48 protein-coding genes, 3 pseudogenes and 1 riboswitch (1 of these 52 running past the window's edge) are annotated in these 57,671 nt (G+C 56.0%); of the genes and pseudogenes, 26 read left to right on the top strand and 25 right to left on the bottom strand.

All coding sequences use genetic code 11. The annotated features are described in order from the left end of the window. The 4 genes and pseudogenes from DHN12_RS07150 to DHN12_RS07135 all read right to left on the bottom strand — a co-directional run. On the bottom strand, window positions 1–514 hold the beginning of the coding sequence (locus DHN12_RS07150) for an amidase family protein (protein WP_108859569.1). Its footprint begins 875 nt before the window's first position; only the first 514 of its 1,389 coding nucleotides appear in the window; it begins with the start codon at window positions 512–514; its stop codon lies beyond the left edge, outside the window. A gap of 26 nt (window positions 515–540) precedes the next feature. Beyond that, window positions 541–918 (bottom strand): nuclear transport factor 2 family protein, encoded by a 378-nt coding sequence (locus tag DHN12_RS07145; RefSeq protein WP_108859568.1) that lies wholly within the window; start codon window positions 916–918, stop codon window positions 541–543. A gap of 54 nt (window positions 919–972) precedes the next feature. After that, a pseudogene (gene ribB / locus DHN12_RS07140) lies at window positions 973–1,614 on the bottom strand (3,4-dihydroxy-2-butanone-4-phosphate synthase); the annotation flags it as partial. A gap of 13 nt (window positions 1,615–1,627) precedes the next feature. Then, on the bottom strand, window positions 1,628–2,758 hold the full coding sequence (locus tag DHN12_RS07135; RefSeq protein WP_108859567.1) for an LLM class flavin-dependent oxidoreductase: 1,131 nt from the start codon (window positions 2,756–2,758) through the stop codon (window positions 1,628–1,630). A gap of 179 nt (window positions 2,759–2,937) precedes the next feature. Here DHN12_RS07135 and DHN12_RS07130 point away from each other — a divergent pair, with 179 nt between their 5' ends. The 5 genes from DHN12_RS07130 to DHN12_RS07110 all read left to right on the top strand — a co-directional run bounded on the left by DHN12_RS07130 (window position 2,938) and on the right by DHN12_RS07110 (window position 9,718). Continuing rightward, window positions 2,938–3,909: a TetR/AcrR family transcriptional regulator gene (locus DHN12_RS07130; RefSeq protein WP_159089983.1), complete on the top strand. Its 972-nt coding sequence runs from the start codon at window positions 2,938–2,940 to the stop codon at window positions 3,907–3,909. 262 nt (window positions 3,910–4,171) lie between these two features. Continuing rightward, a complete protein-coding gene (locus DHN12_RS07125; protein ID WP_108859916.1) occupies window positions 4,172–6,268 on the top strand; it encodes a hydantoinase/oxoprolinase family protein in 2,097 nt (698 codons plus the stop codon). Further along, on the top strand, window positions 6,268–7,920 hold the full coding sequence (locus DHN12_RS07120; protein WP_108859915.1) for a hydantoinase B/oxoprolinase family protein: 1,653 nt from the start codon (window positions 6,268–6,270) through the stop codon (window positions 7,918–7,920). The genes DHN12_RS07125 and DHN12_RS07120 overlap by 1 nt, the downstream gene beginning before the upstream one ends. Next, entirely contained in the window at window positions 7,917–8,984 is a 1,068-nt protein-coding gene (locus DHN12_RS07115; protein WP_108859565.1) for a histidinol-phosphate transaminase, read from the top strand. The genes DHN12_RS07120 and DHN12_RS07115 overlap by 4 nt, the downstream gene beginning before the upstream one ends. Further along, complete coding sequence (locus DHN12_RS07110; protein WP_108859564.1) at window positions 8,981–9,718, top strand: Asp/Glu racemase; 738 nt, start codon at window positions 8,981–8,983, stop codon at window positions 9,716–9,718. The genes DHN12_RS07115 and DHN12_RS07110 overlap by 4 nt, the downstream gene beginning before the upstream one ends. Window positions 9,719–9,874: 156 nt before the next feature. On the opposite strand, the gene DHN12_RS07105 is transcribed toward DHN12_RS07110, so the two are convergent. The 6 genes from DHN12_RS07105 to DHN12_RS07075 all read right to left on the bottom strand — a co-directional run bounded on the left by DHN12_RS07105 (window position 9,875) and on the right by DHN12_RS07075 (window position 14,659). Then, a complete protein-coding gene (locus DHN12_RS07105; RefSeq protein ID WP_108859563.1) occupies window positions 9,875–10,606 on the bottom strand; it encodes an amino acid ABC transporter ATP-binding protein in 732 nt (243 codons plus the stop codon). After that, window positions 10,603–11,463, bottom strand: coding sequence for an amino acid ABC transporter permease (locus DHN12_RS07100; protein WP_108859562.1), 861 nt, complete (start codon window positions 11,461–11,463; stop codon window positions 10,603–10,605). The genes DHN12_RS07105 and DHN12_RS07100 overlap by 4 nt, the downstream gene beginning before the upstream one ends. Then, entirely contained in the window at window positions 11,464–12,288 is an 825-nt protein-coding gene (locus tag DHN12_RS07095; RefSeq protein WP_373455751.1) for an ABC transporter substrate-binding protein, read from the bottom strand. 306 nt (window positions 12,289–12,594) lie between these two features. After that, a complete protein-coding gene (locus tag DHN12_RS07085; RefSeq protein WP_108859559.1) occupies window positions 12,595–13,392 on the bottom strand; it encodes an iron chelate uptake ABC transporter family permease subunit in 798 nt (265 codons plus the stop codon). Continuing rightward, a complete protein-coding gene (locus tag DHN12_RS07080) occupies window positions 13,392–14,144 on the bottom strand; it encodes a metal ABC transporter ATP-binding protein (RefSeq protein WP_108859558.1) in 753 nt (250 codons plus the stop codon). Before DHN12_RS07080 ends, DHN12_RS07085 begins: the two co-directional genes overlap by 1 nt. Before the next feature lie 2 nt (window positions 14,145–14,146). Further along, window positions 14,147–14,659, bottom strand: a complete 513-nt coding sequence (locus DHN12_RS07075; protein WP_108859557.1) for a Fur family transcriptional regulator — start codon at window positions 14,657–14,659, stop codon at window positions 14,147–14,149. A 56-nt stretch (window positions 14,660–14,715) separates the two neighbouring features. Between DHN12_RS07075 and DHN12_RS07070 the strand changes: the two genes are divergently transcribed. Then, window positions 14,716–15,768: a zinc ABC transporter substrate-binding protein gene (locus DHN12_RS07070; RefSeq protein ID WP_108859556.1), complete on the top strand. Its 1,053-nt coding sequence runs from the start codon at window positions 14,716–14,718 to the stop codon at window positions 15,766–15,768. A gap of 237 nt (window positions 15,769–16,005) precedes the next feature. Here DHN12_RS07070 and DHN12_RS07065 read toward each other — a convergent pair whose 3' ends face one another. Then, entirely contained in the window at window positions 16,006–16,791 is a 786-nt protein-coding gene (locus DHN12_RS07065; protein WP_108859555.1) for a 2OG-Fe(II) oxygenase, read from the bottom strand. Window positions 16,792–17,266: 475 nt separating this feature from the next. Between DHN12_RS07065 and DHN12_RS07060 the strand changes: the two genes are divergently transcribed. The 7 genes from DHN12_RS07060 to DHN12_RS07030 all read left to right on the top strand — a co-directional run bounded on the left by DHN12_RS07060 (window position 17,267) and on the right by DHN12_RS07030 (window position 25,624). Further along, the gene (locus DHN12_RS07060) at window positions 17,267–18,031 is read left to right on the top strand and encodes an enoyl-CoA hydratase (RefSeq protein ID WP_108859554.1); all 765 of its coding nucleotides are present in this window, start codon (window positions 17,267–17,269) and stop codon (window positions 18,029–18,031) included. Window positions 18,032–18,351: 320 nt separating this feature from the next. Beyond that, on the top strand, window positions 18,352–18,840 hold the full coding sequence (locus DHN12_RS07055) for an HPP family protein (protein ID WP_108859553.1): 489 nt from the start codon (window positions 18,352–18,354) through the stop codon (window positions 18,838–18,840). 24 nt (window positions 18,841–18,864) lie between these two features. Beyond that, entirely contained in the window at window positions 18,865–20,229 is a 1,365-nt protein-coding gene (locus tag DHN12_RS07050; RefSeq protein WP_108859552.1) for a sodium:proton antiporter, read from the top strand. A gap of 138 nt (window positions 20,230–20,367) precedes the next feature. Further along, window positions 20,368–20,473, top strand: a riboswitch (TPP riboswitch). Between the two features lie 33 nt (window positions 20,474–20,506). After that, a complete protein-coding gene (thiB, locus tag DHN12_RS07045; RefSeq protein WP_108859551.1) occupies window positions 20,507–21,487 on the top strand; it encodes a thiamine ABC transporter substrate binding subunit in 981 nt (326 codons plus the stop codon). After that, complete coding sequence (locus tag DHN12_RS07040; protein ID WP_108859550.1) at window positions 21,463–23,010, top strand: thiamine/thiamine pyrophosphate ABC transporter permease ThiP; 1,548 nt, start codon at window positions 21,463–21,465, stop codon at window positions 23,008–23,010. The genes thiB and DHN12_RS07040 overlap by 25 nt, the downstream gene beginning before the upstream one ends. Continuing rightward, window positions 22,997–23,689 (top strand): ATP-binding cassette domain-containing protein, encoded by a 693-nt coding sequence (locus DHN12_RS07035; protein WP_108859549.1) that lies wholly within the window; start codon window positions 22,997–22,999, stop codon window positions 23,687–23,689. The genes DHN12_RS07040 and DHN12_RS07035 overlap by 14 nt, the downstream gene beginning before the upstream one ends. Before the next feature lie 66 nt (window positions 23,690–23,755). Then, entirely contained in the window at window positions 23,756–25,624 is a 1,869-nt protein-coding gene (locus DHN12_RS07030) for an adenylate/guanylate cyclase domain-containing protein (RefSeq protein ID WP_108859548.1), read from the top strand. Window positions 25,625–25,654: 30 nt separating this feature from the next. Here DHN12_RS07030 and DHN12_RS07025 read toward each other — a convergent pair whose 3' ends face one another. Next, entirely contained in the window at window positions 25,655–26,620 is a 966-nt protein-coding gene (locus DHN12_RS07025; RefSeq protein WP_108859547.1) for a GlxA family transcriptional regulator, read from the bottom strand. A gap of 240 nt (window positions 26,621–26,860) precedes the next feature. Further along, window positions 26,861–27,405: pseudogene (locus tag DHN12_RS07020) on the bottom strand (CoA ester lyase); the annotation flags it as partial. Window positions 27,406–27,771: 366 nt separating this feature from the next. On the opposite strand from DHN12_RS07020, the gene DHN12_RS24405 reads away from it, so the two are divergent. The 4 genes and pseudogenes from DHN12_RS24405 to DHN12_RS24750 form a co-directional block, all read left to right on the top strand. After that, window positions 27,772–28,704, top strand: coding sequence for a hypothetical protein (locus DHN12_RS24405; protein WP_159089982.1), 933 nt, complete (start codon window positions 27,772–27,774; stop codon window positions 28,702–28,704). A 57-nt stretch (window positions 28,705–28,761) separates the two neighbouring features. Continuing rightward, the gene (locus tag DHN12_RS07000) at window positions 28,762–29,070 is read left to right on the top strand and encodes a hypothetical protein (protein WP_159089981.1); all 309 of its coding nucleotides are present in this window, start codon (window positions 28,762–28,764) and stop codon (window positions 29,068–29,070) included. 218 nt (window positions 29,071–29,288) lie between these two features. After that, entirely contained in the window at window positions 29,289–29,684 is a 396-nt protein-coding gene (locus DHN12_RS06990) for an autotransporter domain-containing protein (protein ID WP_159089980.1), read from the top strand. 365 nt (window positions 29,685–30,049) lie between these two features. Further along, window positions 30,050–30,257 (top strand): annotated as a pseudogene (locus DHN12_RS24750) (IS5/IS1182 family transposase); the annotation flags it as partial. Window positions 30,258–30,321: 64 nt separating this feature from the next. Here the strand turns inward: DHN12_RS24750 and DHN12_RS06980 are convergent. The 11 genes from DHN12_RS06980 to DHN12_RS06930 all read right to left on the bottom strand — a co-directional run bounded on the left by DHN12_RS06980 (window position 30,322) and on the right by DHN12_RS06930 (window position 43,700). Then, window positions 30,322–31,935, bottom strand: a complete 1,614-nt coding sequence (locus DHN12_RS06980; protein WP_108859540.1) for a GMC family oxidoreductase — start codon at window positions 31,933–31,935, stop codon at window positions 30,322–30,324. Window positions 31,936–31,954: 19 nt separating this feature from the next. Then, the gene (locus DHN12_RS06975; protein WP_108859539.1) at window positions 31,955–32,965 is read right to left on the bottom strand and encodes a zinc-binding alcohol dehydrogenase family protein; all 1,011 of its coding nucleotides are present in this window, start codon (window positions 32,963–32,965) and stop codon (window positions 31,955–31,957) included. Continuing rightward, window positions 32,962–34,461, bottom strand: a complete 1,500-nt coding sequence (locus tag DHN12_RS06970) for an FGGY-family carbohydrate kinase (RefSeq protein ID WP_108859538.1) — start codon at window positions 34,459–34,461, stop codon at window positions 32,962–32,964. The genes DHN12_RS06975 and DHN12_RS06970 overlap by 4 nt, the downstream gene beginning before the upstream one ends. A 12-nt stretch (window positions 34,462–34,473) precedes the next feature. Then, complete coding sequence (locus tag DHN12_RS06965) at window positions 34,474–35,316, bottom strand: class I fructose-bisphosphate aldolase (RefSeq protein WP_108859537.1); 843 nt, start codon at window positions 35,314–35,316, stop codon at window positions 34,474–34,476. After that, the gene (locus DHN12_RS06960; protein WP_108859536.1) at window positions 35,307–37,028 is read right to left on the bottom strand and encodes a glycerol-3-phosphate dehydrogenase/oxidase; all 1,722 of its coding nucleotides are present in this window, start codon (window positions 37,026–37,028) and stop codon (window positions 35,307–35,309) included. Before DHN12_RS06960 ends, DHN12_RS06965 begins: the two co-directional genes overlap by 10 nt. A 31-nt stretch (window positions 37,029–37,059) precedes the next feature. Further along, the gene (locus tag DHN12_RS06955; RefSeq protein WP_108859535.1) at window positions 37,060–38,055 is read right to left on the bottom strand and encodes an aldo/keto reductase; all 996 of its coding nucleotides are present in this window, start codon (window positions 38,053–38,055) and stop codon (window positions 37,060–37,062) included. A 2-nt stretch (window positions 38,056–38,057) separates the two neighbouring features. Beyond that, window positions 38,058–39,026 carry a sugar-binding transcriptional regulator gene (locus tag DHN12_RS06950; RefSeq protein WP_108859534.1) on the bottom strand — a complete coding sequence of 323 codons (969 nt, stop codon included), beginning with the start codon at window positions 39,024–39,026 and terminating at the stop codon, window positions 38,058–38,060. Further along, complete coding sequence (locus DHN12_RS06945) at window positions 39,026–40,021, bottom strand: ABC transporter permease (protein ID WP_108859533.1); 996 nt, start codon at window positions 40,019–40,021, stop codon at window positions 39,026–39,028. Before DHN12_RS06945 ends, DHN12_RS06950 begins: the two co-directional genes overlap by 1 nt. Window positions 40,022–40,035: 14 nt before the next feature. Further along, window positions 40,036–41,550 (bottom strand): sugar ABC transporter ATP-binding protein, encoded by a 1,515-nt coding sequence (locus DHN12_RS06940; RefSeq protein ID WP_108859532.1) that lies wholly within the window; start codon window positions 41,548–41,550, stop codon window positions 40,036–40,038. Between the two features lie 98 nt (window positions 41,551–41,648). Further along, window positions 41,649–42,665: a substrate-binding domain-containing protein gene (locus DHN12_RS06935; protein WP_108859531.1), complete on the bottom strand. Its 1,017-nt coding sequence runs from the start codon at window positions 42,663–42,665 to the stop codon at window positions 41,649–41,651. Between the two features lie 399 nt (window positions 42,666–43,064). After that, window positions 43,065–43,700, bottom strand: a complete 636-nt coding sequence (locus DHN12_RS06930; RefSeq protein WP_234416572.1) for a TetR/AcrR family transcriptional regulator — start codon at window positions 43,698–43,700, stop codon at window positions 43,065–43,067. 127 nt (window positions 43,701–43,827) lie between these two features. Between DHN12_RS06930 and DHN12_RS06925 the strand changes: the two genes are divergently transcribed. From DHN12_RS06925 to DHN12_RS06890, 8 genes are read left to right on the top strand one after another with little or no spacing between them, the layout of a single operon-like run. After that, window positions 43,828–44,697 (top strand): ABC transporter permease, encoded by an 870-nt coding sequence (locus DHN12_RS06925; protein WP_108859529.1) that lies wholly within the window; start codon window positions 43,828–43,830, stop codon window positions 44,695–44,697. Beyond that, window positions 44,694–45,482 carry an ABC transporter permease gene (locus tag DHN12_RS06920; protein WP_108859528.1) on the top strand — a complete coding sequence of 263 codons (789 nt, stop codon included), beginning with the start codon at window positions 44,694–44,696 and terminating at the stop codon, window positions 45,480–45,482. The genes DHN12_RS06925 and DHN12_RS06920 overlap by 4 nt, the downstream gene beginning before the upstream one ends. After that, entirely contained in the window at window positions 45,479–46,576 is a 1,098-nt protein-coding gene (locus tag DHN12_RS06915; protein ID WP_108859527.1) for an ABC transporter ATP-binding protein, read from the top strand. The genes DHN12_RS06920 and DHN12_RS06915 overlap by 4 nt, the downstream gene beginning before the upstream one ends. 17 nt (window positions 46,577–46,593) lie before the next feature. Then, a complete protein-coding gene (locus tag DHN12_RS06910) occupies window positions 46,594–47,655 on the top strand; it encodes a PotD/PotF family extracellular solute-binding protein (protein WP_108859526.1) in 1,062 nt (353 codons plus the stop codon). Window positions 47,656–47,715: 60 nt separating this feature from the next. Then, a complete protein-coding gene (locus DHN12_RS06905) occupies window positions 47,716–49,776 on the top strand; it encodes an FAD-dependent oxidoreductase (protein ID WP_108859525.1) in 2,061 nt (686 codons plus the stop codon). Beyond that, a complete protein-coding gene (locus DHN12_RS06900; protein ID WP_108859524.1) occupies window positions 49,776–51,008 on the top strand; it encodes an SRPBCC family protein in 1,233 nt (410 codons plus the stop codon). The genes DHN12_RS06905 and DHN12_RS06900 overlap by 1 nt, the downstream gene beginning before the upstream one ends. Further along, the gene (locus tag DHN12_RS06895) at window positions 51,001–52,563 is read left to right on the top strand and encodes a trimethylamine methyltransferase family protein (protein ID WP_108859523.1); all 1,563 of its coding nucleotides are present in this window, start codon (window positions 51,001–51,003) and stop codon (window positions 52,561–52,563) included. Before DHN12_RS06900 ends, DHN12_RS06895 begins: the two co-directional genes overlap by 8 nt. Then, complete coding sequence (locus tag DHN12_RS06890) at window positions 52,556–53,920, top strand: aminotransferase (protein ID WP_108859522.1); 1,365 nt, start codon at window positions 52,556–52,558, stop codon at window positions 53,918–53,920. Before DHN12_RS06895 ends, DHN12_RS06890 begins: the two co-directional genes overlap by 8 nt. A 457-nt stretch (window positions 53,921–54,377) precedes the next feature. Here the strand turns inward: DHN12_RS06890 and DHN12_RS24745 are convergent, their stop codons facing one another. After that, complete coding sequence (locus DHN12_RS24745) at window positions 54,378–54,566, bottom strand: hypothetical protein (RefSeq protein ID WP_108859521.1); 189 nt, start codon at window positions 54,564–54,566, stop codon at window positions 54,378–54,380. Window positions 54,567–55,270: 704 nt separating this feature from the next. Here DHN12_RS24745 and DHN12_RS06880 point away from each other — a divergent pair. Continuing rightward, on the top strand, window positions 55,271–57,298 hold the full coding sequence (locus tag DHN12_RS06880) for an NADH:flavin oxidoreductase (protein WP_108859520.1): 2,028 nt from the start codon (window positions 55,271–55,273) through the stop codon (window positions 57,296–57,298). Window positions 57,299–57,671 lie beyond the last annotated feature (373 nt).

The following is a 57,671-nucleotide window of genomic DNA, read 5'->3' as shown; positions in this document are numbered from 1 at the left end:
AAACCGGCTCGATACCAGCGGCAACACTGGCCGACGCGCCCGAAGATGATGCGCCTGTCGTGCGCGAAACATCCCATGGATTGCGGGTAACCCCGTGCTTTGAGCTCACTCCGCCTGCAAGAATGCCATAATCGCACATGGTATTCTTGCCCAGGATCACGGAACCGACCTCACGCATGCGTGCTACCGTGGGATGATCGGTTGTGCTGACCGATGCCTCACCCGCCGCGGATCCACGATAGGCAGGCATACCGATGCAATCCATTGCGTCTTTGACTGTTGTCGGCACGCCATCCAGCGGCCCCATTGGTATGTTGTCGTGCCAACGTTTTTCGGACGCCCGGGCCGCTTCAAGCGCGCCCTCGACATCCACGTGGTAAATCGCATTGATCCTAGGGTTAACCGACTCAATACGGGCCAGCGCTGCCTGCGTGACCTCGACCGGAGACAGCTCTAGCCGGGCAAAGGCCTGCACCATGGCACACGCCGAAAGTTGGGAATAGGGGGCGGTCATTCGGGGGCTCGATCAGATAAAGGGGATCAGTCTTCGGTGCGCTGGACGTAATAGACCTTGGCCGCAATCTTCCAGCCCTCGCCGGTGCGGACCAACGACAGGTAGTCGATGAAGTATCGGGGTTGCACGGCGCAGTCGATCTTGACAAAGGCTGTATTCGGCCCTGATTGATCGATCGAGATCGTGTGACCATAGACCGGATAGCCTTTGGATTTTGGGCTTTCGCGACCGCCGATGACCTCTTTGTATTTCTCCAGCGTCATGTGGACATAGCTGCCATCCTCGTTGGCACAGCAAAGATCACATTCTGGCAGAAATATCTGGTCGGTCTTGCTGATGTCTCCGTCATGCAGGTTTTCGATATACGCCTGCATCAGGGCTTCGATCTCGGCAAATGCGGTCATAGGATATCCTCGGTCATGAGTGTCTTGAAACGCAGGTGGTATTGGCTGTCAGGCGGCCTTGTTGGAAAGCAGGTCCTGGCGATACCGTTTGAGGTCTTCGATTGTGCCGACCTTAAGGCCGTGCCGGGCCCCAAATTCCAGCAGATCCGGCAGGCGCGCCATTTCACCGTCATCATTCATGATTTCGCAGATCACACCGGAATCCCCCTGCCCGGATAGGCGGGCCAGATCAACTGCGGCTTCAGTGTGGCCTTCGCGTTCCAGCACGCCGTGCGGTTTCGCCACCAATGGGAACAGATGCCCGGGCGAAACAAGATCTGCCGAAGAGCCGCTGTCGGACACCAAAAGTGCAATGGTCCGCGCCCGGTCGCTGGCGGAAATGCCGGTGGTCGTGCCTTCATTCGCATCCACCGAAATGGTGAACGCCGTATGATGTGGATCCGTGTTCAACGCTGTCATGGGACCAAGGCGGAACTGCTCGGCCCGCTCGGGCGGAATGGCCATGCAGATCAAACCTCGACCAAAGCGTGCCATGAAATTTACCGCGGCCGCATCCGCACAGGCCGCTGGGATCACCAGATCGCCCTCGTTCTCGCGGTTTTCATCGTCGACAAGAATTACCATACGGCCTTGTTCGCAATCCGTAATGATCTCTTCGATGGGCGACAGCTGACAAACTTCATGCAGATCGAACACGGTCTTCCCCTTATCAGTTAAGAGGCTTGATGACGCCTTCGGCGAATTCGATCAGAGCTTCCTGCTCGATCTCGTCGCCAAAGTAGTTCACGTGGTGCCAGACAAAGAATTCGTCGATCTGATACCGCTCGGCCAGTTCACCGACCTGGTCCAGAACCTGTTGACGCGAACCATCCCAGACGCGACCCAGCGGCACATGATACGGCGGCGCGTCATAGGCCGAGAACCAAAGGTTATCGAACATTTCGCGATACTGTTTGGTCTTGGCTGGGGTCTTGCCCATCATCAGATGCGCACCCAGTGCCAGAACATCGTTGTTGGTGGTTTGCGGCAGCCCGTTTTCATGCGCGGCCTTCAGACAGTTCTCAAGGATCACCGGCATGAATTCTTCTTTATCGGCGGTTACGAAGGATACCATCTTGGCCCCTTCCGACGCCCAAAACTTGGCGGTTTCCATCGAGTAGGAGAACGGCGCGTACACTTTCGGGTGTGGCTTCTGCAGCGGGCGCGGAACGATGCCCGACTTGCGCAGGATCTTGTTTTCATCAACCGGGCTGTCACCACCCCAAAGCTTTGTCGGGTTGAACTCCCACTCGACGTTCGACGGGAAGTTCCAGAACTCGCCCTGATGTTCGGTCAGGTCGTCAGTCCATAGCGACCTGATCAGGCGCCAGTTTTCATACAGCGCGCGGCGGTTGCGCTGGTCGGCCTCGGACTTGTCGGATTCAGCCGAGGTGATGTCCAGGTGCTGCCCCATGGTCGCCGTCCAGCGCGGCGTGTTCCCGCGCGAGAACCCTGCGAAGACGCGGCCGCCGGTCATGTGGTCCAGCACGGCGATGTCTTCGGCCGTCTTGATCGGGTTCATCGCGGTCAGGTTCATCCCCAACTGACCAACTTTGAAGTTCTTGGTGTGCTGGGCGATGTACATGTTCCAGAACAGCGGGTTCGTGGTGCATTCAACGCCTTCGACCTGCATGTGGTGCTCAGTCAGGCAGAAGCCGTCATAACCCAGCTCTTCGGCAAGGACCATCTGATCACGCATCGTGTGCATCATCTTGTTGAACCGCGCAGGGTCACGTCCAGCAAGCTGAGTGTCCTCGCCATGCTGGCGTGCGAATGGAATGGCGAGAATCTTGAACTTCATGCAGGCGTCCCCTGGTGCGTTATTGAACGTTCACTAACTTTCCCATACGGCCGGCAATTTCGTCAAGCCCCGAATTGTTTTTCCCTACGTCGCAATGACACTGCGACGATTTCCAACTGGACAAGAGATAGGGATTTCAACATGTTGCCCTCAGGTAGGGTCCTATGGAGGCAAGCCGCGTGTTTTTGTATTCCGCTGCGCAAGTTGATGAATTTATTAATAAATCGCAGCTAGATGGCGTGTGCGTTGCGCTGGCGATTGATGCTGCGCGCGAGGAACTCAGACGTCTCGGCGACACTTTGCATCCAATACTGGTCAATACCTCGGCCACGAATCTGGCAACCCCGGGACAGGGGCAAATCGAGGCTCAGGCCATACGCATGTCGCCAGAAGATTCGCTGCTGACCTCATACCGTGTCTCGATCGTTCAGGCCGGGCACAATCCCGGTGAAGCCGCCACGCTGATGGAAGTGACCTGCACGTTCTCAGTCGAAGCGCAACTGGCGGAAACGCCAAAATCCACTCAGGCAGAAAAGCCGCCCCGCGCCCTGTCCGACACCGCCGAGGAACGGCGGCGACAGATCTTTGAAGGCGCGTGCAAGGTGATTGCCAAGCATGGGTTCGGCAATGCTTCGATGCGCGAGATTGCCAAAACATCCGGGCTGTCGGTTCCGCTGATGTACAAGTACATCAAGGACAAGGATGATATACTGCACCTGATCACCACGATGTGCATGCAGGACATCATCGACTTTTTCGATACCGGAGAGCTGTTCATCGGCCCCGCCGATCAGAACCTTGAAAAAGCGGTTGACCGATACATCGATTACATTGGTGAAAATCGCCGCTATATCAATCTGGTCTATTCGGAAACACGGTCCATGTCTGCCGAGAACCGCGCGCGTGTATTTGATATGGAGCGTGAATTCATGGGCCGCTGGAAAGGCATTCTGGATAAAGGGGTCGAGCAGAAAGTGTTCCGCCCCATGAACACAGAGCTGATGGCCAATTATCTGTATTTCCTTTGTAATGTCTGGTCACTCCGGCATTGGAGCATCGGAAAGTTCCCGGAAAGCGAGATCCGGACCAGTCTGAAGGCGCTTATAATGGATGGCGTTTTGGTCAGGGCTGCTCCTTCCAAGAAATCCTGAGCGAACCATCAACCACTCTGGGTGGTTGATGCACAAACGCTTAGGCAATCAAGTCGCACATCTCTGTCGCTTCCGGGCGATTTGGTCGCAAACCAACTTGCGACACGTCTTGGGCGTGTCAAACTGCGTATATGACAACGCTCTGTAGTCCTAACCCTCTGGATCGCCGCGCAACCGGTTGTGACCTCGTCGTGAGTGGATGATGTCTGGCGCTCTGCGCCCATTGCCATCTGCCCAGACAACGGACAATTCGGACACTCTCATGACATCTCAAACCTTACGCCTGGCCATTGATGTCGGCGGAACCTTTACCGATACGGTACTCGTCTCGGGCGATGAGACCATATTGGCTTCGACCAAGACGCTCACGACGCACAAAAATCCTGCAGATGGCGCGATGGAGGGCGCAAGACGTGTCATGGCGGAATCCGGCCGGTCGTTGAATGAGGTGACAGGCTTCATCCACGGAACGACGCTGGCGACCAATGCATTGATCGAACGTCAAGGCGCTGTTGTGGCGACCGTGACAACCGAAGGGTTTCGCGACATTCTGGAAATCGCGTATGAGCGGCGATATGCGCAATATGACATCAACCTGGAAAAGCCGGACCTGCTGGTACCACGCGAACGTGCGCTGACCATTCGCGAAAGAATGGCTGCCGATGGGAATGTGCTGATCCCGTTGGACGCCGGTTCGATAGACGCGCTGTTGGCCGCACTGGATGCCAGCGGCGCAGAAGCGGTCGCAATCTGTTTGATGCATGCTTACGCCAACCCCTCGCACGAACGCAGGCTGCGCGACATACTGGCCAAACAGCGCCCGGGCCTGACTATGTCAATTTCCTCTGATGTCAGCCCAGAGGCGCGCGAGTTCGACCGGCTTTGTACCACGGTCGCCAATGCCTACATCCAGCCCCTGATGGAAAGCTATTTGGCGCGTTTTGCCTCACGGTTCCAGACAGAAGGCGTGACCTGCCCAATCCTGGTGATGACAGCTGGTGGCGGCATGTGTACCGTTCAAACCGCCTCACGCTTTCCGATCCGGCTGGTCGAAAGCGGCCCGGCGGGCGGAGCAATTTTGGCCGCACGGATCGCAGCGCGGTCTGGGATTGACGAGGTTCTATCTTTCGACATGGGCGGGACAACTGCGAAGCTCTGCCTGATTGACAATGCACGGCCTCAAACCTCGCGCCAGTTCGAAATCGCGCGGGCCGCGCGGTTCATCAAAGGGTCGGGCATGCCGGTACGTATCCCTGTGGTCGAAATGATCGAGATCGGCGCGGGAGGCGGCTCAATCGCCGGGGTTGACCGGCTGGAGCGGTTGACTGTGGGTCCAAAGTCGGCCGGATCAGAACCCGGTCCGGCAGCCTTTGGACGGGGTGGCACCGAGCCAACCGTGACCGACAGCGACATCACCCTGGGCTATATCGTGCCGGACACATTTGCCGAAGGGTTTATCAAGATTGACCCCGCAGCGTCTGAAGCCGCGCTGTGCCAGGTCATAGGCACGCGTTTGGACACGAACGCCACAGGGGCGGCCGACGGCGTCAGTCGCATCGTCGATGAAAGCATGGCCAGTGCGGGTCGGATGCATGCAGTGGAATCGGGCAAGGACCTTGGTTCGCGCACAATGATCGCTTTCGGCGGCAACGGCCCCCTGCACGCAAGTCGTGTGGCCCGATCCGCAGGGGTCCGTCGCATCGTGATCCCGCCCAATCCGGGCGTCGGATCCGCGGTCGGCTTTCTATTTGCTCCGGTCAGTTTTGAGATCGTTAGATCACGCTACTCTCTACTTGAATCCCTGGATCTGGAGCGGGTCAACGCCCTGTTTTCCGACATGATCAACGAGGCAAGCCGTGTGGTTGCGCAAGGCGCAGGTGATGCACCCACCGAAACGCAACGCACGGCCTTCATGCGTTATAACGGTCAGGGCCATGAGATCGAGATTGCCCTGCCCGATCGCGACCTAACATTCGAAGACATAGAGCCGCTGACTGATGCGTTCGAGGCGGAATACCGTAAACAATTCTCGCGTCCCGTGCCGGGAATGCAAATCGAGATCCTGAACTGGGCTGTCCGCGTCGCAACCCCAGATGCGGATGTTCCAGATTTGCCGGAAACACCAGTTCTGAAAACGATCATGCCGATCCAGACCCGTGCCATCACCTGCGATGTAGATGGTCAGACAAAGCAGGCTGGTTTTGTGCCACGCAACAACCTGAACCCCGGCGACAGGGTTTGCGGCCCGGCGCTGATCACGGAACCGCAAACGACGACTTTGGTCTCATCCGACTTCTCGGCGCATGTGGATGCCATTGGAAACCTCATCCTTATCCAAGATCAGAAAGGAGGTGTATGATGACTGCCGATCAGTCCCCCGCCCGCCTGCAAGTCATGTGGAACCGCCTACTTGCGGTGGTTGAAGAACAAGGTCAGACTCTGATCCGCGCCGCGTTCTCACCCATTGTGCGCGAATGCGGCGACATCTCTGCCGGGATCTTTGACGCCGGGGGTCGGATGCTGGCACAGGCGGTTACCGGAACGCCCGGACACATCAACACGATGGCCGAAGCCGTGATGCATCTGCGCGGTCATTTTCCGGCGCAGCACATGAAGCCCGGCGATATCTACATGACCAATGATCCGTGGCTGGCTTCTGGACACCTCAACGACTTTCTGCTGATGATGCCTGCCTTCAAAAACGGCAAGGTCGTCGGCTTTACTTCATGCACATCGCATCTTGTAGATCTGGGCGGCCTTGGAATGGGACCCGAAGGGTCGGATATCTATGATGAGGGCCTGCTGATCCCACCCTGCAAACTGGTCGAACAAGGTGTCCCGAACGCCTTGCTTTTGGACATTGTCCGCGCCAACAGCCGCGAGCCCATTGCGAATGAGGGCGACATATATGCACTGATCGCTTGCTGCGAAGCGGGCGTGAACCGGCTGCTCGGTATGATGGATGAATTCGGAATCGACGATCTTGATCAACTGGGCGGCTACATCATCGACACCTCGCGCCGAGGCACGCTTGAAGCCATCGCTGAAGTGCCCACAGGCACCTATAGAAACGTTCTGAGGATGGACGGTTATGAAAAAGAACTGGAACTGCACGCCACCCTAACGGTCAGCAAAACGGGCATGCATGTGGATTTCACGGGAACGTCGGGTTGTTCGGGCAAGGGTATCAATGTGCCGCTGAACTATGCGACCGCCTATACAGTCTTCGCCCTGCGCTGCATCGTCGGGTCTGACATCCCCAACAACGCCGGATCGCTGGAGCCGTTTACCGTGGACGGCCCAAAAGGCTGCATCCTCAATGCACAACGCCCCGCCCCGGTGGCAATGCGGCACACGCTAGGACAGGTAACACCAGATCTGGTGCTTGGATGCCTGCATCAGGCCCTGCCAGATCAGGTCCCCGCCGAGGGCGCATCTTGCATGTTCGATCTGCCGATGCGGCACGCACCCGAAGTGGCACGCGATGGAGGTCAGGAATTTGCGGTCGAGCCTGTGCACAATGGCGGCACTGGCGCACGGCCACATGCGGATGGTTTGTCTGCCACAGCCTACCCCTCGGGCGTGTTCGGATCTCAGGTCGAGATCACGGAAAGCGTGGCCCCGGTCACAATCTGGAAACGCGAACTACGCCAGGATTCAGGAGGTGCAGGCAAGTATCGCGGCGGTCTCGGCCAACGGATCGAGATGACCTCTGCGAACGGTGCACCCTTTCTGGTGTTCCTGTCGGTTGAGCGCCTCAAATTCCCCGCCCTCGGACGCATGGGTGGAAAACCCGGCGCACCCGGACGCATTCGTTTTCTTGGCGGCGAAAATGATATCCCAGGCAAAGGAGAACTGCGCGTTGAAGCTGACGACTACCTGATCTTTGAAACCCCTGGGGGCGGTGGTTTTGGCAACCCGGCCGAGCGGGACCCGCAGGCAATCTCCCTAGACCTCAAGCGCGGTCTGATCAGCGCAGAAGGCGCAAAATCCTATGGGGGCACATCATGATCCGCCCGGTTCCCCACATAAGTGCAATGGCGGCCTATGCGCTGGCCGACCTCGGCGGCGAAAACACTATCTCGTTGGCCCAGAACGAAAGCGCCTTTCCCGCAAGCCCCGCTGCCATCAAGGCGGGTCGTGACGCAATGGCCGATCTGCAATTGTATCCTGATCCGGAATGGTCGGAACTGCGCACAGCAATTGCCGATGTGCATGGGCTCGATCCGGCCAGGGTGCTGTGCGGAGCAGGCTCGATGGAGCTGATCGGCTGTTTGATCCGCGCCTATGCCGGACGCGGTGATCGGGTCCTTGGCACAGATTACGGATATGCGTTTGTCGCCTCAGCAGCAGCTCAGGTTCAGGCCGATTACGTCAAGGCGCGTGAAGTAGATCTGACCGTATCCGTCGACGATATCATCGCCGTGGTCACACCTGAAACGCGGATCGTCTTTGTCTGCAACCCTGGCAACCCGACCGGCACCCTGATCCCCAATTCCGAAATCCTTCGTCTGCGCGATGAACTGCCCACCGATGTTCTGCTGGTCGTCGATCAGGCTTATGCCGAGTTTTCCGATCACATACATGATCCGGCCGACATCTTCGCGCTGACCGATCAAGGGGACACCGTGATCCTGCGCACCTTTTCCAAGGCCTATGGCCTGGCGGGAGCGCGTATAGGATGGGGGTACTTCCCGCCCGAGACTGCGGCTGAACTGCGCAAATTGCTTAATCCAAACAATATTTCCATCGCTTCACAGGCGGCGGCAACTGCCGCGACCCGCGATCAGGCGCATATGCAAAATGTGGTTGCCCGCACGACTGAAATCCGTGAACGATTTGCCGTGGAATGTCGTGCGTTGGGCCTAATCGTTCCTCAAAGTCACACAAACTTTGTGCTATTGCGCTTTGCCTCAACGCAGGATGCGCAACGGGCAGACGCGGCGCTGCGGGCGGACGACCTACTAGTGCGCGGCATGGGAGGATACGGCTTAACCGACTGCTTGCGCGCCACAATCTGCGAGACGCCGATCATGGATCGGTGCCTGACCGCCCTGAAGGGAGCATTGAAGTGACCGAAACACGAACCGCAGCCAAAATCGGTGTTCTGGTACCCTTCACCAACACCAACCTCGAACCGGATATGGAGTTGTTGAGGCCACCCAACACCACAGTCCATTTTCAACGCATGGGCGGGTATGACGTGGATGAAATCCCCGGCTCGGATCAGATGGCGGGGTTGGGCGCATCGGATATCACTCACGACCTGCGGATGATCTCGGGCATACGCCCCGATGTGGTGTTGTATGGCTGCACCTCGGCGACGCTGACCCACGGACCGTCTTTTGATGCAGAGCTGGCCCAGCAGATCAAAGTGGGCTCGGGTGCAGTTTCGCTGACCGCTGCAGGGGCGTTGATCACTGGGATCAAGGCTGTCGGCGCAACAAAGGTCGGCTTTTCATCGCCTTATTTGGGCGAGATCAATGCCCAGGCGATGGATTTCATGGCCCTCAACGGCATTGAAACCGTCAAATGTGCCGATGTCGGCCGCGAGCTTGGCAATTATGGCCAAGGTGAACTGACCCCGGACGAGGTGTTCGATCTGGCGTGCAGGGCTGATCACCCGGAGGCGCAGGCAGTCGTCCTAAGCTGCACAGACATGCGCTCGGTCGAGGCGATTGAACGGATTGAGGCCGCGCTGAACAAACCCGTCATTACCTCCAATCAAGGGATGGTCTTTGGACTGCTTAAAGCGCTGAACCTACCGCGTCACGAAGCGCTGCCTGGGCGTCTGTTCGACAACTTGTGATCCCGGCTGGTGAGCGCGACTTGCGTAAGATCGCTCAGAGTTCTTGCTGCCAGAGGTCGGTCGCCCACTGCAGCGCGTCTTTTGCGCCAGCGGCCTGCCAGTTTTTCGATATCACCCTTAGCGCAGCATTTCTTAAATCGCAGGACGTCCGCGACATCACAGCACGCGTGACAGGAACGCCTTGGTGCGCGGTTCGCGTGGTTGGGAAAAGAGCACCTCGGGCGGGCCTTGCTCCAGGATGCGTCCGGCATCAAGGAAACACACTTTGTTTGCCAGCTCGCGTGCAAAACCCATTTCATGCGTGGCAAGTACCATGGTCATACCCTGCTTTCGCAGGTCCCTCAGCACGTCCAAAACCTCGCCTACCAACTCGGGATCCAGCGCGCTTGTAATCTCGTCAAACAGCATGATCTGCGGCTCCATCGCCAGCGCACGGATGATAGCCACTCGCTGCTGCTGACCGCCCGATAGCTGGTCTGGATAGTGTTCCATCCGGTCACCCAGCCCAAAGCGCGTGAAAAGCTGGGTCACCTTCGGGCGTAAGTCTTCTCTGCTCAGTCCGTGCACACGACGCGGTGCGAGCATCACATTTTCCGCCGCCGTCATGTGGGGAAAAAGGTTATAGCTCTGGAACACAATGCCGATCTGTTGACGCACTGGCTGTGGGTCCAGTCCCGGTTCAGAGATGTCTTTCCCGTCCAGCCAGATCTCGCCGTCATCGATGGGTTCAAGCAGGTTCATGCAGCGCAAGAGTGTGGATTTGCCAGAACCTGAAGCGCCAATCAGGCACACCATCTCGCCCTCAGCCACATCCAGGTCAATGCCCTTGCATACCTCGTGATCATCGAACCGTTTCCGCACCATTCGCAAGGATAACTTTGCTGTCATGTACGGGCCCTGTTCTGCTTGTTCATAAGGTAGTCCGCATACCGTGTGGCTGGTATGGTCAGCGCAAGAAAGATAAGCGCTGCGCCCACATAAGGCGTAAAATTGGCATAGAGCGATTTGTAAACACCAGCCTGACGGAAAATCTCAACCGGGCCGATAAAGGACAATAGCGCCACGTCCTTCTGCAGAGCGATGAACAGGTTCATATTGGCAGGAACGACGTTTCGTATGGCTTGCGGCAGGACCACATAGCGCATGGTGTCCTGATCGCTTAGCCCCAACGAGGCTGCGGCGGATCGCTGCGACTGATGGATCGAGTCAATGCCCGAGCGGATCACCTCGGCCACATAGGCCGAATAGACCAAAACCAGCGCCAGCGTGCCCCAAATGTAGGGGCTGTTCCAAGGCCTCGGCAGGCCCAACCCGGGCACGCCAAAGCCAATAATGTAGATAACAAGAACCACCGGCAGGCCACGGAAGATGTCCGTATATGCAATGCCGAACAGCCGTAGCGGAAAAAGTGCAGGTGCGCGCGTGTCTCGACACAGCGCGATAACCAGTCCCGTGATCGCGATAAGCGGTGCGGACCACGCAAAAATCATCACGTTCATCAGAAAGGCTTCGAGCAATCCGGGAAACGTCTCGGCGAAGACCCGGCCGTTGAAAAACGAGCGTTGTACGGCCTCCCAACCGGGGGCGAGCGGGACGAGGACGAAGATGGCAAGGGTCACGCTGACCACCGAAATCAGCGCGATGCGATTTGAGCGACGCCGTACCTCAGCTTCATAAACCTCGCGACGCGTTGGCGTCGCGGCAGAGTGCTCAACCGAGTCTTTTTGCAATGACGTTTCTTCCATCTACTCGATGACCGGCACACCTGTAGCCTCGGACAGCCATTGGGTTTCAATCGCCGCAAGCTCGCCGCTTTCGGTCAGTTCTGTGATGGCCGCGTTGACGCATTCCTTCAACGCGTTGCCGTCTTCCATCAAAACGCCGAACTGATCAGGACTTTCGGATTGCCCCGCAGGGAACTGGCCAAGCAATGCACCGTTTTCGACCACGACGGCCGACAGATAGAGTGCCGTAGGCAGGTCATAAATTGCGGCATCGATCTGGCCGGCCATGATGGCCGCATTCACATCAGCATTGTCGTTGTAAAGCAGCGGTTCACTCGAAGGTTGGATCACGTCCTTCAGCATTGGGATCGCTGTTGTCGTGGCCACAGCGCCCCACTTTAAATCCTTGAGTCCGTCCAATGTTGCTTCTGCGCCTGCATCGACAACGTTCTGGGTTGTCAAAACCGCCATGGCCGAGGTGTAATATGGCAGGCTGAAATCAACCATTTCTTCCCGCTCGGGAGTAATCGAGTACTGCTGCATGTTAAAGTCAAAGTTCTTCGCGCCGGGCTGAATAGCCTCGTCAAAACTTGTGCGAACCCAGGTGACATTGTCCTGGCCGAAGCCCATTTTTTCGGCGATGGCATAAGCAACGGCAGCTTCAAATCCTTCACCGCTTTCGGGCGCGTCATTCATAACCCAGGGATAGTAGGCCGGATTACCTGTTGCGATTGTCAGGTTGCCCTCTGTAAGGGTCTTACCCTTTGCGCAGGTCCCATCGCCCGCAGCAAGCACCGAGGTTGTTGAGAAAAGTAAGGCTAGAGCTGGGCCAGCAATCAGTTTCATCAATCTTCTCCCTGTTTTTGTTTGGTCACAGGTTCTTATGCGCAGGGGGATTTGTCTAGGTGTTTGATCCCGCGGTGTGATGGCGGGATTAAACAACTGTATCGACGGAAACACAATGCGATTGGCGCGTCACAGCAACGCCGTGCACGGTAGCCACACGGTTTTCTTGAACCGCAAACCCGCCGAGAAGGGGCACGCGCAAATGTGTCAAGACGGCGAATTTGAAAGTCGACCATCTGACACCGAGGACAGCGTGCACGAGGACGCCACCTGCGGCATCCTGTTGGTTCCGTCATTGGGCTGCTTTCAGGACTTATTATGACGCTGCCAACCAAGCAGGCTGAAACAGGCAAACAAAATGGCGGCGACACAGACAATCGAGGGCCCGGCCGGCGTGTCGAATACATAAGCCGCCCGCAACCCGGCCACAGCAGACGTCGCCCCGATTGCCGCTGCAATCAGGGCCATCGTTTCCGGTGACCGCGCCAGATTGCGCGCCGCAGCGGCTGGTATGATGAGCATCGCCGCTATTAGCAGAACACCCACGACCTTGATGGCGACTGCCACCGTGATAGCCAATGCGAGCGTCAATATCAGTTGTTCGCGCTTGGGGTTGAACCCGCTGGCATAGGCCAGTTCCTCGTTCAACGTCGCCGTCAACAGCTGGGACCAACGCCAGGCAATCAAAATTACGACAAGTGCAGCACCACACCAGATGACGGCCAGATCCGAACGGGATACGGCCAGAATGTCGCCAAACAGATAGGCCATCAAATCAATCCGGACACCGGAGAGGAATGAAACCGCCACAAGACCAAATGCCAGGGCGGAATGTGCCATAACCCCCAGCAACGTATCCATTGCGTACCCACGACCTGCCAACAGCGTTACGGTCAGCGCCATCAACAAGGCGACGGCCAGCGCACCTGTAAAAACCGACATCTGAAATGTCAGCGACAAGGCTACGCCAAGAATGGCTGCGTGCGCTGTGGCATCGCCGAAATAGGCCATACGGCGCCACACCACAAAACACCCCAACGGCGCCGCAGCAAAGGCTACGCCTACACCGGCCAGCGTGGCTCGGGTCATGAAATCATCAAGCATTATTCTGCGGCTTCCTGTGAATCTGTTCCATGGTCATGATGATGATCGTGGTTGTGATCATGATCATGGCGGTAAAGGGCAAGCGCTCCACCTGTTCCGGTTCCGAACAACGCGCGGTATTCGGGGGCCGAGGCCACAACCGCAGGTGAGCCCTCGCAACAGACATGGCCGTTCAGGCAGATCACCCGGTCCGAGGCGCTCATCACCACGTGGAGCTCGTGGCTTATCATGATGATAGCGCACCCTGTTTCCTGACGCACGTCTTCGATCTGGCGATAAAACGCAGCCGACCCGGGCTGATCCAACCCTTGCGTGGCCTCATCCAGCAACAGGATTTCGGGTCGGTTGATCAAAGCCCGCGCCAGCAGCACGCGCTGGAATTGCCCGCCCGAAAGCTGTGACATCTGGCGCTTGAGCAGATCGGGCACACCGGCCGTTTCCAGCGCAGTCGCGCAATCTTTCTTCGACGCACGATGGGTTAGCCGCATAAACCGTTCGACGGTGATCGGCAGGGTCGGGTCGATATGCAGCTTTTGCGGGACGTAGCCAATTCTCAGCCCCAGCTTTCGCTTTACCTGCCCGACAGACGGTTTGATTGCACCTATTATGGCGCGCAGCAGACTTGTCTTACCCGAACCGTTAGGGCCGACAATGGTCACGATTTCACCAGGTTCGACCTCCATGTTAATGTGCCGTAACACGGTATTGGCCCCATAGCTAACGCTGAGGTCTTCTACGGTAATCAGGTTCATTTCTACGCCTTTTCGGTGCAGTCGGGGCAAACGCCTTCGGCTTCTACGACGGTCCGCTCGATCTCGAAACCCACTGCCCGCGCGGCTGCGCCCAGCTCTCCCTTCGCGGGTGTTGAATGTGTTTCGGCCACGGCATCACATTTCCTGCAAATCATGAAGGCCGGGGAATGCGTTGCCCCGGGATGTGCGCAGGCGACAAATGCGTTCAAACGTTCGATTTTGTGGACAAACCCGTTCTCGACAAGAAAATCGAGGGCGCGGTAAGCCACTGGTGGCTGCGATCCGAAGCCTTCGTCGCGCAATCGATCAAGAATTGTATAGGCACCCAAGGCCCGATGTTCCTGCAGCAGCATCTCCAAAACCTTGCGCCGCACGGGAGTCAGCCGCAGACCTTCTTCTTTGCACCGGGTCTCGGCAACGGTCAGGCTACTTTCGACGCAGTGCGCGTGGTCGTGCTTTTGGAATCCGACAAGGGCGGAGTCTTCAGCAGGTGCAGGTCTCATCTCACTTGTCATGTTATTCCATATCATATATGCCACTCGCAACGTTATAAAATCACATAGAGGGTTTGATGTCCAGAAAGCTTCTTCCTGTTTCGGTCACGGCTGCGTTGATGGGGGGCACAGCGAAGGCCGATGTCCCAAATGTTGCCGTTGATATTGCTCCGGTGCACTCATTGGTGGCGCGCGTGATGGAAGGTGTTGGCGCACCGAACCTGATCGTACAAGTCGGCGCGTCCCCGCATGAATACAACCTCCGCCCTTCCGAGGCGGCTGCCCTGCAGAATGCGGATTTGGTATTCTGGATGGGCGAGGACCTGACCCCATGGATGGAAGGCGCAGTCGAGAACCTGGCCAACGGAGCGACAGTCACCCCCCTGCTCGAAACGGATGGCACCGTCCTACTGGATTTCCGCGAGAACGCGCTGTTTGAAGCGCATGATCATGGCGATGAAGATCACGCTGAAGAGGAGGACCATGACGATCATGGTCACGAGGATCATGCCGACGACAAAGACCATGACGATCATGACCACGAAGAGCATGCCGCGGATGAAGACCACGATCACGAGGATCATGCTGAACACGACGACCACCATGACCACGCGCATGGCGATCATGATCCGCATGCCTGGCTTTCGCCCAAAAACGCCGACACCTGGCTGAACGTGATTGCCGCGCAGCTTTCCGCAGCGGACCCGGACAATGCGGGTGCATATTTCGCAAACGCGGCGACTGCCCGCGAAGAGATGGCATCCCTCTCCGCTGAAGTGAGTGCAACTCTGGAACCTGTACGCGGCAGTAACTTCATCGTTTTCCACGATGCTTATCAGTATTTCGAAAACGCCTTCGACTTCCCCGCGTCGGGTGCGATTTCGCTTAGTGACGCGTCAGATCCAAGCCCGGCGCGGATTTCTGAGATTCAGGGGCGCATTCGCGAAGAAGGGATCAATTGTGTTCTGTCAGAGCCGCAATTCAACCCAGGCATCGTCGCCACTGTCTTGGACGGAACCGAAGCGAATACCGGTGTGATAGATCCACTAGGTTCTGATCTTGAACCCGGGGCTAAGCTGTACCCGCAAATGATCCGGAACATCGCAAAAACATTGGCGGAATGCCTATGACCTGACAGGGCAGCCCGTTTTGGCATGGAAATCCAGAGCGGGCTGAACATCGCCGGGGGCACAAAGGTTTCTCGGAAACTTGGTTTTTTCGTTTCGGTGCTCGCGGCATTCGCCCGTTTGGAAACTCAGCCAGATTTCTTCTAGAATTCCCAACAGAACGACGCAGTCAGAGGCTGTAGCGGTGTCGGGATCAACGATCCGGACACTAGTTACGGGTCAGGCATGCGCAATCCCGGCTCACGACGCGCGCCCGTAAAACCCGATGCGTTCTTCGTGTGTGAACTGAACGTTTGGCCGATCATAAAAGGAAAACACGGCGATCATACGGTCGCGGTCGCCTTGAACAGGCGAGACGCGGTGCGCCGTGTTTTTGCCTTTGAAGATATTCAAAGTCCCCGGCTGCAGTTTCATGAGCGTGGGCTTGCGCCGGCCTTCCAGCAATTCAGCCACCCCATCGTAATTCGGGTTGTCATCACTACGCAGGTCCTTTTCGTACTCGAATTCACCCCCCGCAGACGGCGCTTGCAACAGCAGCGTTGTGGTGAATTCGGACCTGTCGAAATGCCAGTTCAGGGCCTGCCCGGCTGAGTAAGCCATGACGTTCACGCGGGCCAGCGGATCATCCATCACAAATAGCTTTGGCTTTTTCATGACCGCAGCCAGAAACTGCGCAAATGGCGGCCAATCGTAGAGGCGGATCACAATGGCCTGCCCCAACTGATCGGCACAAATCGTTCTGTTAGACGTCTCAAATTGGGTGAGGGCCGGATGGTCGCTGCCGAGGCCTTCGATAGACGTCCTGAAATAGATGTTGTGCCGCCGCGCGTGGACAAAAGCCTCTTCGGCAAAAACCGGTTGCAGCTCAGACACCGCCGATTCCAGCGCACTGTCGCGAACAAAGCCAGGCAGGTTAAATAGTCCATTCTCAGAAAGATCGGCTTTGCAGCGTTCGATCAGGCTGTGCCAGGCCGTGCTGCCCGGCTGGTCCAGTGGATACAAATCCAAGTTTAAGACATCACGCATCTTCGACCCTCCCTTCCTGTTATCCTGAGCAGGGCTTGAAACAGGGTTTTATAAATGGATAGCCTTTTTGGAGAGCATAAGAAATTCAAAAACTCTGACCGAAAACGGATTGCCCGGCGGAAAGCGCCTATTCCTGAGGGCGCTTGTACAGTAGAAATGGCGGCGATGGATTTAAAGTCGGAGACCCTCATAAGGATGAGCATGTCGCCGATCCCTTTGCGGCAGGGTTACCGGATAGCTTACGCAAAAAGACGTAGATCTCCACCAGATGTAAAAAAATTCGTAACTGCGCTGCAAAGTTAAGGCACCACTGAATTCAGCAGTGGGGATCAATCTGGCACACTCACCCGGCGACGTGAGGTAACCGCCCTGATTTGTTGACGCAGGCTATTTGCCCGCATACGAACTTGCCCACATGCAGGAAACCCACAGCCGACGCGGCACAAATTCCGCCGGACATCCAAGGAATAACGCCATGAGCGAACATATCATCGTCAGCACTCAGGATCGCGTCACCACAGTCACGATTTCTCGCACAGACAAGAAAAACGCTATCACTTTTGCCATGTATACCGCGATAGCTGAAGCCATCGAAGAATACGGTCAAACCGATCAAGCCCGGGCGCTGGTCATCACTGGTGAAGGCGATATGTTCACGGCCGGGAATGACCTGCAGGACTTTATGACAGGCGGTCTTCCGGCGGGTGACGCTGAAAATCCGATTATTCGGTTCTTGAATGCGATCCGGGATTGTCCGAAACCCCTGATCGCTGCAGTCAACGGTTCTGCAATTGGTGTTGGCCTGACCATGCTGCTGCACTGCGATCTGGTCTATTCCGCGAACAGCGCTACATTCAGCGCTCCATTTGTCCAACTGGGTCTGGTGCCCGAGGCCGGTTCTTCGATGTTGCTGCCTGCGTCCCTCGGTATGGCTGTCGCCAATGACGTCTTGCTGGCCGGGCGAGTTCTGACGGCGTCCGATGCCCTGAACCACGGGTTGGTCGCGCGGGTCTTTGCCGACGGTGAGTTGATGAGCAAAGTCCAGGAGATCGCAAAAGCCATTGCAGCCTCATCCCCAGTTGCGCTCAAGCAGTCAAAGGCCCTGATCCGCAATCAGCGTGACGAAGTGGCCGGACACATGGCCGCAGAAATCAAGATTTTTGCCGCGCAGCTACAATCCCCGGATTTCGCCGAAAGCGTTGCGGCCAAACTGCAAAAACGCGCACCGAATTACAGCTGACCCGCGCCTTTGAGGGACTACGGCTTTCCTCGCCTCGAAGGCAGCCCCGGTTATTTCGGAAACGAAAGCTGAGGCACAAAACGCCTCAGACGCAAACCCAAGCTGAAACCAACCTTCCGTTATTGGCCTACATTGCGAATAACGGAAGGATAACAACTTAATTTCATTACCGGGCTGGTCAATTCCGCCCGGCAATGGAATCAGTGCGCATCAACAAATTTTGATTCGCCCTGACACGCTTTAACAAGCCGAAAAAGGGCGTGCCCTGTGGCTGTTGGATGGCGTTTCACCCGATAGCCGCGTGAAGTCAGAGGAAAAGCATGGGCCTAACCTGCTATGACGTGATGGTACCGCCTGAGGTACAAAAGACCATTCTGCCGGATGAAAGCATCGCCACGGCTTTCAACATCATCAGGGGCAGCCGGGCACGGTTTCTGCCTGTCGTGGCTGAAGACGGAACTTATGTTGGCGTCTTTACCGCCCCGACGCTGCTGAAGCTGATTCTGCCGAAGGCGGCGACAATCGGTCTGAATGATGATGCGTCGCGCGTCGCGATCGACTCGCTCAGCTTCATGAACCTGACGCGGGAAGATTTCGAACAACAGATGGAGCGGCTGAAGACCGAAAAGGTTCGCGACAACATATCGAGGCCCTCGAACATCCCCGTTGCTGCACCTGACACGCCGGTGATGGAAGGTATCTTCCTGATCTACAAATACAAACGGCACGTGATCCTTGTTGAGCCCAAAACCAACCGTTTCGTTGGCACCGTAAGCGCCAACTCGCTTTTGGATCGCGCACTCAGCTAACCCTATACAAACCGGACTAAAACTTTGGCTACGCATTCGACGTCACACGGAGAGGCCGCTCTCTCTGTTCCGCAACTATTGGGTATTGATCCGCTTTGGATCGCGACCGGAATTCTGATTTTGGTATATGCGGTCCTGATCACCGAAAAGGTCAACCGCGCCATTCTGACGATGTTGGGTGCATCGCTGATGGTCTTGTTTGGCATCATCAATCAGGAACAGGCCGTGGCGGGTGTGGACGCCAACACTCTGGCACTGCTCATCGGCATGATGGTCATCGTGGGGATCACCAGCAAATGCGGATTGTTCCAATACGTAGCGATCAAGGCCGCAAAAGCGGTGAAAGCCAATCCAACCGGCATCTTGATCATGCTAACGCTGATTACGGCGGTGTTCTCGGCCCTGCTGGACAACGTAACGACAGTTTTGTTGATCGCCCCGATTACGCTGCTGATCACTGAAGCCCTGGAAACACGTGTGTTCCCGTTCTTTGTCGCCGAGATCCTGGCCTCGAACGTGGGGGGAACAGCGACGCTGATCGGTGACCCGCCCAACATCATCATTGGCTCGGCCGCAGGGCTGAGCTTCAACGATTTCGTGGTGAACCTGGCGCCTATCTCGGCCATATGTCTGGTTGTCCTGACCGGCATTATTTACCTTATGAACCGCAAGGAACTGGCCAGCATTCCGAAATCGGCCAGCGATCGGATCATGGGGTTCAATGAATCCGAGGCGGTCACCGATGTAGTCCTGATGATCAAATCTCTGGCCGTTTTGGCTCTGGTTTTGCTCGGGTTCACGCTGGGCCATGGCTACGGCATTCAGCCCGGTACGTCAGCATTGGCAGGTGCGGGCCTGTTGATGCTGCTGGCTTATGGCCATCAAAGTGGTGAAGAACAGTCGGAGTCGGTTCACCACATTTTTGGTGAGGTTGAGTGGGTCACAATCTTTTTCTTCGGCGGGCTGTTTGTCATCGTTGCCGGTGTTGAACATGTTGGCCTGTTGGCGTTCTTCGGTGAGAAAGTGCTGGAGCTGACCCAAGGCGACATGATGTGGACCGCGTTCTTCATCTTCTGGGCCTCTGGCATCCTGTCGGCCATTCTGGACAACATCCCATTTGTGGCAACGATGATCCCTCTGATCGAATCCACCGCGGACACATTTGGCGGCGAAGACGCGATTGAACCCCTTTGGTGGTCGCTGGCGCTTGGCGCCTGTCTGGGCGGCAACGGCACACTGTTGGGGGCAAGCGCCAACCTTACAGTGGCTGCTTTTGCAGAAAAGGCCAAGCAGCCCATCGGCTTCATCGCCTTCGCCAAAATTGCATTCCCGATCATGATCCTGACCCTGATGATCGCGAACGTCTATATTTGGCTGCGTTACTTCTGACCCTATGGCCCTTTGAACCGAACGTATTACAGGTTCAAAGGGCGTCCGACTCCGGACAGACTTACTTGCCCGCATACGACACGCACCGCGCTGAGGCACCGAATTTGGTTGTCTTTCTAGCCAATCCCCCCTAGTGACGGCCTCACCTCGGGGAGCACGGCCTGCCGCGCTGAGATGCTTATCAAGCGAACCCGTAGAACCTGAACCGGCTAGAACCGGCGGAGGGAAGGGTTTCGGTATCATCCATCCTTGCCCTCTCGCCGCAATGGAGGATGACATGAAACATCTGCTAATTGCTGCGGGACTTCTGAGCGCAACTTCGGCCATCGCCGCCGACAAGCCTCAGCTTACCGTTTACACCTATGACAGCTTTGTATCCGACTGGGGCCCCGGCCCGCAGGTCAAAGAAGCTTTTGAAGCGGTCTGCGACTGCGAGCTGAACCTTGTTGGCGTTGAAGATGGTGCCGCGCTTTTGTCGCGTGTCCGGCTTGAGGGGGAAAACTCTGACGCGGACGTCGTGCTTGGATTGGACACCAACCTGATTGCGGCGGCCCGGGAAACCGGCCTGTTTGCGCCGAATTCTGTCTCAGCCGACTTCGCACTGCCGATCGAATGGACCGATGACACGTTTACCCCGTATGACTGGGGCTACTTCGCCTTTGTTCACAAAGCGGATGCGACAGCGCCTGCGAACTTCCGGGAGCTGGCGGACAGCGACACCAAGATCATCATCCAGGACCCTCGCTCGTCCACGCCCGGTCTGGGTCTGCTGATGTGGGTTAAAGCGGCCTATGGTGATGATGCACCCGAAATCTGGGCTGGTCTTTCCGACAATATCGTGACGGTCACAAAAGGCTGGTCCGAAGCGTACGGCCTGTTCCTTGAGGGCGAGTCGGACATGGTTCTCAGCTACACGACATCTCCGGCCTATCACCTGATTGCCGAGGACGATGACAGCAAGGCCGCGTCCGCCTTTGACGAGGGCAACTATCTGCAAGTTGAGGTTGCGGCAAAGCTGGCCGCAACAGATCAGGCCGAATTGGCGGATCAGTTTCTGCAGTTCATGGTCTCGGACGCGTTCCAGCAGATCATTCCAACAACCAACTGGATGTACCCAGCCGTAACGCCGGCAGAAGGTTTGCCGAAAGGGTTCGACACCCTGACAGTGCCGGCAAAGTCGCTTCTGTTCTTTCCCGATGAAGCCGCCGCCGTGCGGGATCAGGCCCTGGCAGAATGGCAGAACGCGCTCAGCCAGTAAGCCCATGGCCCGGTATCGGTGCGGCGGCTCTGGTCGCCGCGCTGATTCTGGGCACCCTTGCGGCGGTTGCGCTGCGCGCTGAAACCAGCGGCGGGTTCAGTCCCGCCGATTGGGCTGCGCTGCGGTTCACGCTGACCCAGGCTACGCTGTCCGCATTGTTCAGCGTGGTGTTGGCAGTGCCGGTCGCGCGGGCTTTGGCACGTCGGAGGTTCCCCGGCCGACGAGCTTTAATTGCGCTTTTGGGCGCGCCCTTCATCCTGCCGGTCATCGTTGCCATTTTGGGTCTGCTGCAAGTTTTTGGCCGGTCGGGGTGGATCTCGGACTTCCTTGGCATTTTCGGCCTGCCGCCCATACGCATCTACGGCTTGCATGGCGTCGTACTGGCGCATGTGTTTTTCAACCTGCCTCTGGCCACACGCCTTGTGTTGCAAGCCTGGCAGGAAATTCCGGCAGAACGGTTTCGCCTGGCCGCACAACTGGGATGCAACGGCATGGCCATGTTTCGACTGATCGAGATGCCCATGCTGAAACGGACCCTGCCCGGGGTTCTTGCAGTAATCTTCGCCATTTGCCTGACCAGCTTCGCCGTCGCCCTCACCTTGGGCGGAGGGCCAAGGGCCACAACGATCGAACTGGCAATCTATCAGGCCTTCACCTACGATTTTGACCTGGGCCGCGCCGCCTTGTTATCCGCCCTGCAACTTGCCCTGACAGCTGCGACCGCTTTGGTGGCGCTGAAGTTTTCGCGGGGGGACGGTTTCGGAACAGGTCTTGATCGCGCCTTGCGCCGCTGGGACGGGGGCGCGCCATCAATAGATGTATTGTGGATCGTCGCAGCAGCCGTCTTTTTGCTACTACCTTTGGCATCAGTCGTAATTTCGGGAGCTGCCGGATTGTTTGACATGCCCGCAATCGTTTTTCGGGCCGCGCTGATCTCGGTTCTTGTTGCTGCGGCAAGTACTGCAGTCCTGCTTTTGCTAGCTTTGCCTATGGCCACCGCCGTCGCGAGCGGCCGGTACGGGCTTGTGGAACTCAGTGGCATTTTGGGTTTGGCGGCATCACCACTGGTCATCGGTACGGGCCTGTTCATCTTAATCCGGCCTTTGGCAAACCCGACGACATTGGCTCTGCCTGTCACTGCTTTGGTAAATGCTGCGATGGCCCTGCCCTTTGCTTTACGCATTCTGGTCCCCGCGGCGCGCGACATAACCGCCAGGCACGGACGTCTCGCGCTTTCATTGGATATGGCAAAATGGACGTTTTTCACGCGCATCTTGCTACCACGCATGCGTCCGCAGATCGGGTTCGCCGCTGGTCTTGGGGCTGCCCTGTCGATGGGTGATCTGGGTGTGATCGCGCTGTTCGCCGACCCGCAGATCGCGACCCTACCCTTGCAAATTTACCGCCTGATGGGCGCCTATCAGATGCAGGCGGCTGCCGGCGGCGCATTACTGCTGTTGCTGCTGTCCATGGGCGCATTCTGGCTTTTGGACCGAGGAGGGCGCTGGCATGCTGAAGCTTGACGACTGCGTGATTGAAAACGGGAATTTCACCCTAAACGCCGATATCCAGATCGAGGTTGGCAACAGCATTGCCATTATTGGCCCGTCCGGTGCAGGCAAGTCCACATTGCTGGAGACCATCGCCGGATTTCGGGATCTGAAGAAGGGTCAGATTTTTTGGGGTGGGCAACAGATTTCCAATTTGCATCCGGGTAAGCGCCCTATGGCGATGCTGTTTCAAGACGGAAACCTGTTTCCGCATCTGACGGCTGAACAAAACATCGCCCTGGGCCTGCGCCCAAATGGTCGGCTGTCAAGGGTCGAGGATGCACAGGTTCAGTCCGCTCTGGGCAGGGTTTCTTTGCATGGTATGGGCGCGCGCAAACCCTCGGAACTATCCGGAGGACAGCAAAGCCGGGTTGCCCTGGCCCGCGTACTTGTGCAGCGGCGCGAACTGTTGCTTTTGGACGAACCGTTTGCAGCCCTTGGGCCAGCCTTGAAAGCCGAAATGCTGGATTTGGTGGCCGATCTGGTGGCCGAAACCGAAACGACCCTGTTGATGGTCAGCCACGATCCGCAGGATGCACGCCGTATTGCCGACCAAACCGTACTTGTTGCAGACGAAACGGTGCATGCGCCCGTTCAGACAGCGAAACTCTTTGACAACCCGCCGCCAAGCCTGCGTGCCTATCTTGGCTAGCGGTGATCCCGCCTCAGACATCAACGAGGCGTTGTAACGGGTCGCCAAGCTAAATATCGTTCAAAGATGGTCAACGAAGACAAGCATACGCAGCACACTGGCGTGATCGACAAAAGCGCCCGGGCGCAAAGCAACCGCCAGACAAGGTTGAAAATCCGAATTTCCACTCTGCTGGCGCTGACCATTGGCGGACTGGTGGCAATATCGGCTGGCGCAGTTCTGTTGGTTTCGACTTATGCCAATTTTCAGAACACGACGGAACTGTTGAATACGTCTGCCGCGATGATCGTCGAATCCATCGAAGACGATATCTTTAGCCTGACGACACCGATCGAGGAACTGGCACAGTCCCTGCAGGAAGACGCAAGCACTGGCGAAGTCGATCTGCATGACACCGATTTTCTGAAAGCCTACTTCAAAGGCGTGGTGGCTTCAGTCCCGTATCTGACAGATCTTGCCATCGTGTATCCTGACGGCAGCCTGTTCATTTCAACACATATCACCGATGTTGAGGGGCCACGTTTAATAACGTCATACGAGCCTCCGGCTGCAGGCACGCTTCAGTATCTTAAAGATGTTAAAGGATATGATGGTTTGTTCTGGAACGAACCCTTCTTTGACCAGGGCCGGACACATATCTCAGCGACTGTACCTGCCTATAAAGACGGTATTTTCCTCGGGGCCGTGCTCGTATCTTCTACCGTTCACCATTTCTCGGGCCTGGTCGACGAGTTAAGTGGGAAATACGGGGCAACCGGTTTTGTTCTGTACGGTGACAACCGCGTTCTGGCCCATCCCAAATTGCTGAACCTGTCTGCCAACACGTTAAGCTCAAACGCCCCCTTGCATTCGGTCGCAGCACTTGATGACGCGGTAATTTCACAAATGCTGACGCAGCCACCCGAGTTTCAGGGCAACGATGGAACATTTGTCGGATATGTGGTCGAGGCGCTGGACGGAGAACACCTGGTTTTGACAAGCATCGTCAACGGCTTCGGATCTGAGCCGTGGGTGATCGGGCAGTATTCTCCGCTGAGCGATTGGAGCAACCAATGGTCCCGGCTGAGTGATGCCGCCCTGGTCAGTCTTGGTTTGCTGATCGCTTCGGTCATTGCGGCGCTTGTGTTGGCAAGACGATTGGCGGCACCCATTCACAGGTCGACCGAAGAAGCCATCAAAATCAGCGAGCTGAATCTAAACCAGATCGACCACCTGCCCCCCTCTCGGGTCTCAGAACTGAACCTTCAGGCTGTTGCCTTCAACAAGATGCTCGACGGGCTGCGCTGGTTTGAAACTTATTTGCCCCGAACCCTTGTACGGCAAATGCTAAAGACCGGAGACCCTAACCTTGTGTTGCCGCGCGAAGTCGAACTGACCGTCATGTTCGCCGACATCGTGGGGTTCACACCCGCATCCGAGGCCATGACGCCACAAGCCACGGCAGCAATGCTGAACCGGCATTTCGAAATCCTGAACCGCTGTATCGAAGCCGAGGGCGGAACGCTCGACAAATACATCGGCGACGCGGCGATGGCGTTCTGGGGCGCACCCCAGGACCAGACGGATCATGCCGAGCGCGCCTGCCGGGCCGCAATGGCAATCAAGCGATCTCTGGCTGAGGCTAGCGTCGAGTACGGCGTCAAAATCGCGGTGCACACCGGGCCGCTGATTGTCGGCAATATCGGGGCCGTCGACAGGATGAATTACACGGTGATCGGCGACACGGTGAATACCTGCGCCCGGATCGAAACCCTGGTAGGCGAACTGCCAAGTGACGAGCAAACCAGGATTTTGATCAGCGATGCCACAGCGCGACTGATCAGCCCGGCTTTTCATCTGATCGACTGTGGCGAATTCACTGTCAAAGGACGTTCAAGGAAGGTGAATGTCTACCGTCTTTGCGATGCAGATAAGACCCTTGGCCCCTCAGCATAACCTGCCAAACTTTCGGAGGCCGTATAATGGTCACTCCGTGCGCCGCAGTTGTTTTGGTGTTTTGCCGTATTCGGCCTTGAATGTCTGGGCAAGCGTAGAGGTTGACGCAAAACCGCAAGCAATGGCGATATCAATGATCGGCATTTGCGAGTTCGAGACCAGGGTAAACGCCTTTTTCAACCTGATCTTTCTATAAAATTTTCCGGGCGATGTGCTCAGGTGCAGCATGAACTGACGCTCTAACTGCCGGGTGGATACGCCCACGCGGCGGGCAAGACTGGCCGTTGGCAACGGGTGTTCGGTGTTTTCTTCCATGATGCGGATCGCGTTTTGCAGCCGCTTTTCCAGGAAATTCGGGTTCGCGCTCAGACCTTTGGGTTGCTCTTGCGCGTGGCCCCGAACGTCGTTCAGCATCAATTGACAGGCCAGTTCAGCCCTGTCCTGAGGCTCAAGAACCTCAGCCAGAATGCCGATGATCGCCTCCGCGGTATGACCGTACCCGGCGCAAGTCAGCACTGTTCCATTTCGGGCAACAAGACTTTCAGAAAGCATGGGGAAATCCCCAATCTCACGCAGCAAACCAATGTCGCGCCAATGTGCCGTGACCGGCCCGGATTGTTGCACTGTCGCCTTGATATATTCGCGTGCCGCGTCCGAAAACAAAGCAACCGGTCGTTTGTGTTTTTGCATTGCCCGGACGCGTCGCAGCCATGTGCTGACATCTCCCAACTGACCGCCCACAACACACAGGCAGTCGCTCAGATACTGGTCAGAGATGGCAGGCGTTGCCCGCACAATCAGGTCTGAACTGCTGGACACCAGACCGGGCGTGTCCGACGTAATCTGCCACCGAAAAAGATCGCGGTTGAGAACATCATTTGCCGTCTGCAAAACTGCAATGATGGATGACAGCTCCAGATAGGCAAATTCCGCCTGAACAAAAATCTCGAAAGCTATTTGCTGTTCGGTCTTCGATTTGTCTGTGGGTGCTAACATTCGACGAGATCTTGTTGTTCTTTATCAGCGCGATAGCCCCTTATTAGACCCGCTTCGTCTTTAGGGCAGCCGAACATCAATTGGCGAGGGCTTAGTTTGAACCGATCACAGGAATGAAAGCAAGGAACAAGTCCGCGTGTCTGGTCGCAGAGGCTATCGCGACCGAACTTTTCCGACCACAACCGTACACGCCGAAGTGCGGGAACCGGACGGCCCTGCGACCGATGGGGTTACGATGGCTTATGCTGTCGCCATCTGGCTGGTTCTTTCGACCAACACTTCTGCCTGACGGATCGAAGCGTAATCGATCAGCAGGCCGTCCAAGGACGCAGCCCCTTTCCCGGATGCTTCGGCATGGGACGTGGCAATAAGAATGCGTTGAGCCTTGGACACCTCGGTGTCAGATGGGGATATGACCTCATTGACCAATGCAATCTGGCTCAGGTGGATTTCCCATCTACAATCATAACCCAGAACGGCTGCACCTTTTGCTGTCGCGCAATAACCGTCAGGATCCCGAAAACCACCTAGGGGCCCGTCGACCTGACGTAACCCGTTTGCGCGTGCTGCGCCGACTTTTTGGGCCAATACATAGTGCCGAATATCGCCCCAATGGATCAGACGGCCACCAATCGGCATCCGAACGAATCTGTTTTTGCAGAATAATACGGGTTCACACCGCAGATGATCGTCGTCCGTGCGCGGGTTGATGCGGCATAGTCGGCAACACTAATATGCAGGTTTTCATTGACTTTCGAGACTGCAGCGATCTCACCGACATTCTGGAATCGTGATGGATTGAAACTGCCCCCAGTGCAGCCTTATCCAAACTTGGCAAATGGTGTCGACTTGCAATGTGGCATCGACATCCAGCAACAACGTCATAATATCTTCAACTGGGAACATCACTACAACCGGTGACAATGCGGTTGGAATTATTGTCCGCGACCAAAACGCTGATGGCATTGAGATCAATAACTCCGGGAATATCTCGACGAGAAACATTCAGTCGGCTGGGATAGTCGTTTTGAACGTAGCGGGCGGTGATACGACAATAACTTCAGAAGATAATATCGCTACACTGGCAGATAGGTCTAATGGCATTGTTGGCATCAGTCCTAACGGCAATGGCAATCTGACAATCCGGTCTGGTGGAACAATCAGCACTGCAGGAACAGATTCGACTGGAATTGAGGCGTCCAAGATTTTTGACTCCGGTGACGTTGTTTTCGCCAATACAGGTGAGATTGAAACCACCGGGAACCGTACCAGGGGGCTTATTGCAAAAAAACATAGGCAGCGGAGATATCGAAATTAAGGCTTCGAATACCATTCGAACGAAAGGCACTCAGGCCGAAGGTATTTTGGTTCAGGCGACCAATGCGTCAACGGTCAACAAAATCTCTGTTTCTTCAGCGTCGGGCATCTTAGAAACCGGTTCGGATTCATCCAGGATCGAAATAGAAAATGGCGGCGCTGGTTCGGTTGAAATCGAGACGACGCGCGAAATCTTGACCTGTGGTGCTGAGGCAAACGGGATCAAGGTTTCAAATTCCGACCGCAGCGACACTGCGATCCGCGGCAGCATCACGACTGAAGGGAGTAACGCAAGCAGTGTTCGAGTAGCTGGTTCAACCTTCAATACGTTCACAGTCTCTTTCACTGAGACTACCGTTCAGGGTGGCACGGGTGAAAGTTCGGCTGTACGTTTTTCCTCGGATTCTGGTACAGGGAACGTGTTAGAAATGTCGGGTGAGGTCGTCCTTTCATCGCAATGCGGATCTGGCGTATTCGGAGGTGCCGGTAACACCCTGACCAATGACGGGGTGCTTTCTCCGGGCGGGCGGGAATCGATCGCAACCACAACCGTTACGGACCAGCTGGTGCAAGGGGAAAGCAGCAGTTTCGCCGCTGACCTCGACCTTGATACAGGTGCCGCGGACCGCTTGAACGTTACAGAAACCGCTACTCTGGACGGTGCTGTTGGCGTCAACGTGCCGAGCGGATCGGGCTGCACCCAGCAATTCACGATTTTGTCCGCCGCAGGCGGCACGACGAACGAGGGTGTGACGCTGAATGGCTAGACACTTAGCCCAGTCCTTCCGGCCGAGCTGCAGTTTTCCAAAGCGAACGATGTGGTCTTGGCTGCCAACGTAAACTTCGCCATACCCTGTGCCGGGCTGAACGGCAACCAACAGAGTACCGCCAATGCGATTGATACAGCCTTTGAAGGCAGGGACGAGGGCTTTGCTCTGGTAACCAATGCCTTGCTTAGCGAGGTTTCCAGCGCGGGCGAACTAAAAGAGACGTGTGATCAGCTCGGTGCAGAAGGGTTTCTAAAAAGTGAAACTACCGCACTACTGAACGCGCAGAACTTCACCAATCAGCTGTCTTCGTGGCAGGTGACCGGCGTGGAATACGCCGCCATCTCGGAAGACAACTGCATCTGAGAACGCCCGCGGATCCGGCAGTTTGACCAAAATGGCACTTCTGATTCAATCGGTTAAAACAGCCGCTCTTACGGGATCAGTGTTAGTGGCCAGCTTGAGTTCCGGCCGGATTGGTTTGCCGGATTTGCTCTGGCTTACGAATCCGGCAATATCACTTCAACATCCAGTGTCGACAGTGACTTTGCCTCTTACTCAGTTGCCCCAACCTGAAACACACGTTGGCGCGGTTGGCTCTGTCCGGGGCTATCTCGGGCGGTGTGGGTGATTTCGACGCGACGCGCGCCGTCACTTTCGGCGGCCTGAACGCATCGAACACATCTAAGTACGACGTCGAATATCTGTCGGCACAGTTGCGGGACGCATATTTGATTGAACACAGCACCGGTTATCTCAAACCGATGCTGAATGTGAACCTGACGGGCGTGAAACGTGACGGTTTCACGGAATCCGGGACTTCAACAACCGGGCTGTCCGTGGACAACAACAGTAAGACCTATTTCTCGCTCAGCCCTGCACTGGAGTTTGGTCGGGATCGGCAGATCAGCGAGACGCTGGCACTGCGTGCATACGGGAAAATCGGGGCGACTATTCCAACAATACGGACACAACCGTGACAGCGCGCCTTGGCGATGGGCCGCATTTCACCAACTCGACAGGCGTCGACACCTGTTCGCCAATGTTGAGGCGGGTGTGACGTTCTTTACTAAAGGCAAAAAGGCCATTCAGATCGGCTATCAGGGTCGTTTCTCAGACAACAAGCGCATCAACATCACCTTCATCAAAGGCAGCATCAAATTCTGAACGAATAAGTTGTTCCATCGACCGCTTACGCGACAGGGTGAAGGGCTCTTTCCCCTGTCGCAACACCAATGCCGAATTGTTTCCCGGCGCGGAGATTGCCAAGTTGCCCTGAGGAACCGCTAGTTTCCTAGACACCTCCCTGTTTTCATTTGCGCTATCTGATTTCGAAGTCAACGAGCGACGATGGAGCGTATATCACCGCTGGTACCGCGTCGAGACTATATGCGTTGGTTGAAACTGTTGGCACAGAGTCTCATGGTGCGGGACGCGACAGGCAGGTGGCGGAGATCGAGATGCGCTTTGCCGTGCTCAAACGCAAAACCGCTCTTGGCATACCTGTCTCTGAGCCCCTGAGAAAAATCCGTAAGGAAAAAGGGGACGTGTGATCCTCAACCAATTTGTACAATGAATCGGAAGTTCGAAATAGTTGCGCTCGATATCAGTCGCTTATCAGGTTCTTTTGCGGATCATGTCCGCCGCTTTCTCTGCAATCATCACAACCGGTGAAGCTGTATTGCCGGATACGATTTTTGGCATGATAGATGCGTCAATCACCCGTAATCCCGACAGTCCATGCACCCTGAGATCCGCGCCGACCACAGCTGATGCATCCGAGCCCATTTTGCAAGTACCGACAGGGTGGAAAATAGTCGTAGCGATATCACCTACACCTTTCACAAGGTCTTCCTCTGTCTCCATCGCCGGGCCGGGCAAGATTTCTTCAGGCTGATAGGATTTCAGAGCGTTCGCCGTCATAATCTTCCGCGCCTGTCGCACGGATTTCGCTGCAACGCGTTTGTCGTTTTCTGTCGACAGGTAGTTCAAGCGAATATCAGGCTGTGCTTCGATGTCTTTCGACTGAATATGGCAAGTGCCCACACTTTCAGGTCGCAAGTTGCAGACCGAAACGGTAATCGCCGGGAACGGGTGCAGTGGATCACCCAACTTGTCGGTGGACAGCGGTTGCACATGGTATTCCAGGTCGGGTGTGGCCAGATCGGGATTGGATTTTGTGAACATCCCAAATTGGCTGGGGGCCATCGACATTGGCCCGGATTGCGTCAGGCCGTATTGCAATGCAATTTTTGCTTTCCCGAGCAGAGAATTCGCCATCGTGTTCAGGGTTTTTGCGTTCCGGACCTTGAATACTGTGCGGATTTGCAAATGGTCCTGCAGGTTCTGCCCGACGCCCTGACTTTCGTGATGCAAGACGATGCCATGTTCAGACAGCACATCGCCCCGGCCTACGCCTGACAATTCCAGAATTTTAGGCGTGTTGATCGCGCCCGCCGCCAGCAAGACCTCGGACCCGGCATAGGCGTCATATTGAACGCCCTTGTGCACGTAGCGCACGCCCGTCACCTGCTTGCCGTCGAACAACAGTGTCTCGGTTTCAGCATGGGTGAGAACGCGCAAGTTGGGCCGTTTCATCGCTGGGCGCAAAAAACCTTTGGCCGTGTTCCAACGCACACCGTTGCGTTGATTGACCTCGAAAAACCCGGTCCCCTCGTTGCTGCCATCGTTGAAATCTGCGCGCGGTTGGATGCCAAATTCCTTAGCGCCCTCCTGCGCGGCTTTCAGAATGTCCCATTCCAAGCGCTGTTTCGAGACCTTCCATTCCCCTCCGTGCCCATGCATGTCTGCGGGCCCGGCATGGTGATCCTCGGATTTCAGGAAATAGGGCAACACGTCATCCCAACCCCATCCGGCATTGCCCAGCTGCCGCCAATGATCGTAGTCCGCCGCCTGTCCGCGCATATAGATCATGCCGTTGACCGAGGTGCATCCCCCCAGCACCTTGCCACGCGGATAAACCAGCGAACGTCCGTTCAAGCCCGGCTCGGGCGCAGTTTTCATCATCCAGTCCGTGCGCGGGTTGCCAATGCAATAAAGATATCCCACCGGTATATGCACCCAGTGGTAATTGTCTGAGCCGCCGGCCTCGAGCAACAGCACCCGCGTTTTGGGGTTTTCTGTCAGGCGATTGGCCAGAACGCACCCGGCCGTGCCCGCGCCGACTATGATATGGTCGTAATCCCCATCAAGTTTCCGGACGTCTGTCATGGAGTATTGGTCTTTCTGATTAATATGCGACGACGAGTTTGCCGATCATGCGGCCAGATTCAATGATCGCGTGGGCTTCTTTAATCGTGGCCGCTGACAAGCCATGAAGTGTTTTTTGTTCGGTTGTCCGGATGATGCCATCATCAACCAGACGGGCGACACGCGACAAAATCCGCCCTTGGCGCGCCATATCTGCTGTGCCGAATAGGGATCGTGTGAACATCAGCTCCCACATCAGCGCGGCGGACTTACCCTGTAGGGCCGAGATGTCCAGCTTTTCGCTTGTCTCTACTATGGTCCCAATCCGGCCTTGCGGCGCAATGAGTTCACACATTGCGTTCCAATGCTGCGCGGTGTCGGCGTACTGGGTGATGTAGTCCACGTTTTTGTGCCCTGCCGTCCGAACTTGGGCAATCAGATCGTTGTGGTTGACCGTCTGATGGGTACCCATTTCCCGGCACCATTCAACCGTTTCCGGACGTGAGGCGGTCGCGATCAGGTGCAGTCCGGTCAGCTTGCGCGCCAGTTGGAGAGTTATCGATCCGACCCCTCCGGCCCCTCCAATGACCAACAAGCTTGAAGGCGTTTCGTTTGTCGGCACTTGCAGTCGCTCAAACAACATCTCCCAAGCCGTCAGTGAAACCAGAGGCAAAGACGCCGCCGCTTGTGGTCTAACTGAACTCGGAGCCAACGCGGCAATACGATGGTCGACGGCTTGAAACGCGGCGTAGGAACCAGGACGATTGACGTCACCCGCATACCAGACCCGGTCGCCTTTGGAAAAACCGGAGACCTCTGCGCCAATGTCACGAACAATACCCACAGCGTCATATCCCAGAATGAACGGCTCGGAGTGGTCCTGTTCAGCGGCTGTTCGAATGCGGCGCTTGGCATCCGCCGGATTTACCGAGATCGCCTCGATCTCGACCAGCAGATCGTTGGGCTGCGTGATTGGTTCGGGCAGATTGACGTCCAACAGACTATCGGCGGCTTCAATAGGAAGCGATTTCAGAAATCCCACGGCTTTCATCTTTGCTGCCTTTCGATCGAATTCTGTGAAGTCTCCCAAAACCCGCGCATCGCTTCAATCAGCGCAAGGTATTGTGTGTAACGCAGGTCGTAATGCGATTGCATGGCCGAATTCGGCAGGAACTCGGATTTGCGACGGGTCATCTGGCCAATCGCCTCTTCATATGAACCATATGCGCCGGTCGCCACCGACACACCGATGGCCGCACCTAAGGCACCGGTTTCTTGTGCCTCGGCCAGGTAGATAGGGACGCCAAGACAATCGGCGAACATCTGCGGCCAGACCGGGCTGCGCGACCCGCCGCCCGAAAGAACTGCCTGATCGAAGCTGACGCCCGCAGCCTTCAAAACCTCGATATGACGTCGGTGCTCGAACAAAACGCCTTCGAATAACGCGCGCAGCATGTGGCCTTCGCCATGCCAACCAGCAACGCCATAGAAACCACCCCTGAAAGACGCCCTCTGCCCCGAACCATAAAGGAACGGATGAAAGAACGGATCATCTGCAACCGGCTGGACCTCGGCCACCTTGGCGTTGCAGTAACCGAAAGGGTCGTCGTGATGTGCGCCGCGTTCGACGAATTCGCGAACGTACCATTCCAGATTGGCAGCTGATGTGGCGCTGGACTCGATATTCACGAACCGTTTCGACCCAAAGCCAGACACCATGAACAGGTCATCATTGACAGCAGGCGCGTCCGAAAACACCTGATTGATGCTCCATGTGCCTGCGATGATTGAAGCCTCACCCGCGCGCACAACACCTGAGCCCATTGCGCTGGAGACGACGTCAAAAAAGCCCCCGATCACCGGTGTGCCCGCGACAAGCCCTGTTGCAACCGCAGCTTCGGCGCTGACGGTTCCGGCAATTTCAACCGGGTCTATCAGGCGGGGCAGCATCTCACTTGCATCACTCAGCCCATATACCGCCAATAGACCATCGTCATAGGTGCAGTCGGGCATACGCGTCAGACCACAGCCTGACATGTCCGAGATATCGCTGATGCGCTCACCGGTCAGCTTGTAAGTAATAAAGTCCTTGCACAGCATAACCGTACCGGTCTGGGCATAGATCTCGGGCCGGTGACGTTTGATCCAAGCCAATAGAACAGGCGTCTGTGACGGCCAGGGCTTTTGCAGGCACAAGCTGTGCAGAGCATCACCTTCCGCGTCGGAAAATTCTTCGGCCAGCCCTGCAGCACGGGTATCCAGAAATTGAATGCCCAGCAAGGCTTCGCCTGCTTTGTCCAGCAGATAAAGTCCGTTGCCGTGGCCTGCGCACCCAACACCTATGATGTCGGCTGCGTCAATATCGGCAGTGTCGATGCAGCTGGTAATCACCTGCCGCGCATTGACCCACAACTCATTCAGGTCGCGTTCCACATGCCCCGGTTGCGGGATCGTGGATTGACCGTCCAATGCCTGCATCGCAACGGGGCGCCCCTGCAAGTCGAAGAGCAAAGCCTTGATGACCGTGTTTCCAGCATCCAGCCCCAATATGTATCGGTTTTAGCCACAGTTATAAATGTCCCATGCTTCTTCGCCGCCCGCCCCGTTGTGGATCATCGCCATCAAAGTCGCCACAACCGCCTTCGGATTGTCATGCTGATAGATGTTGCGGCCATAGACCATCCCTTGCGCGCCCTGCGCCATCAGGGCCGCTGATTTCATCAACACATTCTTCAGGTCTTCCTTGCCGCCGCCACGCACCAGAACCGGCACACTCGCGGCCTCGATGACCCGATGAAAATCTTCTGGGTTCTCTGTCGGATCAGCCTTGATGATGTCGACCCCCATTTCCGAGGCCAAACGCACCAGCGTCACAATCTTCTCGGCATTGCCGTCCACCTGATAGCCGCCGCGAACATCGTTGGGCAGCATGACCAGAGGCTCAATCATCAGCGGCATTCCGTATTTGTCACAAGCCGCGCGAACCCGGCTGATATTCTCGACACACTGGCGGAAAAGCTCAGGTTCATCAGGCAACATGAACAGGTTGACGACCACGGCCGCTGCATCCATCTCAAGCGCGCCGATGAGTGGCTCGTCGGCGTTTTGCAGCATCGACCACATCACCCGATGCCGCTGATCATTATAGGGGTTGCCCATGTCGATCCGCATTACAAGCGCGGGTTTGTCTTTTTCGGGTCGTGACTGCAACAGATCAGCCTGCCCATAGGCGCATTGGATCGCATCCGGCTTGGCCCCGATGAGCGTGTCCATGACCCCTGCCATATTCTCAAGCCCAACCATGAAGCTGGGCTCGTTGCAAACCCCGTGGTCGATTGCGACGTCCAGGCATCCACCGTTGTTAAACATCCGGTTCATCCGGGCTTTGGTGCTTACACGCATTCTGTACTCCGTTCCTTGTTTCGTGCGGTCAGAGTTGCGGCTGAGACGCCAAAGAACTCGGACAATTCATGGATCAGAGTTTCTTTCTGATCGGTGATTTCTTGCGGGCTAAGCTGGCGTTCTTCGACAAAGATGCGACCCAGCCGGTCCAGCAATTCTTCGGAAACCTGGCCTGTTATAGCCAGCGCGGTGCGGCGCAGAACGATGTCGGACAGTGTCTCGACAAACTCGGTGTGCATCAGCCAGATGATCTCGGCCACGGTGTAAGGGCAGTCGACAATCAGGGGTGTGTCCAAAAACGATTGACAGAACAGCGCAACATCGTCGGCCTGACTGCCATAGTGTCCAATCAGGTGCTGCGCCCGGTCCTGCGTGACGTGAAATTCATCCACCAACCGGTTTAGCAAAGTGATCGGGTCATCGGGAAACTGAACACCGCCGCCGATGGCCAGCCCAAGGGTGGACGCCCGGCGTGTCGTGCCGAGCTCGGCCAGAACCTCATCACCGGTTTGCTCGCCGAAGGCGCGGAAAGTTGTCCATTTTCCACCAATCATGCAGAACTGCGGAATTTTCCCACCCAGACGCCGCGTGTAGTGGCCGCGCGAAATCCGGCCGGTGTAATCCTGATCACTGCGTGGTAACGGGCGGATGCCGCTATAGCTGAACACCACCTGATCGGCCTTGATCTCAACCCCTGGGAAAACCAGCCGAAGCGAACCGAGGATGTAGTCGAATTCCTCGGGTTCGCACCGCACACGCGCAGCCTTGTCGACACGGATATCGGTGGAGCCTGCCAGCACCTTGCCTTGATACGGGAACACAATACAGACCCGCCCGTCGGTGTTTTCGAAATAGACCATATGCCCGCCAAGCGCCTGCACAAGGGTCGGGTTGTCGATGATCAGGTGCGAGCCTTTGGTCCCCGAGACCATTTTTTCGTTCGCGCCGTCGCCAAAGGCTTGCACAGTATCGTCAAGCCACGCACCGGTTGCGTTCACGATCACTTTGGGCTCAACCGGTAGATTTTTGCCGCTGCGCCGATCCGTGACGGAGTAGGTTTCGCCGTCCCGCGTCATTTCCGCATAGTTCAGGGCGACACAGGCCGGAGCCGCAGCCTGCATGTCTCGGATCATCTCAACGCAAAGCCGCTCCGGATGGGTGATCTGCGCATCGAAATACACTGCCGACCGCGTGGCCTTGGTCGTCAATTCGGGCCAGTCCGAGCGGGTCCGGTTTGCACTATTGAAGTGATGCTTTGGCAGGATACGCCGCTTGCGTGTGACCCAATCATAAAGCGTCAAACCAAGTTTGATCGGCACCGCCCCACGGCTCGAGGGCTTGCCCTGCCAACCGACAAAGCTTGCCGCTGCATTTAACACGCCCGAAAAGACCGAAGTAATCGGAATGACCGTGGGCAAGGGCCGCACCATATGCGGAGCGTTCCGCAGCAAAGCATCGCGTTCCCGCAGGGATTCTCGCACCAGATCGAATTCACCGTTTTCAAGGTATCGCAAGCCGCCGTGGATCATCCGCGATGGGGCCGCGCTGCACCCCGAGGCGAAATCGTTCCGCTCGACCAGCAACACCCGAAGCCCCTGCAAAGCAAGTTCACGATAGACCCCTATTCCGTTCACACCCCCGCCGATCACCACCACGTCAAACGCAGCGTCTTCGCGCAACCGTGTCAGGTTTTGTTGTCTTTGATCTGACATGATGGTCCTGTTCGTAACCGGGCGTTGAGGCTTAGCTGTCCAAATTGCTCAAATGAGCCTGGGCTTGCGTGTTGATCTGGGAAATCTCGGCCTCGGTAAGGCGCAATTGCCCCGCCTTCGCGTTCTCCACCGCCTGCGCGGCATCACGTGCCCCACACAGCGAAAAGGTGATACCGGGTTGCTGAACCGTCCATGCGATCACGGTCTGCGCCAAAGTTGCGCCGTGCATCTTTGCAATTGGAGCGATGGCAGCCATCAGGTTCGCTATTTTTTGACGGTTCGCCATAGAAAAGCGTGGATTGTCATTGCGCTGATCGTCACCCGTGAATTCGCGATCCGGCCCGATCTTGCCGCTGAGCAGACCCAGCGCCAGCGAGGAATAGCTGAGCACTGACACGCCATTCTCACGACAAACCGGCAACAACGTGCCTTCGATGTCGCGCTTGACCATCGAGTATTCTTCCTGAATGGCATCCAGTTGGCCGGCAGCAACATAGGCCTTCACCTCATCGACCGAGGTGTTGCTGGCGCCTATGGAACGGATTTTTCCCTGCTGTTTCAAAGTATCCAGCGCTTCCATCGTCTCGGCGATGGGTGTCGTCGGGTCCTGCCAATGGGTGATGTAATGATCGATGTAATCGGTGCCCAGACGGGTCAGGCTTTGCTCGACCTCATGGATGATCGCATCCTTGCCCAGATAACGATGCACCGGTTTTCCGTCATAGTCGAAGAAATGGTTGCCCTTCTGTGTATGCCAGACCAGCCCGCATTTAGTCGCCAGAACAACCTTTTCGCGACGCCCCTTAAGGGCTTTGCCCACGATATCCTCGGCCACGCCTTGCCCGTATGCCGGAGCCGTGTCGATCAGGGTCACTCCCGCATCAACCGAAGCCTGAATCGCCGCGATGGATTTGGCTTCATCCGTACCGCCCCACATCCAGCCACCGATAGCCCATGTGCCCAGCCCGATGACCGAGGCTTGGATCCCCGACGCACCGATTTCGCGTGTCAGCATGTCATGCGACATCCTCATGTTCCTTCCATTTCCTGTATGACTGCGGTCGCTGTGTCTTCGTCTAGGATCAGCGAGTTGAGAAACTTGCCGTTCAGCACCGCCTTGATTGGCAAAACCTTTTCCGCCCCGGTGCTGACACCTATTACCCGCGCACATTGCGCCAGATCGTTTGGAGCCACCGAAACCAATCGAGAATTCAGCGCATAGTTCGACACCGAGCCGTCGGTTTGGATAAGATGGGCCAGAAACTCTCCGATCACGCCCATTCCCACCAGCATCTTACGGTCGGCCTCGGGCACCGGATGCAGATCGTAATGGCTGGAACCTTCAGGTTCGATCGAACCGATCCCCACCAACGCGACATTGGCGCGGCGGGCGATATCCAAAACTTCACGGATGGAGGACACCTGTTCCAGCATATCGCGCTGGTCGCGGCTTTCAGCAAATAGCGGCGCGTGCAGCAACATGGTCTTGCCGCCCAAACGCTCGGCCATCTGCGTCGCAAGATGGTTCACGTCGGTATAATACTTGCCCTGAATGCCACCGGTCAGAGGCACTACTGTCACATCAAATGCGCGTTCAACTTCCAGCGCCGCAACCGTTGCGCTGATGGCTTTTCCTCCGGTGATCGCGATAACGTCACCATCCCGCAGGGTTTCGACCAGATGATTTGCCGCGGCACGCCCGACCTGTTGCAAGGTCGTCTCGGCACTTCCTGCGACCGATGGGGTTACGATGGCCTCAGTCAGGCTCGTCGACCGGGTAAGATCACGCTCTATGCCCATCAGTGTTTCAAACGGGCTTTCCACGTCGATCTTGACCATGCCCATCTTGCGGCCCTGCGTGATCAGGCGATTGACCTTCGAGTTCGATAGATTCAGCGCCCGCGCGACATCGGCCTGTTTCTGCCCTTCCAAATAATGCAGCACCAAGACGGTATGGATCTGGCGGATCAGTTCAAAGTCTTTCTTCTTGTCCAACATCACCCGCGCCTCTTGTTTAGGTAATGGTCGATGGTGACCGCTGCCAGAAGGATCGAGCCGCGAATAATGTCCTGCCAGTAGACCGACACATCCAGCAGCGCCAACGAGCTGGAAACAAGTGACAGAAGGATCACGCCGAGGATCGCACCCAGGATCGACCCCGAACCGCCATTCAAACTGGCCCCACCAATGACCGCAGCGGCGATGATAGTCAGTTCAAGTCCCAACCCGAATGTGGGCTGTGCCGATCCGAACCGCGCCATGTAAATGATGCCGGCCACACCGCAGAGCGTCGAACACAAGGTCGTGGTCAGAAAGATCACCTTTTTGGTGCGAATGCCCGAATAGGCGGCGGCCTTTTCGTTGCTGCCGGTATAGAACACCTTGCGGAACATGGTCGTGCGCCGCAGCATGAAATCAAAGGCGATGACGAATACCAAAAATATCACAATCACAATCGGTATCGGCCCGATGGACCCCTGCCCGATGAACTTGAATTCCGTAGGAAGGGTATACAGGCCCAGCGGTCGCCCTCCGGTGAACAACAAACAGGCACCTCGTGCAATCACCATGATGGCGAGTGAGACGATGAAGTGGTGCAGGCCGACACGGGTGACAAAGAACCCCATAAATGCACCAATGGCCGTACACAGGGCTATTGCCATGGCCGAGGCCACCCACGGATCTATCCCGCTGAGAAAGAGCCATCCCGCGATCACCATCGCAAGCGCGGTGACCGATCCAACCGACAGATCGATCCCTCCGGAAATCAGCAGGATCGTCATCCCAATTACCAGCAGACCATCGACCGCAAAGGCCATGGACATCGCACGCATATTGGCCCAGGTCAGAAAGTAGGGCGACGCGAATGACATAATCACAAACAAACCCAGGATAATGACGATCAGCCCCGTCTCACGCATACGCAACATGCGCTTTAGCAGCGGTGCGCTGTCGGATGATCCCGCCGGGGTCAGATTTACAGTGTTGTCCATTTTCGTGTCTCCGCTCATGCTACCGAGCCCTGTGCGTCCATGACCGAGGCTAGGTGCATGATGTTTACTTCTGTCATCTCATCGCCGGTGACCTGCCCGCTGATGCGCCCTTCGCGCACCACCAGCACGCGGTCACAGACACCAATCAGTTCGGGCAACTCTGAGGAAATCACGACGATCCCCACGCCTTCGGTCGCTAGTTCGCGCAGAATGCGGTGAATCTCGGATTTCGCGCCCACATCGACCCCGCGGGTCGGTTCGTCGAAAAAAATCAGGCGCGGGTTCACTGACAGCATTTTGGCCAGCGCTACCTTTTGCTGATTGCCCCCCGACAGGGACGACACCGGATCGCTCAGCGATCCGCATTTCAGGTTCAGCTTGTGTCCCAACGCCTTGGCTTGTGCCTCTTCCGTACCGGATTGAATCAGGCCAATCCCATTAGCCACATGCTCCAGATTCAGAGCGGAAATATTGGCGGCAATCGGAAGATCGAGGAACACGCCAACCCCCTTGCGGTCCTCGGATAGATACACCATCCCATGCGAGATACTGTCTTGATAATTCCGCAGTTTAAGCTTTTCACCGTTCAGCCAGACCTCACCCGTGACATCCCCCTCAAGCTGGCAGATACCCTTGACGATCTCACTGCGGCCCGCCCCGATCAGACCAGCGACGCCCAGAATTTCACCCTTGTTCAGCGTGAATGAGACATCGCGAAATCGCGTTGCTTCGGTCAGGTTGCGCACGTCAAGGATCACTTCGTCTGACGGCGCTTCTTGCTTTTGGGGATAGAGATTGTCGAGCACCCGTCCGACCATGGCGTTGACCACATCGCTGGGTTGAATTTCGGCAACGTTTTGCGTGACGATATGCTGCCCGTCCCGGAACACCGAAACCCGGTCGCAATTGTCGAATATCTCGACCAACCGGTGCGAAATATAGATGATCGAAATCCCCTGATCCGCCAGTTTGCGCATGATCCCGAACAAGGTTTGGGCTTCGGCTTCCGTGAGTGCGGCTGTCGGCTCATCAAGGATCAAAATGCGGCATTCCAGCGTCAGGGCTTTGGCGATCTCGACCAGTTGCTGGTTCGAGATCGAAAGGTGTTTCACTAGGACCGACGGATCAATATCGCTGAGCTGCCGAAACACATCGACGGCATCGCGTTCCAGTTTTCGATAGTCCATCAGCCAGGACCGGCTGACATTGGTCTTGGCCATAAAGATGTTTTCGGCCACCGACACATCAGGACACAGGGCAATTTCCTGATGGACAAAACCAATACCTAGCTGTTGCGCCATTGTGGGTGACGAGATTTTGACCGGGTCGCCGTCCAACACGATTTCGCCGTTGTCAGGTTGCAATATCCCATCGATCACGTTCATCAAGGTCGACTTGCCTGCGCCGTTTTCCCCTGCAATGGCGTGGATTTCCCCCTTGCGAAGTTCAAAATCAATCCCGCGCAATGCTTTGACCGGGCCAAAGGACTTGCTGAGGTTCGATATCCGAAGGATCACGTCATCTTGCATAGCACCACCGTTTCGGGGACTTGTATTGGTTCGGGTAGAGAACCGCCCGCGAACTCAATTGGAATTGCGCGGGCGGTTTGTCGGAGGGGGTGCTCCGATCAGGCCGGATCGCGTCCGTCCATGTAGACATTCAGATCAAAGCTGTCGGCATTGTCCTTGGTGATGACTGCAAAGCCATTGTCCATGAACGGGATCTGAACCGGGTTGAAGCCGCTGGTCTTCCAGTCGTTGAAAGGATCAAAAACGTCTGCCCGGTTCGCCAGGTGCACCGCCATGAAACCCATGAAGCCTTGCACACCCTGATTGGGGTTCAGAGACATGTGGATATTGCCGGCACGGATATGCTCCAGCGTGGTCGGCGTCACATCCGCATGCATGATCAGAATATTAGATTCCGCTTCAAGTTTGGCGGCAACCGCGCCTTCCGCCGAGCCGGCTTCGGGGATCCAGATCGCGGCAACATTCGGGTTGGCCTGAATGATCGATGCAGTCGCGCGATAGGCTGCGTTGCTGTCCTGGTTTGTGGCCTGACGCCCAACCAGTTTCATGTTCGGATAGTTATCCTCCATATACGCGATCAAGGAAGTCACGCGCAGGTCATGGTTCGACTGACCCGGGTTTTCCAGAACCGCATACTCGGCGCTGTCACCCACCTGTTTCACAATCTCTTCCGCGGCAAACTTGGCCTCGGCATGGTTGTCTGACGTAATGTATCCGGTACGTTTAGAATTTGGGCTGTCTGCAGCAAAGGTCACGATTTCAGTGCCGTTATCGATGGCTCGGTTGATTGGCTCGATGAAAGGGTCGGACTGCATCGGGTGCAGCAGAACTCCAGCAGGCGATTTCACCAGATCCTGCTCGAAAGAGGCGATCTGCTTGGTGATGTCATAGTCTGGCGTGCCCGAGAACACGGTCTCGCATCCAAAGGCTTCGGCTGCCTGTTTGAAGCCCTGATAGACTGGTACCCAATAGGGATGACCCGAGACCATGACGTTCATAACATAAGTCTCACCCGGCTCGCACACTATGCCCTCGGCCTGCGCTGAGGTGGCTGTGATGCCAGCCACCGCCAAAGCAGCGGACGCGATAATGTTGTTTGCTTTCGAAAAGTTCATGAATTTCCTCCCATCGGAATGCACTTGCTATCGCGATGCGTTGCTCCTCCAGCACCACTATGCAAGAAATTTCGCCATTTGGTTTTTTTTGCACAATTGGTTTCTAGAGGTGTGACGAAAGGGTCGTCAACATTCTCATGGAAAATTATCAGTTCGCGAAATAAATTTCACTTCGTGGTGCATTTTGGGATTGGCGCACTTGACCTAGGTACACCCAAACCCAATTTCTTGCCATTCGCCTCAGGTGCAAATGCAATCTTTCTCCAGCGCACTGCGGACGTCGAGTTTCTTCAAATGCGGGGTGGATGCCGTTTAGTGGCAAGGGGTCTCACCAGTACCAGTTGTCGGCTTTCCAAGTAGGGGCTTTGTCTCTACATCAATTTCGAGCGTCGCTAAGCCTCATAGAATGAATTTGCCGGGAAAAAGTCCGGCTAAGAATCTTCGAATAAGTTCAGCAGAGCGTCGTCGCGAAAAAACTTGCATATCGGTAAGGTAATTTACCCACATACCTTCCAGTAAGGCCAACGTTCCGCTGGTGGCATCATTCACCAAGTTCGGATCATGTCCGTTTTGTTGGGCTATCTCCGTGAACGCACGACGCAAAGTTTCGACAAGTTTGGGATCCTGAGTGCTGCTGTATCGGGCAATACCTCGGTGTGAGCTCGCGATGCCTCGGAATGCATGCCAGATTTTTGTACTTCGTGGATTCAATAAAGCTTCAGACAGATCAGCCTCAATCACAGCCATCACTCGGTCTTCGGGCGATGCATCCGAGCCCAGATCGGTCATTCTGTCCATCTCGGCATAATACTCAGTACTGAAATGCTGGGCCGCTGCGGTCAGCAAATTGTCCTTCCCCCCAAAATGCAAATGGATCATTCCGCGCGACAGACCTGAGCGCTCGCAGATGCGACTGACCGAGGTGTCGGTAACTCCGATATCAGCAATCGTGTCCAAAGTCGCCTTGATCAAAAGCTGCCTATTGGCCTCTGGATCGCGCTTCGAGCTACGCTTTCTCCCTTTTGGATCTTTCACTCTATTCAATGATTCCATCAGCTTAGGGTCTTCTCATATGGGTGGCTCACAGGAAGATTGACACGAAAGGCCTTTCTGGCGCAACATTAAATGGACGATCGTCCATTAGAGACTCGTAAATACCGAGATGGGAGATAGGGTGATTTTTCGTAGCGAAGCGTCCCGGGGTTATACCCTAAGCGCACCAGCCACGGCATACGTGGGGTTTCTGGTGGCGGCGCCTTTGGTGATCCTGATCGCCTATTCGTTCTGGACCCAAACCTACGTTACGCTCGACAAGACACCGACGCTGAAAAACTATAGCGACGCGTTTGCCGATCCGCTGGTTCGACACTTAATGCTAAGGTCGATCTGGATTGCCGGAGCAGTTACGGTAGTCACTGTCGCACTGGCCTATCCCATCGCGTACTTCATCGCGATGAAGGCCCGGAAAAAGACTATCTGGCTTCTGCTCATCACCATTCCGTTCTGGTCCAGCTATCTGCTGCGCGTATTTGCCTGGAAACTCATCCTTGGGTTCAACGGGGTGATGAATTCTGCACTGATGATGCTTGGTCTGATAGACGAACCGCTCGACTTCCTGCTGTACAACGAATTCGCTGTCGTGCTGACGCTTGCTCATGCGTGGGCACCTTTTGCGATCCTGCCGATCTATGTCTCGTTGCAGAAGATCGATCCAAGCCTTTTGGAGGCTGCCACAGACCTCGGCAACAGTCCTTTGCAACGCTTCATGCGGGTGACGCTGCCGTTGACCATCCCAGGGATCATTGCGGCTTGCCTGATCATCTTCATTCCGACTGTCGGTGACTACGTGACCCCAGCGCTGGTCGGCGGATCGGACGGGAAGATGATTGCCAATCTTATTCAGGTGCAGTTCGGGGCCGCCAACAACTGGCCGCTCGGCGCCACACTTTCGCTGATCGCGATGCTGTCAGTCGGTTTCGTCGCCATCGTGTTTGTCATTACCGCCACCCAGATTGGGAGGAGGATCAGATGAAGCGTCCCTCGACCCTGACAGCCTATGCTTTCCTGTATTTGGTTTTTCTGTACCTGCCGGTTCTTTTCCTACCTTTGTTCTCGTTCAACAGCGGAACAATCGTTGCCTTTCCGATCAAGGGCTGGACGCTGGACTGGTATCGGAAGCTGGGCGAACAGGATACGTTGATCCAGGCCCTTTGGAATTCGCTTGGTGTTGGCACGGTCGTCGCACTTCTATCCACCGCCATGGGGCTGTTCGCTGCGCGCGCCTTTGTTCGATACCGTTTTCGGGGTCAGCGTGCCGCTGAAGGTCTGGTAATGCTGCCTTTGGTTATTCCTGGCATTATCGTGGCCTCGTCAATGCTGGTCCTGTTTCTGTTTCTCAGTCTCAAGCCGTCTTTGCTGACCGTTGTTCTGGGCCATACGTTCCTAGCGTTGCCATTTTCCGTTTCGATCTTGAAGTCCGCGTTTGATGACTTTGACGGGTCGCTGGAAGAGGCATCTTACGATCTGGGCGTCGGCGTGTTCGAAACCTTCCGCCGCGTGACGCTGCCGGTCGTTTCCCCCGGTATTGTAGCCAGCATGCTGGTCACTTTTACGGTCAGCTTCGATGAGTTCGTCCTCGCCTTTTTCCTGTCAGGCAACCAGCCAACCCTGCCGGTCTATATCTGGAGCCAGATCCGTTTCCCCGCCAAGCTTCCAAACGTTTTGGCTTTGGGCTCTATCCTGCTGCTCACCTCGGTTTTGCTTCTGGTGCTGGCCGAGTATTTCCGCCGCCGCTCATCCGCATCAGAGGTCCAATGACAGTCAATAACATCATAGAACTCAGGGGCGTCGAGAAACGCTATGGCACATTCCTGGCGGCCAGCGGGATCAATCTCGATCTCAAAGAGGGCGAGTTTTTCTCACTCCTCGGCCCATCGGGATGCGGCAAGACCACGGTATTGCGGATGATTGCGGGCTTCCAGGAACCGACCAAGGGCACCGTGCTGATCGACGGTCAAGATATGGAAGGTGTGCCTGCCAACAACCGTCCAACGAACATGGTCTTTCAGAGCTACGCGATCTTCCCGCACCTGAACGTCGGGAACAACGTGGCCTATGGCTTGCGGGGCAAGGCGCCCAAGGCCGAAATCGAACAGCGCGTAGCCGAGGCCCTGGAAATGGTCGAGCTGGGCGGTCTTCAGGATCGCGGCGCAAGTGAGTTGTCGGGTGGGCAGCGGCAAAGGGTGGCGCTCGCCCGCGCGTTGATCATGCGACCCAAAGTATTGTTGCTGGATGAGCCCTTGTCGGCGCTCGACAAGAAGCTGCGCGAACAGATGCAGTTTGAAATGCGCAATCTCCAGCAATCGCTTGGCATCACCTTTGTGATGGTCACCCATGACCAATATGAGGCGATGACCATGTCCGATCGTATTGGCGTGATGTTCAATGGACGGCTCAAGCAGGTGGATACACCAACCACGCTTTACGCCCGTCCTTGTGATCAGCAAGTGGCCAGTTTCATCGGAGAGATGAACATACTGCCTTCCAAGTTATTGGGCGAAACCGGCAATATGTTGTCTATCGATGCAGCCGCCTTCGGGCGGATTGAGATTGAGAGAAATCCCAACGTTGCGACCAGTTCTAAAGACATGAACATCGGTATTCGCCCGGAACAATTGGAAATCGCTGCTGAAAAGCCCGAAGACTACCCATCAACGGTTCAAGGCACTGTCAGCAATGTCGCCTTCTATGGCGAGAACATTCACTACCACATTCAGGTGGCGGGAGCTGAAAAACCAATCTCGGTCTCAGTTCCAAACTATTTTCACACGGTCGATTTCAAACGCGGCGACGCAGTTTGGCTGGGGCTTCAGGGGGCAAGCGTGATCGATCTAGGTACAGACATAGAATAAAATAGTGGGAGGATAAAATGAGACTACAGGGAATTGCGGCCTTCGCATGTGCGACGGCGATAAGTACGGGAAGTGCCATCGCAGGTGGCGCCGATCTGACGGTTTTTGACTGGTCGGGATATGAAGATCCCGGATTCTTTGCCAGCTACATGGAAAAATACGGGAATGAGGCACCAAGCTATTCCTATTTCGGAAGTCAGGAAGAAGCCTTTACGAAACTGAGTTCGGGTTTCACGGCTGATCTGGCGCATCCTTGTTCTGACGCGGTCCGGAAATGGGTCGCAGCCGACCTGATCCAGCCGCTGGATGAAAGCAAACTGACCAACTGGGCCGATGTTCTGCCCGAGATCAAGGAAGTCGACGCCATCGTCCTAGACGGCAAGCTTTACATGTTGCCGTTCGAGTGGGGGAACACGGGCCTTATCTATCGCACCGACAAAATCTCAGGCGACGATATCTCGCTGCAAATGCTGGCGGACCCGGCTTATGCAGGCAAGATCGCCGTCCCGGATGCCGCGTCATCTGCGTACGCCCTGGCTGCGCTGGCCACTGGAAACGCCGACGATTACACCAATCTGAGCGACGAGCAGTTCAAGGAAGCATCTGATTTCCTGCGCTCGATCCACCCGAACATGCGCTTTTACTGGTCCGATGCGGGTCAATTTGATCAGGCCATGACCAGCGGTGAGATCGAATTGGGTTGGGCCTGGAACCAGTCAGAACTGAACCTGATCTGGAACGAAGTGCCTGCCGCGATGATGCGTGATGTCGAAAAGGGCATCGCGACTTGGGCGTGCGGTTACGTGCATCTGAAGTCTTCCACGACTCCGGTCGATCAGGTCTATGATCTGTTGAACGCGCTCACTGACCCTGCCAGCGGGCAGTACATCATCGACAACTGGGGCTACCCACATTCCAACGCAAAAGCGTTCGAAGTTGCCGATCAGGCCAACATCGAAGCCTATGGTTTTGCTGACCCTAAAAGCTTCTTCGAAGGCAGTTTGTTCTTTGATGCGGTGAATCCCGAGCTTGAGGCGAAAATGCTGGCAGAATTTGAACGGATCAAAGCCGGCTTCTAACACAACCACTTTTCCGGGGCCTTACGGCTCCGGATCCCAGAAATAGGAAAACGCGTGAACATGTCGAACGCGAACCCATATGCTCTGCTTTTTGAACCGGTTCAGATTGGACCAGTCACAGCCAGAAATCGCTTTTATCAGGTGCCACATTGCACCGGGCTGGGGCATGTCCGACCGCGGGCGGATGCCGCCGTTCGTGGGATGAAGGCCGAAGGCGGGTGGGCGGTGGTTTCCAATCAGGAGACCGAGATTCACCCAACCTCAGACCTGTCTCCTTACGCCGAGGGGCGGCTATGGGACGGGCGCGATGTTCCCGCATTGCGGCTGATGACGGATGCGGTACATGCGCATGGTGCGCTGGCAGCTATCCAGCTGGTGCACAATGGCAACCATGCGCAGAACCTGCTGACCCGGGCTCCGGTTCTTGCACCTTCTGAGATGTCCGTCGATACGACGCATCCCAAGCAGGCGCAGGCCATGGATAAAGCTGATATTCGCGAGTTCCGCCGCTGGCACCGCGAGGCCGCCCTGCGCGCGAAAGATGCCGGATTTGACATCATTTACGTCTATGCCGGACACAACATGACTTTGGCGCAACATTTCATGCTGCCGCATATGAACCAGCGTAGTGATGAATATGGCGGGTCGCTTGAAAATCGCGTGCGCCTGACACGCGAACTGCTGGAAGATACCCACGAAGCTGTAGGTGACAGCTGCGCTGTGGCGCTCCGTTTTGCCATTGATGAGATGGTGGGCGCTGACGGCATGCAGGCTTCAGAAGAAGGCCGTGCCGTGGTCGAGCTTTTGGCCGATCTTCCTGACCTATGGGATGTGAACGTTGCCGACTGGTCCAACGACAGTGCCACAACCCGCTTTCAACCGGAGGATGGCTATCAGAACGCATTTCTGTCGCACGTCAAACAGATCACACGGAAACCTGTGGTTGGTGTCGGTCGCCTGACGTCCCCCGATATGATGCTGTCGATGGTCAAGAAGGGAATTGTCGACCTTATCGGAGCGGCGCGACCTTCCATCGCGGACCCATTCATTCCCAAAAAGATTGAAGACGGCCGCATTGACGAAATCCGCGAATGCATCGGCTGTAATATCTGCGTCTCATCTGACAATCTGGGCATCCCGATCCGCTGCACCCAAAACCCGACCATGGGCGAGGAATGGCGCCGCGGTTGGCACCCCGAGATCATCGCGCCGAAAAAGAGCAACGCGGATACTTTGGTTATTGGCGGTGGCCCTGCCGGTCTTGAATGCGCCACGCAATTGGCAAGGCGAGGATACCAGGTGACCTTGGCCGAAGCCTCAGCTGAATTTGGTGGACGTGTTGCCAAGGAAAGCAAGCTACCCGGCCTCGCGGCCTGGTCGCGCGTTGTCGACTATCGGCTGAGTGATCTGAAACAGCGCAACAACGTCCAATTGTTCACTGACAGCAGACTTGATGGCGATCAGGTAGCAGAGCTTGGCGTCGAACACGTCTTTGTCGCGACCGGCAGCCATTGGCGCACCGACGGCATCGGCCGTAGCACACAGCGCCAAGTGCCTCAGATCGAGCAAATCGCAAATGTGCTGACGCCTGATGACATCATGAATGGCATTCTGCCCCCGGATGGACCGGTGATGATCTATGATGATGACCATATCTATCTGGCAGGGGTAATCGCTGAAAAACTGGCGACCGCCGGATACCAGGTGGTCTTCGTCACGCCAGAGAGTTTAGTTTCAACTTACGCCGTCAATACTTTGGAGCAGCCTCGTATTCAGGCCCGCCTGATCGAGCTTGGTATCGACATTCGCTGCAATCAGGTGCTGACGGCGGTTGAAGGTGACATCGCGCGCATCGGGTGTGCCTTTACCGGTCGCGAAATGGATATTCCGTGTGCCTCGACAATTCTGGTTACCGAACGCCATCGAGAAACAGCGCTTTATGACAGCTTGCACGGGATCGGTTTGAAAACCCTCGAACTTATTGGCGATGCCGCGTCTCCGGGGTTGATCGTGGACGCAGTCTTCACAGGTCACCGCGCGGCACGCGATTTTGAACGCCCAAAGGCAGAAGCGGACAAGGATTGGTTTCGCCGCGAGATAATCGATTTGGAGGAGACGTGATGAACAGCCGACCGTTTGAGTTAGATGCTTTGATGGCCTCGCACCAGTACGGCCACGCGCTGCCGCGTGAATTCTATACCTCGCAAGACATCTATAACTATGACATTGCCCAGGTTTGGAACCGTAACTGGCTTTGGGCAGGGCATGTCAGTCAAATCCCAAACCCCGGAGACTATTTTCTGTTCGATTATGGCCCGGAGAGCATCATTATTGTTCGCGACCGTGAAGGCGAAGTTCGCGCTCATTTGAACGTCTGTCGCCATAGGGGTTCTCGCGTTTGCACTGAACAGTCCGGCAACGCCCGTGTTCTTGTTTGCCCGTATCACGCTTGGACATATGAGCTTTCGGGAAAACTTCGTGCGGGCCACAACATGGGGGAACACTTTGACCCATCCAAATTCGGGCTATTCCCCGTTCAGGTGAGTGTCTTCAAAGGTCTGATTTTTGTCTGTGCCGATGCAAACACGCCATCGCTCGATCCTGTCCTCAGCCAACTTTCGCCACTCGTCGAACCCTATGGTTTAAACGATTTGAAAATTGCGCATACGGCGTCATTTCCGGTTCCAGCGAATTGGAAACTGGCGGTTGAGAACTATCTTGAATGCTACCACTGCGGACCAGCACACAAAGAATACTCTCGCTCTCATAGCCTGAAATCGCCACAAGACATGGCTGGCTTGGTCGAGCCGCTAAATGCAAGGGCTGTAGAAGTCGGGCTGACGCCTGATGAATTGGCGCTTGTTGGCGAGGCTGCGCCCACCCCATTCACCAGCGGGTACTATCGGCGCTACCCGCTTTACCAAGGTTACAAAACCGGCAGCAAATCGGGCGAGGCGCTTGCGCCATTGCTTGGAACGCTGAAAGGCTTCGACGGTGGCGCAACTGACTTTGATATTGGTCCATTGAATTGGTTCCTGATTTATTCGGATCACATGGTGGGTTACCGCTTTGTTCCACGTGGTCTGCAGGAAACCGACATTCAGGTGGTCTGGCTGGTTCGCGCTGACGCCGAAGAAGGCCAGGATTACGACAAGGAAGACCTGACCTGGCTTTGGCATGTCACATCTTTGGATGACGAACGCATCATTCGCCACAACCAGTCCGGTGTGAATTCTCAATACTTCCAACCGGGGCCCTTGGGCGAAATGGAAACCTCGATCCAGGATTTTTACGATTTCTATTTCGCCCTGATCAGTCAGGAACCAGAACAAAGGATGGCCGGTAATGGCTGAGGTAAAATCACGCCGTCGCGGTGGTGGTGGGCGCGCCGCGCGCATAAAGGTGCAACAGGCGACCACGGGCAACGAGGCCGTGCGTGGAGGCTTAAGCGGCGGACGCTATAAGCCGTTGACCCAAACAGATATGGAGAACATCCACCAAGCGGCCCTGACCGTTCTGGAAAACACAGGCGTTACCAACCATTTTCCGGAATTGCTTGATCTGGTGCTGCCCAAGGGCGCGGTGATGAATAACCTCAATCGGCTGTGCTTCCCACGCGCCCTGATGGACGACATCCTTGCTGGTGCTGCCAAGGAATTTTACGTCTATGCCCGCGGAGAGCGTGAAGGCAAAGACGACATGCATTGCTCGGCAGAAAGCGTTTACTTCGCCAACTCTGGCACTGCCGTCACCACCTTCGATTCCGAGACCAAAACTTATCGCCCTTCGGTCCTGCGCGACGTCTATGACTTCACCCGTCTGGTGGACTGTTTGGACAACATCCATATGCTGGGCGACACGGTTTTGGCCACCGATGTGACCGATGATTTCGCTCACGACATGAACACCATATATGCAATGCTCGCAGGTAGCCAAAAACCTGCCTGTCTGACCTTTCGCGACCGCAGCCATATCCCGCATGCCATCCGCATGTTTGACTTAGCGCAGGGTGGTGAAGGCGCTTTCATGAAAAAGCCAAGCGTCATTTTTGGCGGCTGCCCAATGGTTTCCCCCTTGCGGATCGGCAAGGAAAATATGGAAATCCTGATTGATACTGCCAAGTTGGGCCTGACGGTCGATCTGGCTGTGCCTCCTCAGGCCGGGGCCACAGCCCCTGCGACGCTTGCGGGAACGCTGGTACAAACCGTGGCCGAAACGCTGGCCTGCGTTGCCATTGTAAACCTCATCAACCCGGGCTGTCCGGTCTGCTTTGCCGCCTGGCCCTTCATCACTGACCTACGCAGCGGGTCGTTCACCGGCGGCAGCGGCGAACAGGCTCTCATCGGGGCAGCAGCCATTCAGATGGGCAATTTCTATGGCCTGCCCACATCAGTTGGTGCAGGCATGACCGATGCCAAAATACCCGACGCGCAATACGGGTTAGAAAAGGCGCTGACCTTCACGCTTGCCGCCCATGCCGGTGCCAATCGTCTGTGCGAGTTTGGCGGTATGATCGGCAGCCTGATGGGATGCAGTTTTGAAAGCATGGTTATCGATGACGAAGCGGGTGGTATGATCCTGCGATCGTTGCGCGGGATTGAGGTCACAGATGAAACCATGGCGGTGGACGTGATCCACCAGTGTGCCATTGATCCTGGTCACTTCCTCGGCAACCCACACACGCTGAACTATATGAACACCGAATTTGTCTACCCGCGGCTCATGGATCGTGAGCGTACAGATACATGGGAAAACGAAGGCAAAACTGATCTGTTGGACCGCGCCCGTGACAAGGCCAATTCCATTCTCGACAGCCATTTCCCCAACTACTTCGGCGCTTCAGACGCTCAGGTGCGCGAAGAGTTTCCAATTGTGATGAGCGCAGAAAGCATGGCCCGCCGTGGATAACTCTAACGCCAAGCACTGGGATAACGACCACTTCCTGCACCCGTGGGAAGGGATGGCAACTTTGGGCGAAAACGACCGGACATTTATTGAAGGTGCCAGCGGCATCCATGTCATGAACGAAAAAGGCGAACGCCTGATCGACGGACCGGGAGGCATGTGGTGCACCCAGATCGGTTACGGGCGAGAGGAAATGGCCGAGGCCATGGCTGAGCAGGCTCGAAACCTTGCTTATTTCTCGCCCTTTAACAACTCCAACTCGACTGCTGCGCGGTTCGCACGCGAAATCGCCAAACGTGCGCCGGGCGACTTGAACAATGTCTTTTTTACCACCGGCGGTTCCACTGCGGTTGATACGGCCATCCGGTTTGTTCATTTCCGCAACAACCTCTTGGGACGCCCCAAGAAAAAGAAAATCATTTCAAGGCAAAAAGCTTATCATGGAAGCACTTATCTGGCGGCCAGCATCAGTGGAAAAGAGCGTGACAGGCTTTGGCTCGACAAGGCGGATGACCTCGCACATTTCCTGCCAGACGTGAATCCGCTTTATCGTGCGTCAGGTCAAAGCGAAGAGAGATTTCTGAAAGAGAAAGTTTCGGACCTGGAAAACGCCATTGCGACGCTGGGCCCAGAAAATGTTGCCGCGTTTATCGCCGAACCGGTTCTGGCTTCTGGCGGCGTGATCGTGCCGCCAAAAGGATATCACGAAAGCTGCCTAAACATCTGCAGGAAGTATGATGTTCTATACATTTCCGACGAAGTAGTGACGGCTTTCGGGCGATTGGGCTATTGGTTTTCGTCTGAGGAAGTTTTTGGCATTCAGCCAGACATAATCACCTGTGCCAAAGGAATGACATCTGGGTATGCACCGATGGGCGCCGCGATTATCTCGGATAGATTGATCGCCGATGTTGCAGGGAAAGATGCTACCTTCTCAAATGGCTACACCTATTCTGGCCACCCGGTCAGCGCGGCCGCTGGTCTGAAAAGTATGGAAATTATTGAACGGGAACAGCTTCTCGAACACGTTCGAAAGGTCGCTCCGATTTTTCAGGATCAGCTACAGAAGCTGCGTCAGATTGATATCGTTGCGGATGTGCGCGGCATGGGGTTGATGGGATGCGTTCAATGCTCAGTCGATGGTGATCACCAGAGCGACCTGGAATGCGACTACGAAATTGGCGGTCAGATCGATATCGAATGCCAGAAACGTGGACTACTTGTTCGACCTGTGATCAACATGTGTGTTCTTTCACCGCCCCTAATCATTAGTGAAAGTGAAATTGAGCATATGTTTTCTGTCTTGCGCAAAGGGCTTGAAGCGACAAGTGCGTGGCTCGGCGGGATCAGAGGCCAATGAATTGCATGCGCTTTTGTTGAAAATGCCCGGAGATCGGGACGCCACCGCAGCATCTGCATTCAGCGATCAATGCTTATATTGGGCCGAAAGTGACTTTCGCAAAACCGCTGTCGTTGTTGCTGCGAGGGTTTTATTCCCATATCTCGTCAGTAAAGGCTTTCGCCGGCTTCGGAACCGGCTGCAGACGCTCAATCAGCGGCTTGAAATAGTGATGGTCTTGCAAAAGTGAATGTAGCTGCTCCCAGAGGTCTTCAGTCTCCTCTATAAGCAAACTTTGCGGGAGGGGGATTTCTCATCTGGCCCGGTATCGCTCATGCAGTTCTAGAAGTGTCCGCTCACTTTAGCATCTCCCCAGGTGACCCTCGGAAGACTTTTCCGATGTCAGGTCCGCGTTTCGAAAACGGTCCACTTCTTCGCGTTTGTCCAGCTGGTGCCCCCGACGTCAAGCGAGCTAAGCTCACTTCTTTTTATCCACACTGGACCCATACGGCCCTTCGCAAACCAGCGGGAGGGCACCGATTTCTGGTAACGTGAGCGTGACCGCGGTGACGGGTTCGTCACCTTCGACGGCTGTTGTCAATCGAACCGAGGTAACGTTCCGGCTGTATTCGGGATCAGCGACGTCGAATATTGTGCGCAAATCCACATCGGCCCTCTGCGCTACGATGATTGGTATCGCCCCATCGGCCTCTGTTAGGCTCTAGTGTTTGCCGTTTGCATGAATGGTCGCATTAACGACAGCGAGACCAGGAATAGTTCCCAATCCGACACCAACAACTGCGCCTGATCAATCAGAGGCTTCGCAATACAACCCGACAATTGCGTATGCCGCGGATGCCGAGAGGAGCCATTGCAGTTGTTCGGATCATGTACATTCCCCTTTTGTTCGCATTCCAGTCAAAATACTTCCTAGGATCACAGTTCTCAACAAGCGTGTTTCAACGCGGGTCAAAGAAACGGAAACACCAACCCCCGCAGGCCACTATGCCCAAGAACCTTTTCATCACATGACTGGAACTTGACTGGTTCCGGTAAGAATCTGCGTATTGGAGCGGAGGCTCAACTTCCGCACAGCAACCGAAGCACAAATGCCCCAGGCTGCGACGTGACAGGCCCAGACCTGCCGTTCGTGGATCGTGAGGCGAGCGTCCGCTACCCACCTTGTCCGAAGAAGTTACAGCAATTGCATTTCTTGGTCTGGTCGTCATTTTGTGGATCAGTGTCGGAAACAGTGAACTCTCTCCCCGTACTTCCCAAGTAGCATAACTTTACCAGCGAACGTCAGTCACACAGAAGCTGGCAAACGAGCCCGACCCCGGGGCTATGTGTCGTTACCGAAGGGAGTTGATCATGGCGAAACTACTTGATCCGTTTCAGCTCAAGCACCTGACGCTGCGCAACCGCATCGTCAGTACATCTCATGCACCCAACTATGTCGAAGACGGTCACCCTCGAGACCGATACAGGCTGTATCACGAAGAGAAGGCCAAGGGGGGTGTAGCCCTGACCATGATCGGCGGGTCAACCAATATTGCCCCTGACAGCCCTTCGGTTTTTGGCCAGCTCTATGCTGGCAATGACAGTATCATTCCGTGGTTCCGGAAGCTCACCGATGGCGTTCACATGCACGGGGCAGCGGTCATGTGCCAGATCACCCATATGGGGCGTCGAACCGCTTGGGATGACGGTCATTGGCTGCCGGTTTTGGCGCCATCCGGCGTGCGCGAACGCGCGCACCGTGCCTTTCCCAAAGCAATGGAACAAGAGGACATTGAACGAGTGATCGGCGATTTTGCCGCTGCGGCGCGACGTTGTCAGCAGGGCGGGTTCGACGGTATCGAGCTTCTGTCCCATTCGCATTTGCTGGGCCAGTTTCTTTCTCCGCTTACCAACCAACGCGACGATGCCTTTGGTGGAACGTTGAAAAACCGCATGCGCCTGACCCTGCAGGTTTTGGATGCGGTGCGCGCAGAGGTCGGTCCAAAGTTTATACTGTCCATGCGTATTACCGGCGATGAGTTGATTGAGGGCGGGCTTAGCGCCGGGGATTGCGTTGCCGCCGCCCGGATGCTGGAAGAAAGTGGCCATGTCGACCTGCTCAACATCCTGGTCGGGGCGCCCTACGATGACCTTGGTCTTGCTGAATGGGTGCGCCCAATGGGTCTGCCAGCCACCCCGCATATTACTGTGGCCGGGTGCATTCGCGAAGCCGTCAACTTGCCGATCCTGCATGCAGGCGGCATCGCGGACATTGCAACGGCGAGACACGCGGTTACCGGCGGTCATGTCGATCTTGTGGGCATGACGCGCGCCCAAATGGCTGATCCTTATTTGGTCGCAAAACTGGCACGCGGGGAAGAGAAACGTATCCGCATCTGTGTTGGCCTGGGGTATTGCGTAGACCGGGTCAATCAGGGCAAGCCCGCCGTGTGCGGACACAATGCCGCCACCGGGAGGGAGCAAACTTTACCCCATGTTATTCCTGCCAGCCGCACACGAAGGAAGGTGGTTGTCGTCGGTGGCGGGCCTGGCGGGCTAGAGGCGGCGCGGGTCAGTGCCTTGCGCGGTCACGATGTGGTTTTGTTCGAGGCATCAGATCGACTGGGCGGGCAGCTTGTTTTGGCAGCCAAGGGGGGGACACGTAGGCAGGTATGGGGTGTTGCCGATTGGTTGATTTCCGAGGTGACCGCCCTCGATGTTGATCTCCGCATGAATACCTATGTCGAGGCCAGTGACGTGCTAAGAGAACTCCCGGAGTTGGTCATAGTTGCTACCGGCGGATGGCCCGAGCCATTATCCATTCCGGGCGGCGATCTGGCGCTCTCCAGCTGGGAGGTTCTGTCCGGAGAAGCACGTGTCTCGGGCGAAGTTCTGTTGTTCGACGAGGTCGGAGACCATCCCGCGGCAGTCACGGCCGACACGTTGGCAGGCTCCGGCCACAGCGTCGAACTTGTGACCCCCGACCGTGCGCTTCTGCATGACCTTGGCCCAACGACCTCTGCCGTTGCTTTGCGCGATCTGGCAGCAAACGGGGTGACCTTTACCTGCCTCCACGAACTCCGTGCTCTAAGCCAAGAGGGAAACCGGGTGTGCGCCAGCCTGCGCCATACCTTGACCGGTGATATCACCAAACGTCTTGTCGACCACGTTGTCGTCGAGCATGGGCTGACCCCGATGGACGCGCTCTATCACGATCAAAAGCCAGGTTCGCGAAACCTTGGGCAGGTCGATCACAAGGCGCTGATCAATGGTTCATTCCCGTTCAGGGGCGAAGAACCGGATGGCCAGTTCTATCTGGCCCGAATTGGTGACGCGATCGCAGGCCGCAATATGCACGCCGCGATCCTGGACGCTTTGCGTATTTGCTGTTTAGCCTGAGCTACACTCCGAGCATCTTTCATCAGTTGCGGCACAAAGCGGATGAGGTGGATGGTTCCTGCACCACCTGTATCGAACGTGCGAAAGTACAGTTGTCACTAACTGCCAGGAAAGAAGCCACCCAATGACGGTAAAGACTGTGGGCCTGGATTTGGCCAAGGACGTTTTCAAGTGCACTGTGTTTCGGCCATGGGGCGTCGGATCATCAACAGGAAGATCAAACGCGCGAAGCTGATCTCCTTTTTCGAGACATTGCCGCGCTGTGTGGTTGGGACAGAGGCTTGCGGTTCATCCCATCACTGGGGGGCTAGCTGAGCAAGTTTGGCCATGACGTTCGGCTCATGCCAGCAGCCTATGTCAAACCCTATTTGAA

It is taken from the genome of Ruegeria sp. Alg231-54 (assembly GCF_900143525.1).
Taxonomy (GTDB): Bacteria; Pseudomonadota; Alphaproteobacteria; order Rhodobacterales; family Rhodobacteraceae; genus Ruegeria.
The sequence above is the reverse complement of the archived record's forward strand: the minus strand, read 5'-3'. Positions and strand labels throughout refer to the sequence as shown.

Bases quoted from the DNA above. Each gene is read 5' to 3' on its own strand.
- DHN12_RS07145 (WP_108859568.1), bottom strand. From the start codon at position 918: ATGACCGCATTTGCCGAGATCGAAGCCCTGATGCAGGCGTATATCGAA.
- DHN12_RS07135 (WP_108859567.1), bottom strand. From the start codon at position 2,758: ATGAAGTTCAAGATTCTCGCCATTCCATTCGCACGCCAGCATGGCGAG.
- DHN12_RS07125 (WP_108859916.1), top strand. From the start codon at position 4,172: ATGACATCTCAAACCTTACGCCTGGCCATTGATGTCGGCGGAACCTTT.
- DHN12_RS07120 (WP_108859915.1), top strand. From the start codon at position 6,268: ATGACTGCCGATCAGTCCCCCGCCCGCCTGCAAGTCATGTGGAACCGC.
- DHN12_RS07115 (WP_108859565.1), top strand. From the start codon at position 7,917: ATGATCCGCCCGGTTCCCCACATAAGTGCAATGGCGGCCTATGCGCTG.
- DHN12_RS07105 (WP_108859563.1), bottom strand. From the start codon at position 10,606: ATGACAGCAAAGTTATCCTTGCGAATGGTGCGGAAACGGTTCGATGAT.
- DHN12_RS07100 (WP_108859562.1), bottom strand. From the start codon at position 11,463: ATGGAAGAAACGTCATTGCAAAAAGACTCGGTTGAGCACTCTGCCGCG.
- DHN12_RS07095 (WP_373455751.1), bottom strand. From the start codon at position 12,288: ATGAAACTGATTGCTGGCCCAGCTCTAGCCTTACTTTTCTCAACAACC.
- DHN12_RS07085 (WP_108859559.1), bottom strand. From the start codon at position 13,392: ATGCTTGATGATTTCATGACCCGAGCCACGCTGGCCGGTGTAGGCGTA.
- DHN12_RS07080 (WP_108859558.1), bottom strand. From the start codon at position 14,144: ATGAACCTGATTACCGTAGAAGACCTCAGCGTTAGCTATGGGGCCAAT.
- DHN12_RS07075 (WP_108859557.1), bottom strand. From the start codon at position 14,659: ATGACAAGTGAGATGAGACCTGCACCTGCTGAAGACTCCGCCCTTGTC.
- DHN12_RS07070 (WP_108859556.1), top strand. From the start codon at position 14,716: ATGTCCAGAAAGCTTCTTCCTGTTTCGGTCACGGCTGCGTTGATGGGG.
- DHN12_RS07065 (WP_108859555.1), bottom strand. From the start codon at position 16,791: ATGCGTGATGTCTTAAACTTGGATTTGTATCCACTGGACCAGCCGGGC.
- DHN12_RS07060 (WP_108859554.1), top strand. From the start codon at position 17,267: ATGAGCGAACATATCATCGTCAGCACTCAGGATCGCGTCACCACAGTC.
- DHN12_RS07055 (WP_108859553.1), top strand. From the start codon at position 18,352: ATGGGCCTAACCTGCTATGACGTGATGGTACCGCCTGAGGTACAAAAG.
- thiB (WP_108859551.1), top strand. From the start codon at position 20,507: ATGAAACATCTGCTAATTGCTGCGGGACTTCTGAGCGCAACTTCGGCC.
- DHN12_RS07040 (WP_108859550.1), top strand. From the start codon at position 21,463: ATGGCAGAACGCGCTCAGCCAGTAAGCCCATGGCCCGGTATCGGTGCG.
- DHN12_RS07035 (WP_108859549.1), top strand. From the start codon at position 22,997: ATGCTGAAGCTTGACGACTGCGTGATTGAAAACGGGAATTTCACCCTA.
- DHN12_RS07030 (WP_108859548.1), top strand. From the start codon at position 23,756: ATGGTCAACGAAGACAAGCATACGCAGCACACTGGCGTGATCGACAAA.
- DHN12_RS07025 (WP_108859547.1), bottom strand. From the start codon at position 26,620: ATGTTAGCACCCACAGACAAATCGAAGACCGAACAGCAAATAGCTTTC.
- DHN12_RS06980 (WP_108859540.1), bottom strand. From the start codon at position 31,935: ATGACAGACGTCCGGAAACTTGATGGGGATTACGACCATATCATAGTC.
- DHN12_RS06975 (WP_108859539.1), bottom strand. From the start codon at position 32,965: ATGAAAGCCGTGGGATTTCTGAAATCGCTTCCTATTGAAGCCGCCGAT.
- DHN12_RS06965 (WP_108859537.1), bottom strand. From the start codon at position 35,316: ATGCGTGTAAGCACCAAAGCCCGGATGAACCGGATGTTTAACAACGGT.
- DHN12_RS06960 (WP_108859536.1), bottom strand. From the start codon at position 37,028: ATGTCAGATCAAAGACAACAAAACCTGACACGGTTGCGCGAAGACGCT.
- DHN12_RS06955 (WP_108859535.1), bottom strand. From the start codon at position 38,055: ATGTCGCATGACATGCTGACACGCGAAATCGGTGCGTCGGGGATCCAA.
- DHN12_RS06950 (WP_108859534.1), bottom strand. From the start codon at position 39,026: ATGTTGGACAAGAAGAAAGACTTTGAACTGATCCGCCAGATCCATACC.
- DHN12_RS06945 (WP_108859533.1), bottom strand. From the start codon at position 40,021: ATGGACAACACTGTAAATCTGACCCCGGCGGGATCATCCGACAGCGCA.
- DHN12_RS06940 (WP_108859532.1), bottom strand. From the start codon at position 41,550: ATGCAAGATGACGTGATCCTTCGGATATCGAACCTCAGCAAGTCCTTT.
- DHN12_RS06935 (WP_108859531.1), bottom strand. From the start codon at position 42,665: ATGAACTTTTCGAAAGCAAACAACATTATCGCGTCCGCTGCTTTGGCG.
- DHN12_RS06925 (WP_108859529.1), top strand. From the start codon at position 43,828: ATGGGAGATAGGGTGATTTTTCGTAGCGAAGCGTCCCGGGGTTATACC.
- DHN12_RS06920 (WP_108859528.1), top strand. From the start codon at position 44,694: ATGAAGCGTCCCTCGACCCTGACAGCCTATGCTTTCCTGTATTTGGTT.
- DHN12_RS06915 (WP_108859527.1), top strand. From the start codon at position 45,479: ATGACAGTCAATAACATCATAGAACTCAGGGGCGTCGAGAAACGCTAT.
- DHN12_RS06910 (WP_108859526.1), top strand. From the start codon at position 46,594: ATGAGACTACAGGGAATTGCGGCCTTCGCATGTGCGACGGCGATAAGT.
- DHN12_RS06905 (WP_108859525.1), top strand. From the start codon at position 47,716: ATGTCGAACGCGAACCCATATGCTCTGCTTTTTGAACCGGTTCAGATT.
- DHN12_RS06900 (WP_108859524.1), top strand. From the start codon at position 49,776: ATGAACAGCCGACCGTTTGAGTTAGATGCTTTGATGGCCTCGCACCAG.
- DHN12_RS06895 (WP_108859523.1), top strand. From the start codon at position 51,001: ATGGCTGAGGTAAAATCACGCCGTCGCGGTGGTGGTGGGCGCGCCGCG.
- DHN12_RS06880 (WP_108859520.1), top strand. From the start codon at position 55,271: ATGGCGAAACTACTTGATCCGTTTCAGCTCAAGCACCTGACGCTGCGC.